The sequence below is a fragment of the Pseudomonas sp. RL_5y_Pfl2_69 genome (assembly GCF_963970465.1).
Lineage (GTDB): Bacteria > Pseudomonadota > Gammaproteobacteria > Pseudomonadales > Pseudomonadaceae > Aquipseudomonas.
This window is the reverse complement of the sequence record NZ_CAXAOU010000018.1, coordinates 1-57671: the sequence shown is the minus strand read 5'-3', so window position 1 is coordinate 57671 and position 57671 is coordinate 1. Positions and strand designations below refer to the sequence as shown.

The following is a 57671-nucleotide window of genomic DNA, read 5'->3' as shown; positions in this document are numbered from 1 at the left end:
CCGGGAATTCGTTGATGTAACCGTTACCGCCCAGAATCTGGATCGCATCGAGGGCCATTTGTGTGGCGCGTTCGGCGCTGTACAGAATCACCCCGGCGGCGTCCTTGCGTGTGGTTTCACCCCGTTCGCATGCGGCTGCGACGGCATACAGGTAGGCGCGGCTGGCATTGAGCTGGGTGTACATGTCGGCAACCTTGCCCTGGATCAGTTGAAACTCGCCGATGCTCTGGCCGAACTGTTTACGGTCGTGGATGTACGGCACGATCAGATCCATGCACGCCTGCATGATCCCGGTGGGGCCGCCCGAGAGCACCACGCGCTCGTAGTCCAGACCGCTCATCAATACCTTGACCCCGGCATTGAGCGTACCCAGCAGGTTTTCTTCCGGCACTTCAACGTCGTCGAAAAAAAGTTCGCTGGTGTTGGAACCGCGCATGCCGAGCTTGTCGAAATGGCTGCTTCGGCTGAAGCCTTTCCAGTCACGCTCGACGATAAATGCACTGATGCCGTGTGCGCCTTTTTCCAGATCGGTCTTGGCATAGATCACGTAGGTACTGGCATCCGGACCATTGGTGATCCAGGTTTTGCTACCGTTCAGCACAAAGTGGTCGCCGCGCTTGTCGGCCCGCAGTTTCATCGATACCACGTCGGAACCGGCGTTCGGTTCGCTCATGGCCAGTGCACCGACGTGCTCGCCGCTGATCAGTTTGGGCAGGTACTTGAGTTTTTGTTCGTGGGTGCCGTTGCGGTTGATTTGATTGACGCACAGATTGGAGTGGGCGCCGTAGGAGAGGGCGACCGAGGCCGAACCGCGGCTGATTTCTTCCATCGCCACCACGTGGGCCAGATAGCTCAGGCCAGTGCCGCCGTACTCTTCAGGGACTGTGATGCCGAGCAAGCCCATGTCACCGAACTTGCGCCACATGTCTACCGGGAACAGGTTGTCCTTGTCGATTTGCGCGGCCCGTGGCGCCAGTTCGGCGGCGACGAAGTTCTGCACCTGATCGCGCAGCATGTCGATGGTTTCGCCCAGGGCGAAGTTCAAAGTCGGGTAGCTCATGTGGCACCTTGATCGTTGTTCTTATGGAGGCGTTTACTGCGTCGCCATGGATAGCCTTGACGTTAACGTAAACTTGGGGCTTAACGCTGTCAATGACCTTTACGTTAACGTCAACTTAGGCCAGAGTAATTGCAATTCTTCAAATGAGCGGGCGCCCACGTGTGCCTTGCTCATGCTCCCAGAACAATCACAAGAGGAGTTGTCATGAAGCAGCAATCCGTCCCCAGTTACAGCCAGGGTGCGCTGGACAAGTCACTGCTGGCGATGACCATAGGTCAGGCCTTCGATCAGACAGCTGCGCTTTATCCCGAGGGAGAAGCGCTGGTGGTGCGCCATCAACAGCAGCGCTACAACTGGGCGCAATTGGCCCGGGCCGTTGATCTGCATGCCAGGGCGTTGCTGGCTTTGGGTTTGAAGGTGGGGGACCGGCTGGGCGTGTGGGCTCCCAATGGCGCCGAATGGTTTATCAGCCAGTTTGCCAGCGCCAAGATCGGCGTGATTCTGGTGAATATCAACCCTGCGTATCGGCTCTCGGAGCTGGAGTACGTACTCAAGCAATCGGCGTGTCAGTGGCTGGTGTGCGCGGGTGCGTTCAAGACATCCAACTATCACGCAATGCTCCAGGAATTGATCCCGGAGCTGGCCGGGCAACCGGTCGGGTCACTGGAGTGCGCGCGCTTTGCCGATTTGCGCGGGGTCATCAGCCTCGCGCCTGAGCCGCCTGCAGGGTTTTTGCCGTGGTCGCGACTTGCCGAATTGGGGAGTGAGGTTACGGCTGATCGACTCCATGCCCGCCAAGCCAGCCTGCACTTCGATCAGCCGGTCAACATCCAGTACACCTCAGGTACGACAGGGTTTCCCAAGGGCGCGACCCTTAGTCATCACAATATTCTCAACAACGGCTATATGGTTGGCGAAAGCCTGGGTTTGACGGCCAATGACCGTCTGGTAATCCCGGTGCCGCTGTACCACTGCTTTGGCATGGTCATGGGCAACCTGGGGTGTGTGACTCACGGGACGACGATGATCTATCCCGGTGAAGCCTTTGACCCGGGCCTGACTCTGCAAGCGGTGACAGATGAGCGGGCCACTGCGCTGTACGGCGTACCGACCATGTTCATCGCCATGTTGGATCATCCGCAACGTGCCGGGTTCGATCTGTCGAGCCTGCGCACGGGGATCATGGCGGGCGCCACATGCCCGATCGAGGTGATGCGTCGCGTTATCAGTGAAATGCATATGGGCGAAGTACAAATTGCCTATGGCATGACTGAAACCAGCCCGGTCTCGATTCAGACAGGTCCGGCAGACGAGCTTGAATTACGTGTTACCACTGTGGGGCGTACCCAGCCGCAACTGGAGAGTAAGCTGATCGACGCCGAGGGCAACACCGTTGAACGCGGTGAGATTGGCGAATTGTGCACCCGTGGTTACAGCGTGATGCTGGGTTACTGGAACAACCCGCAGGCGACCCGTGATGCCATCGACAGCGAGGGCTGGATGCACACCGGTGATCTGGCGCAGATGGATGAGCAGGGGTACGTGCGCATTGTGGGGCGCAACAAGGACATGATCATTCGTGGTGGCGAGAACATTTACCCGCGGGAGCTGGAGGAGTTCTTTTTTACCCATCCGGCAGTGGCGGATGTGCAGGTGGTGGGTATTCCGGACGCCAGGTATGGCGAGGAAATCGTGGCCTGGATCAAGTTTCACCCTGGCCACACGGCCAATGAGCTTGAGCTGCAAACCTGGTGCAAGTCCCGTATTGCCCACTTTAAAACGCCGCGTTACTTCAAATTTGTTGATGCATTCCCGATGACCGTGACCGGCAAGATCCAGAAGTTCAAAATGCGCGAGATCAGCATTCTGGAATGCCAACAAAAATGACCAAACCCTGTGGGAGCGGGCTTGCTCGCGATGCAGGCGACGCGGTCTGTCGGGCAAATCGCGGTGATGTCATCGCGAGCAAGCCCGCTCCCACCGCAAATGGCAGACAACACAAAGGGGAGCCTGGGCTCCCCTTTAATATGTCGTGCATGCTCTTTTTTTATTATTGAAGGGCGGTTTATTGTTGTTTTTGGAACTCACCCTTTACTGCGTTTTTTGGCGATCCCCATCCGGGATCAAGAGCAAACGTATTTTTTTGAGCGCTGATCCACTTTCATCACGGGCTATCAAACCTGTGATCCAACCTGTGCGGGTGCTACCTGAAGGTAGTTTTATTATTCTCTGCCCGGTTGCGAGGTGGCTTTTAGGCGCCTCGGAAAAGTAAACCTTCTCCAAAAAAATCTGTTAGCTGCGTCTCTGCCGTGTTGTTTTTGTTATGTCAGAGTCGTTTCGTATTGTTTTTATTATGTTGCTGCGGTTTTTATTCTTGTTATGCCATAGAGATAGCAGGAGCCGTGCCAACTTTTAAAAAACCTTATAAATCAAAGGCTTGTATTTATTGGCAATAAAAAACCGGCCAGTGGGATGGCCGGTTTGTTTCCGTGTTACTCGTTTGTGGGGAGGTGAGGTAACACCATGGAACACTTTTTAGCCCTGGCGGGCCTTTGCTACCCGTGACCCGGTAACACGTCCCAGCACGTTGCAGATGTGCTCGCCTGCCAGGAGCAGCTTGTCCATGTCGACTCCGGTTTCGATGCCCATGCCATTGAGCATGTACAGCACATCTTCCGTGGCCACGTTACCGCTGGCGCCCTTGGCGTAAGGGCAACCGCCGAGCCCGGCGATGGAACTGTCGAACACGGCAATGCCTTCTTGCAGGCTGGCGTAGATATTCACCAGCGCCTGACCGTAGGTGTCGTGAAAGTGCCCGGCGAGTTTTTCCCGTGGTACGTAAGCCGTTACAGCTTCAAACAGGGTGCGCGTGGCCGTTGGTGTTCCGGTGCCGATGGTGTCGCCCAGCGACACCTCGTAGCAGCCCATGGCGTACAACTCGTTGGCCACCTGTGCCACCTGTTGCGCGCTGACCTGACCTTCATAGGGGCACCCGAGCACGCAGGATACATAGCCGCGCACGCTGATGCCGTGCTGCCGGGCGGCCTCGATAATGGGGACAAAGCGCGCCAGGCTTTCGCTGATCGAGCAATTGATGTTGCGCTGCGAGAACGCCTCGGAAGCGGCTGCAAAGACCGCCACTTCTTTTACGCCTGCCGCCACGGCATCTTCAAACCCGCGCATGTTGGGCGCCAGTGCTCCGTAGACCACGCCCGGCTTGCGGCGGATTTGCGCAAAGACTTCGGCCGACCCGGCCATTTGCGGCACCCACTTGGGCGACACAAAACTGCCGACTTCGATATAGCCCAACCCGGCATCAGTCAGGGCGTCAACCAGTTGCACCTTGTCAGCGACGCTGATGGGCAGGGCTTCATTTTGCAAACCGTCGCGCGGGCCAACTTCGATCAGGCGCACATGGGTTGGAAGTGTCATGGGGGTCACCTTCTGCGAGTAGTTACCCTTCAGTGGGCGCGGGCCTGTTTGCGATGGCATCGCTGCGGTCCGCATGATGGACCGCGTCGCCCGCTTCCACTGAAGGTATCAGCGTCTAATGGGGTATCTGGCTTTGCAGCGTCTGTTCCAGTGCCTGGAGACACCGTTCTTCAGCGGTATCGAGCTCCAGTTGCATCTGCTGGATATCCAGTAACTGTTGTTCAAGCTGCTCGCGGCGTTCGGCAATCTTGGCCAGCATGCTGTTGAGCTGCTTTTGGTTGCCGCTGGTGGGGTCGTAAAGCTCAATCAGCTCGCGGCATTCGGCCAGGGAAAAACCAATGCGCTTGCCGCGCAGGATCAATTTCAGGCTGACTTTGTCCCGAGCGCTGTACACCCGCTCCTGGCCGCGCCGCTCAGGGGCTAGCAGCCCTTGTTCTTCATAAAAACGAATGGCACGGGTGGTGATGTCGAGCTCGCGGGCAAGGTCGGAAATACTGTACGTCTGGCTGCTCATGGGCGGGCTCTGGAAAATTCGTATTCTTAAACTAATGGCTGGTTGACGTTTACGTCAAGCAAGCTGGCAGCGCCGGATTTCTTTTCCAGGGTTGCCTGCTGCTGGCACAGTTCGATCAGTTGCTCGCGCATCCAGCGATTTGCCGGGTCTTGTTCGGTGCTTTCGTGCCAGTACAAATGGGTTTCCACGTTGGGGAGTTCATTGAGTGGCAAGGGCACAAAGTGCAAGGCATGGCGGCGGGCAAAGCGTTCGGGCACGGTCATCACCATGTCCGTCTGTTGCAGCACATTGGAAGCCATCAGGTAATGCTGGGAGCGCAAGGTGACTTTGCGTTGCAGGCCCATTTTGCCCAGCGCCAGGTCCACTTCACCCAGGCCATTACGACGGGTCGAGATATGAATATGGGACATGGCCAGGTAGTCATCCAGGGACAGGGTGGTCTGACTGGCTAACGGATGGCCTTGACGCATGGCGCACACGTACCGGTCCTCCATCAACTTGACGTGGCGCACCTGGGGATCGGTATTGAGCGGTGCATCCACCGCAAAATCCAGACGTCCGGCAGCAAGATCGCTAGTGGTCTCTCGTCGATGGGACAGAAAACTCTCGATCACCACCGAGGGTGCCTGACGCCGCAGACGCTGAAACAGTGGCGGCAAAATGACCGCCTCGGTCAGGTCAGTCATGCTGATGCGGTAGGTCTTGTTGGCTTGCAGGGGGTTGAAGGTGCGGCTTTCTTGCACTGACACGCGCAAAAGCGCCAAGGCACTGCGCACCGGGCTGATGATGTTCTGCGCCATCGGCGTTGGCACCATGCCTTGGGCCGTGCGTACGAACAGCGGGTCGTTGAAACTCTCGCGCAATCGCGCCAGCGCGTTGGACACGGCAGGCTGAGTGATACCGATGATTTGTCCGGCGCGGGTCAGGTTGGCTTCGGTGTAGATGGCGTCGAAGACGACAAACAGATTGAGATCAACCTTGTTCAGATTCATGGCGCTTGGCTCTTATTGTCAGGGGCGGTGACACGGGCGAATCATATATTGCTTATGAATGGTAATACACGCTGCTAATAGGTGACGCAAATAAAGGGTGGCTGCTCTAGCATCGGGTATCACTTTTCGACATTCCCGGTAGAAGGTAGCCACCTATGGATTTCGCTTATTCCCCGAAAGTTCAGGCACTGCGTGAGCGTGTGACAGCGTTTATGGACGCCCATGTCTACCCGGCGGAGGCGATTTTCGAGCAGCAGGTGGCTGCAGGCGACCGCTGGCAGCCGACCGCGATCATGGAAGAGTTGAAACTCAAGGCCCGTGCCGAAGGCCTGTGGAATCTGTTTCTGCCCGAGTCCGAGCGGGGAGCCGGTTTGACCAACCTGGAATACGCCCCCTTGGCTGAAATCATGGGCCGCTCGATGCTGGGTTCCGAACCGTTCAATTGTTCGGCGCCTGATACCGGCAACATGGAAGTGCTGGTGCGCTATGCCAGTGATGCACAAAAAAAACAGTGGCTGGACCCGCTGCTACGTGGCGAAATTCGCTCGGCGTTCGCCATGACCGAGCCGGACGTGGCGTCATCGGATGCAACCAACATGGCAGCCCGCGCTGTGCGCGAGGGTGACGAGTGGGTGATCAATGGCCGCAAATGGTGGACTTCCGGCGCCTGTGACCCGCGCTGCAAAATCATGATCTTCATGGGTTTGAGCAATCCTGAGAATCCGCGTCATCAGCAGCACTCGATGATCCTGGTGCCCGTTGACACACCCGGAGTGAACATCGTGCGGCCACTGCCGGTGTTCGGTTACGACGATGCACCCCACGGGCACGCTGAAGTGTTGTTTGAAAACGTGCGAGTGCCCTACGAAAACGTCTTGCTGGGTGAGGGCCGGGGTTTTGAAATTGCTCAGGGTCGTCTCGGCCCCGGACGTATTCATCACTGCATGCGCTCCATCGGCATGGCCGAGCGGGCATTGGAGCTGATGTGCAAACGCGCCCTGAAGCGCACGGCGTTTGGCAAACCGCTGGCACGTCTGGGGGCCAATATCGACAAAATCGCCGACTCGCGCATGGAAATCGATATGGCGCGGCTGTTGACGCTCAAGGCCGCGTACATGATGGACACCGTGGGCAACAAGGTGGCGAAAAGCGAAATCGCCCAGATCAAGGTTATCGCCCCGAATGTTGCCTTGAACGTTATCGACCGGGCGATTCAGATTCATGGCGGGGCCGGGGTGTCGGGAGATTTCCCCCTGGCCTACATGTACGCCATGCAGCGCACATTACGCCTGGCCGATGGCCCGGATGAGGTGCACCGTGCGGCGGTGGGCAAATTTGAGCTGGACAAGTGGTAATCAGGTTTCTGCGGGAGGGAGTCTGGTCAATATACCCACACCTCAACCCGACGATTCTTGATGCGGCCCTCATCTTCGGTGTTGGCCGCCACGGGCATTTGCTCACCGTAACCCCGAATTTCGCGCAGTATCACGCCGCTTTTAACCAGCTCGCGGCGCACGGCCATTGCCCGCAATTTTGACAGCAGTTGTGCCCGCTCGGGATCGTCCTTGGCATCGCCAAAACCTACCAGCGTCACCTGATTGATCATCTTGTCGTGGGTCTTCAAGTAGTCGATGACGCGCAGCAAGTCCTGGCGCGCCTTGTTGTCCAGTGATGCACTGCCTTCTTCAAAGCGAAAGTTGACCGTCAGGCGCTGGGCCTGCCTGGTCAGCGTCTGGTACTGCGCGGGCATATGGGCACCGGGCAGAACACGTGCGGCCTGCACGCTTTGGGCGACGAAGCCGTTCTGCGCGACGATGGCCTGACCCTGCGGGCTTTGGGTGAACGTCACCAGCGCCCTGGCCCAAGGGTTGCTGGAGGAGGGCGGCAAGTAAAAGAACAGTCGTCGCGACAACGGGTAGTCCTCGCTGGCGATCAGGCTGGAGAGCGGCAACATGGGCTGGGATGCACCGTCGACGATGGCAACGGCCTTGGCTTGGCGGATGTAAGGCAGGCCGATGAAACCGATGGCCTGGGGGTCGTGGCTCACGGCATCCGATAGCTGCTCGCTGGATTCGAAGCGCTGCGCGGTGCGGCTCAGGGCGAGCCTGTTGCGGTTCAGTACCAACTCTTTAAACGTGTCCCAGGTACCGGACTGTTCATCGCGGGCATACAGGTGGATCGTGCCGCCGACACCGCCCACTTGTTCCCAGCGGTTGATCTGGCCGCTGAAAACCTGCGCCAGTTGCCCGGTATTGAGCTGATTCAGCGGGTTGCGCGGGTGAAGAATAATCGCCAGGCCGTCGATGGCGATGACTTGCTCGGCGTCCGGGCTTTTCAAGTCCCCGAGGCGTTCGAGGTCGACCAGTTCACGGTCCTTGATGGGCCGAGATGAGGCCACCAGATCCGCTTGACCGGCGGCAAGGGCAGTAAAGCCGGTGCCAGAACCGTGAGCCGCGACATCCACACGGATCTGCTGACCCTGGGCGTTGATGCCGACAATGCTGTGCTCGTTGGGAGGCATGACCGGGACGCTGTGGATGTCGTGCAGACCTTGCTCGGCCAGCATGGCTGCCACCAGTGATGGCCCGAGGTTGGCGCCGATAGTGTTGGAGCCCTGGATCCGCAAGTCTGCAGCGATGGCCAGGGTGGCCATCGTGCATAACAGGGTCAACGACATAAAGCGCAGCATTGAGGGGCACCTTCCTGGAGCCATAGAAATGGCTGCAATTTAAGTCAGGAACGTTTCAAGCCGATGACACAAAGTTCCGGGATTGTGGGTCAGCTCAATTCCAGCCAGATCGGCGCATGGTCTGACGGTTTTTCCATGCCGCGCAGGTCGTAGTCGACGCCTGCTGCCTTGATTCGTGGCACCAGCCCCTGGGAGGCAAGGATCACGTCAATGCGCAGGCCACGCTTGGGCTCGTCTTCAAAGCCGCGGCTGCGGTAGTCAAACCAGCTGAAACGGTCGGCCACATCCGGATGCAGGTAACGGAAGCTGTCTACCAATCCCCAACCCTTGAGGCGCTCCAGCCATTCGCGCTCTTCCGGCAAAAAGCTGCACTTGCCGGTTTTCAGCCAGCGCTTGGCGTTGTCCGGGCCAATGCCGATATCACAGTCTTGTGGCGAAATATTGATGTCGCCCATCACCACCAACGGTTGTTCGTTGCTGAACCGGCTTTCGAGCAACTGCTGCAGGTCGCTGTAGAAACGCTGTTTGGCCGGGAACTTGGTAGGGTGATCGCGGCTTTCGCCCTGTGGGAAGTAACCATTCATGATGGTGACAGGTTGGCCGTTTTCGTCAGCGAAAGTGCCCCAGATAAAACGCCGCTGTGCGTCTTCTTCATCGCTGGCAAAGCCTTTGTGCAGTTCCAGGGGCGCCTGACGCGAGAGCAAGGCCACCCCGTAATGGCCTTTTTGGCCATGATAGTGAACGTGGTAGCCCAGCGCTTCGATGTCGGCGAGGGGGAACTGGTCGTCATGGACTTTGGTTTCTTGCAGGCCGATCACGTCAGGCTGATGTTTCTCGATCAGCGCTGCCAGCTGATGCGGCCGAGCGCGCAGGCCATTGATGTTGAATGAAACGATTTTCATGGGCGGGCAGTCCTGAGCAAAACTGCGATGCTAGCTGCCAGCGTGCAGTAGGGCAAATGCACTGCTAACGTAGGATGCACTTGGCCATGATTGAACTGTTGTGGCCCTCGGGGGTTCGTACCCATTGGAAGCGCCGCTATTGAGGCCGCGCCGGGGAGGTTGATCGCATGACGCAAACGTCGAACGCCACCAGTCAGATTCAGTTGCTCGACAGTGGTTATTCAAGAGAAGCGCGTTCCTTGCTGTATCAGGCTTATCGCCATGAGCCGACGTTTCGCTTTCTGTTCAACGCCGAGCGCAGTGGTTACGAGCAGCGGGTTCGGGCTACGGTACGGGAGTTGGTCAAACAGCATTTTCTGCAGGATTTGCCAGCGCTGGGGTTGCTGGTGGACGACCGTCTGTTGGGCATTGCCCTGATTGCACCACCGCAACGGCGCCTGGGTATCACTGAAAGCTGGGCGTGGCAGTTGCGCATGGTGCTCAGTACCGGCTTGAACTGTACGAGGCGCTATCTGGCCTATCACGAGGCGGTGCAGGCCTGCGTTCCGGGGGATGCGGTGCATATGCTGCCGTTGGTGGGCATTCACCCCGAGTTCCAGGGTAAGCACTACGGTGAACAGTTGCTTGAAGCGGTGCATAACTGGTGCGCCGAGGATGAGCATTCCGAAGGCGTGGTACTCGACACCGGCAACCCGCATTACCTGGAGTTCTACAAACGCCAGGGCTATGTGGAAATCGGTGAAGTTGCCATTGGGCCCGTTGTGGAACATGTGTTCTTCCATGCCAATCCGCAGGTGTCGCATACAGCAACGGCCTGAAGACGAAATTTTTGCCCGTTGGCGCGCTCTATGAGCCCCCCAGCCCGTGATAGCATCCGCGCCTATGAAGTTCTCAGGAAGATTTACCAGTGGTGTTGTCCTGCTGCTCAGCAGCTTTGCGGTGTCTGCCCAAAGCGAGTTGGTGGTCAGAGTCAAACCGGCAAACGATGCCCTCAAGGCCAACGTGGAAGGCTACATAGGCAGCCTCGGTGATCGTGACGAGAAAGCGTTATTGCGCTTTCAACGTGGCGCTCAGGAGCAGGCCCTTAAAGCTTCCCAGGCCTTGGGCTACTACCATCCCTCTATAGAAGCCGAGGTCAAACCCGGCGATCCGCCGCGTCTGGTGTTGAGCATTGATCCCGGCGAACCGGTGCATCTGCGCAACGTCAACGTGCGCGTCGAAGGCCCGGCAGCCGCTCTTAAAGCCTTTCAAATTCCGGCCAGTGATGATCTGAAACCGGGTGCGGTGCTCAATCAGGGCAATTACGAAGACGCCAAGCGAATGATTCAAAACCGTGCCCTGCGTTACGGTTTTTTCAACGGCAAATTTACTCAGCACGAACTTCTTGTCGACCCCAAGGGCGGGTTTGCGGATATCAATCTGGTCTACGAAAGCGGGCCGCGTTTTTTGCTTGGCAAAGTCACTTTTGCGGGCGATGCACCTTTTGACCAAACCCTGCTGGACCGCATGGTGCCTTTCAAGCCGGACACCCCTTACGACTCTGAACTGGTCGCCGAACTCAATCAGAATCTGCAAAGCAGTGGTTATTTTGAAGTCGTGCGCGTCGATGCCGCGCCCAGTACCGCAGTGGGGCAAGTGATTCCGATTGATGTTGATCTGGAAACCCGCAAGCCGCGCACCATGACCCTGGGCCTTGGCTATTCGACCGACACCGGAGCCCGTGGCAAAGCCAGCTGGATGCGCCACTGGGGCAATCCCCGGGGCGACAGTTATGGCTTTGAATCCGAAATTTCCCAGCCCAAGCAAAACGTCGGCGCCTGGTATGACATTCCGCTGGATCCGCCTTTGACCGACAAGCTGCGCCTTGCCGCGGGCTATCAAAACGAAGAAATCGCCAACACCGATACCCTGAGCAAGCTGCTCACGGTCGGCCCCGAGTGGCACAGCAAACTGGACAACGGCTGGACGCGAATCGTATCGCTCAAATGGCAGCACGAAGAATACCGTCTGGGCGACGACTCGGGTCTTAGCACCCTGTTGATGCCGGGTGTCAGCTATTCGGTATTGCGCAGTGACAACCGTATTGATCCCAGCCACGGCTACAGCGTGGTCACGGAGATGCAAGTGGCCAAGGAGGGGCTGTTGTCCGATACCAACCTCTTTCATGGTGATGTGAAGTTCAAGGCATTGACCACGTTGTGGGACAAACACCGCTTTTTGGGGCGGATTCAGTTTGGCGGCAGCGCCACCAACGGCTACAAGTCGATTCCGCCGTCCCTGCGCTTTTTCGCCGGTGGTGATCAAAGCGTGCGTGGCTATGACTACCAGAGCCTGTCACCGAGAAACGCAGAAGGTGATCGTATCGGCGGGCGCTACATGCTGGCCGGCAGTCTCGAATATCAGTATCAATTCGCCGAAAAATGGCGTTGGGCGACCTTTGTCGATCAGGGCAATGCGTTCAATACGCTGGACTTCCCGAGTCTGAAAACCGGGGTCGGCGTGGGTATTCGCTGGATCTCGCCGGTAGGCCCGATTCGTCTGGATCTGGCCCATGCGCTGGATAACGATGGCGGTGTTCGTTTGCATTTCTCGATGGGGCCAGAACTGTGATTCGTGGTTTGAAAATAGCGGGTCTGGTGCTGTTGGCGTTGGTGCTGCTGGTGGTGGTGAGCGTGGGCGTGATTCTCGGTACGCAGGCGGGCAGCCGCTGGGTGCTGGGTCAGGTGCCAGGCTTGCAGGTTGAAAATTTTGCCGGTCGTCTGGGCGGTCAGTGGGGCGCCGATCACCTGTTGTGGGAGCAAGGCACCAGTCGGGTAGAGGTCAGCAGGCCCATATTTGCCTGGTCGCCGGGTTGCCTGGCCCGTATGACCCTGTGTATCGATCAGTTGCAGGCCGAGACTATCAGCCTGCAATTCCCGCCCAGTGAAGACAGCAGCAGCGGTCCGGTCAGTCTGCCGGAACTGAAACTGCCCCTGGCGATTGAGGTGGGGGTCGTCAAAGTCGGCAATGTGCTGTTCAACGGCATCGAACAGCTCAAAGGCATGCAGATGTCGGCGCAGTGGACAGCCAAGGGCCTGGAAATCGAGTCGGTACAGGTCGAGCGTGAAGACCTGAACGTTGAATTATCCGGGTTGCTACAACCCTATGGCGATTGGCCGTTGACCCTGCAAGGCACTATCAGCCTGCCTGCACCGGACGACAAACCGCTGGAGGTGGTGCTCAAGGTTGAAGGCAATCTGCGCACCACCCTCAACCTTGCGGCCGACACCAGCGGGTATCTCACTGCACACCTGACGGGAGAGATCCAGCCGTTGGCGGACAATCTGCCGGCGCAGTTGAAAATCACCGCCGAGCCGTTCAAGGCCAGCCCTGATCTGCCGGATACCCTGGTGCTCAATCAGCTGTTGCTGACGGCCAAGGGCGATCTTAAAGACGGTTATGAACTCAATGGCAGCGCCACATTGCCCGCTGAAAAAGAGCCGGTGAATCTGCTGCTCAAAGGTCGGGTAGATGCCAAGGGCGCGCAAATCGCAGCGCTGGACTTGACCGCCAATCCGCTGCAGCGCTTGAAGCTGTCAGGGCAAGTGGACTGGCAGGAGGGTTTGAGTGCCGAGGCGAAAATCGACTGGCTGGAATTCCCGTGGCACAACCTGTACCCGGTGATCGACAAGCCCGATGTGGATTTGCGCAAGTTTGTCGGCGAAGTGTCCTATCGCGATGGCAATTATCTGGGCAACTTCCAGGCCGATCTCGATGGCCCAGCAGGCAAGTTCAGCCTCGGCAGCCCGTTCAGCGGCGATCTGGGCAAGATATTTTTGCCACAGCTGAAACTGGTCGCCGGGCAGGGCAAGGCCGAGGGGCACGTCAATGTGCAGTTCGCCGAGGGTGTGGCCTGGGACACGGCACTGGACTTGAGTGCCATCAACCCTGCGTATTGGGTGGCCGAATTGCCCGGTACGCTGGCAGGCCCGCTGCGCAGCAAAGGCTCGTTCAAAAATGAGCGTCTTGAGCTGGATGCCAACCTTGATCTCAAAGGCCGTTTACGCGGCTTGCCAGCCGTGTTGCAGGCCAAGGCCAACGGTGCGGGAGAAGCCTGGACGCTCAGTGCGCTGGATATTCGCCTGGGTGATAACCGGATCAATGGCACCGCCACATTGCAGCAGCAACTCAAGGCCCAACTGGATCTCAACCTGCCGCGTCTGGGGCAGCTCTGGCCGCAACTGCGTGGCCAGCTCAAGGGGCGTGTCGATGCTGGGGGCACCCTGAAAGCGCCCCAAGGCACGGTGAAGCTTAATGGCCAGCAGTTGGCTTTCGCCGATAATCAGCTGCAAAACCTGACCCTGGATGCCAACCTCGATCGAAATCAGCGTGGCCGCCTTGACCTCAAGGGCAGCGGGATTCAGGTCGGGGACACCCAGCTCGGGGTGCTGACCGCCAACGCCAGTGGCGATATCAAGCGCCAGCAGCTCAAGCTGGGTCTGCAAGGGCCGATGCTGCAACTGGCCCTGGCACTGGATGGCGGCCTGGACAAGGACAATTGGCGCGGTCGATTGGCCAGCGGTGACGTCAAGGCCGGTGGGCAGGCCTGGGTGCTGCAAAATCCGGCAAGGCTGGAGCGTCTGGCCGATGGCCGAGTCAATCTGGGCCCGCAGTGCTGGATTTCAGGCCCGGCCAGTTTGTGCAGCGAAGAACAGCGTTTGATGCCTGATCCAAAACTGCGCCTGCACCTCAAGCAGTTCCCCCTCGACAGCCTGGCCGAGTGGCTGCCCAAGGACTTTCAATGGCAGGGCGACCTCAATGCCGATGTGATACTGGACCTGCCTGCCAGCGGGCCCAAAGGTCAGATCGTGGTCGATGCCAGCGGTGGCACGCTGCTCTTCAAAGACAAGGGCCAGTGGGTCGACTTCCCGTACCAGGCGTTCAAGCTGACCAGCAACCTGACCCCCAACCGTGTCGATTCCCGACTGGATTTCGACGGTGGCAAGCTGGGGCAATTGATGCTGTCGGCACGAATCAATCCGCTGCCTAAAAGCAAACCGATCAGCGGGGAGTTTCGCCTGACCGGGCTGGACATCTCGATGATCCGTCCGTTTGCGCCGATGGTAGAAAAGCTCACCGGTCAGTTGAACGGTACGGGCACCATTTCGGGGGCTTTGCTGGCGCCCCATGTCATCGGTAATGTGGCCCTCAGTGAGGGTGAAATCTCAGGACCGCAGTTGCCGACCAACTTCGAAAATGTGCAGCTTTCGGTGGCTATCAACGGCGAGACAGCCCTGCTCAATGGCGGCTGGACCAGCGGCGAGAAAGGACAGGGCAGCGTCAGCGGTAATGTGGCGTGGGGCCAGAACATGGCGGTCAACGTCCTGGTCAAGGGCAACAACCTGCCGGTAACGGTCGAGCCCTACGCCAAGCTGGAAGTCGCTCCGGATCTGAAAATCACCCTCAGTCCCGACAACACGTTGTTGATCGCGGGTCGGGTCAATGTTCCCAAAGGTGAAATCGTAGTTCGCGAATTGCCGCCTTCAACGGTGAAGGTTTCGGATGACACGGTCATCGTGGGCCAGCAGACCGCTGATGAGGCGTCGCCGATGCAGGTCGACATGGATATCACCGTGGTGGTGGGCCAGGAACTGCTGACGTTCTCGGGATTTGGTCTGAGCGCCGATCTGGCGGGGCAGGTCCATATCGGCAACAACCTGGATACCCGCGGTGAGTTGCGCCTGAACAATGGTCGCTACCGTGCCTATGGCCAGAAGCTGACCATTCGCCGGGCGCGTCTGTTGTTTGCAGGGCCGATCGATCAGCCTTATCTGGATATCGAAGCGATTCGCCAGACTGACGACGTGATCGCGGGTATCCGTTTGACGGGCAGCGCCGAACAGCCAACCACGCAAATATTCTCGGAGCCGGCCATGAGCCAGGAGCAGGCGTTGTCGTACCTGATTCTGGGGCGTCCGCTGACAGGCACCGGCGAAGATGAAAACCTGCTGGCACAAGCAGCCCTGGGCCTGGGGTTGTTGGGTAGCTCGGGGATCACCACCAGTTTGGCGAATCATTTGGGGATCAAGGAGTTTGAACTCGACACCGAAGGCAGTGGCAACAACACGTCTGTGGTGGCCAGTGGCAAGATCAACGAGCGCCTGAGCGTGCGTTACGGGGTGGGTGTGTTTGAACCTGCCAGCACCATTGCCTTGCGTTACAAATTGAGCAAGCGGGTGTATGTCGAAGTGGCGAGCGGCTTTGCGAGCTCGCTGGATATCTTCTACAAGCGGGACTTCTGACCTGCTGTGAAATGTGACTCCCCACCCTGTGTGAAAGCGGGCAAGCCCGCTCTCACAAGGGCAGGGGGCGTTTCAGTAACGGTTGTAATAGCCTGGACCGCCATCATGATGACGGTGACCGTCATGCCATCCATGGCCTGGAAAAAACACGCATCCGCTCATGGCCAGGATGAGCAACAACGGAACCAGCCTGGTGACTCGACGTAACATGTGTGGATCCTCATGGTTAGAGCCATAGCAGCTAAAAAACTGTTCTGGCTGTAAGATGAGACCTCGAATGTTTCAATTTATTATCGAAAACCGAACATATTTGTCAGGTCCCGGTTTTCGCTTTCAGACTTACTTTCAGGAACAGGTTATGACCCCTTCGCAGCGCTTGAAATACTCGATTTTGATTTCACTGGTGGTTCTGGGAATCATGTTTGGTCTTTCGTACATGCAAAACGCCGGCATGATCACTGAAAAAATGTTCCAGTACGTCGCTATCGGCGTGGCCGTGATCGTGGTTGTGATCAATGGCGTGATGCGCCGCAAGACCAAGATTTAAGCGTCGATCTTCCCTGTCAAAACGGCTTCAGCCTGCGGATGCAGGCTGTAGCTCTTGTCGCTGTTGAGCACCACCACCCCTTCGCTGCACAAGCGCTTGAGTACCTCGCGCACACTCAGAAATGACAGTGGAATATCCAGTGCCTGCAAATGGCTGTGCATGCCCCGCACCCCCAGCCTGCGATCATTGCCGGCAGCCGTGAGCAGTGCGTCAATGACCTTGAGGCGCACCAGGCTGGTACGCAGCCCGAAGCACTTGAGTAAGTGGCGAATCCGTTCGTTGCCCTGCAAGGGAGTCAGCGTTTGCAACAACCCCGAATCGGGCTGGAAAGCTGCGTCGCGATGCTGGTGGCTACCATCCGTTGGTATGTGCTGGTTGTGCATGCAAAAAACTCCTTTTCAGAGCCTGATCAGGAAAAAATAAAAAAGCGCTCTTGGTTAACTAGACGAATGAGCGGCTGAAATCATGAACATTGGAATGTAGAAATTTTGTCGTGAATTCATCTCAAACGCGTACGCGTCCAGTGTGGACGGGGGTTTGGACTGAATATTAAATTTTTTTAATCTGTGCGGTCTTTCACAGACACGCTGAGTTTAGGGCCGGGCGTTCAGCACCGGCGAGCCTTGCGCATTGATGCTCAGGTACACCGGCAAGACCTTGGGCAGGGACGTGACCAGGTGATCGATTTCGCGAGTATTGAACACCCCGCCGATACGCAGCTTGCCCGTGGCGCTGTCGACCACGGAAAGAGGGCGATCCAGGTAGCGGTTGATCAGGGGCAGGGCATCGGCCAGTGACAGGTTGTCGAGTACCAGCTTGCCGTTACGCCACGCCAGATCCGGCGTGCCGGCTGGGGTCTGGCTGATCTGCGCTGCGTAGTCTCCCGCCTTGTAGCGCGCCTGCATCCCCGGCTCCAGACGCAAGCCGTCGCCACTCAGGCTCTTGTTGCTGGTCACCAGCACGGAGCCCTCCAGCAGCGTGACCCGTACCTGATCCTCGTACATCCACACATTGAACTGGGTGCCTGTGACCCGAACCTGTCCCTCTGCGGCCCGGACCAGGAACGGGTGCGAGGCATCATGGCTGACCTTGAAAAACGCTTCGCCCTTGCTCAGGGTCACCCGGCGTTCATCCTTGAAGTTGCTGAACGTCAGGTGTGTACCCAGATTGAGCTCGACTTGACTGCCATCGGGCAGTGTCACCGTCTGCGCGCTGGTATCGGCCGCAAAGCGTTCATGGGCATTGGGAATCCAGCCCAGCTGCCAGCCGCTGTAAGCCGCTACCGGGGCGGCGAGCAGAGTGATGGCAGCGGCCACGGCAACACGCTGCCAGGCGCTTCGACGTGGCGCGCTGGGCAATGCAACCACCCGGGCCTCGGCAGGCGCGGAGCGCGTCAGGTGCTCACTGACATCCCAGATGTCCAGCATCGCTTCATATTCAACGGCGTGTCGGGGATCGGCATTTAGCCACGCAGCAAAAGCTTCACGTTCCTGGTGTGTGCAATCGGGCTCGTGCAAACGCATGCACCACTGAGCCGCAGCTTCAGTGATGGCATCGTTTTCGGCTTCTGTGGGGCGTGCTTCACTCATTGAATTTTCCAGGTTTTGCGCATTCTAACCCCGCACTGGAGGTAACGAGAACATGAGCCAGGTCAAAAGCATGTCAATTAGCCTTATGGCCGGGATTTTCTCTGCTACGGTTGTTCCAGTCACATTGAGTACCAGACGCAACATCAATTAATGGAGTTAAGACAATGTTGAAGAAAACCTTTGCTGCTGTGATCACTACTGCTGCTTTGTTGAGTGCCGGTGCAGCGATGGCTCAGCCTGTTGACCCCAACTGGGCATTCTCCAAAGAACTGGTAGAAGTGCTCAAGAACAAGAACGGCTACACCGTGATCAAGAAAATCGAAGCTCAGGATCCTGCCGCCGGCATCTGGAAAGCAGAAGGGATCAAGAAGGTCGATGGCCTGGAATATGAAATTATCTTCGATTCGACCGGCAAGGTGATTTCCGAGAAGAAAGACTGATTCTCTTCACCTGAGACGAATCGCTCGCTGAGCGTTTTAACCCGGCCCTGATCGTAACGTTTGACAGGGCCGGGTGTTTTTACCCCCGCTTTAATTGTTGCGCTTGTGCTGCGACAACCAGTGTTCCCGGGTCATTTCCCACAGGTCGCAGGTAAACCTGCCGCTGACAAAGTCCTTTTCTTCGCTGCTGACCCAATGCATTCCGCCCCGTTCGGAAATTCGTCGCGACGCCACATTGGGGGCGGCTTTTGGCACCCGCATGCGTTCGCGCCCCAAGGTCTCGAACCAAAAGCGGTCAACTGTCCCGCACGCTTCGCTCATCAGGCCCTGGCCTTGCCACTGCGGTGCCAGCCAGAATCCACGATTGTTGTCGACGGCATCCATCAAACTGATACAGCCAATCAATTCGTCAGGCTGCGACAACAGGCGAATCGTCCAGTGCCACTCTTCGCCGCGTGCAATGGCCGGTAACGCGACATCGCGCAAATAGTCCATTGCTCCATGGGCTGGATAGGGCCAGGGCACGAATGCATTCAAGTAGCGCACGACCTCCCACTGGGCAAAGTGTTTCTGGACCGCGGGAGCGTCACTCAGTTGCAGTGGCTGCAGTATGAGTCGCTGGGTCTGCAATGTGGGTGAGGTCTGCATGGGGGGATGGCTCCTTGCCAATGGTTTGAGTCGAGAGTACCGCCCAATGGCACCCATAAAAAAGCCCCCGTTAAACGGAGGCCTGGTAGATCGTTACCTCAGGAGCGGGTATTAGCCGTTGCTGCAACCATTACCCATCACACGGTACTCGAGAATATGACGCTGACCCTGATGGTCTTCGTAAGTCATTTGCGCCGGTACAACTTCGCAGACATCCGCGATGGGTGTCACGCTGATGACAGTGGCAATATCAAGGTCGGTGGCGTAAGTGTAATGTTCAACAGCCGGTTGTTGTGGCGCAACTTTAACGTCGTCAGCCGCCGCCAGTGTTGAGAAAGCAAGGAGAGCAAGAACAATCAAACGTTTCATTATCGAGGCCTTAAAACAATCACGTATCACTGACTTCAATTGCCGGTTTGGCGGGAGAAGTTATTACGTCATTGGGGGAGCGTGACGCAATACGAAGTACCGTGCCCTGTTTCAATGTTGCGTTGAGGGATGAACATAGAATACGCCCCTTGCACAGTGATTAAAGTCACAAGATCGCCAAGCAGTCTTTCCAGATCAGTAACAATCTTCATTGTTTTGTCGACGCCCAATAAAAAGCCCCCTCTGAAGAGGGGGCTGGGGTCGCATCCGTGGGTGCAGCCACTGAGAATCAGTGCGAACTGCAACCGTCGCCCATAGCCTTGTATTCAAGGGTGTGACGCTGGCCCTGGGAGTCTTCATAGATCATGGTCGCCGGTACGACTTCACACACATCGGGAATGGTCGACAGGCTGATGACCCGTGCAATATCCAGTTTTGTGCCATAGCTGTACGATTCGACAGTTGAAGACTGGACGGCGGAAGTTTCACCTGCAACGGCCAGCGTTGCAAAGCCAGCAAGAACAAGTGCAATTAAAGTTTTCATGTTAAGGCCTCTAAAGTAATCAAGCGTTAAAACTGACTGACTTCATTTGCCGGTGAGGCGGGAAGAAGTTACGGCACCTGTCAAAGTTGTCATGTGCGTACGAAGATACCGTGTATCTGTGTCAATCAATGTTTGAAGCATGTAAGCAATGTTACGCTGATCCACCCAAGGAAAAAGAGTGGATGGCAAAACGCTCTGTTACCGCTCGGGTAACAATGTGGTGGTGGTGTGGCTTTTTTCAAGTGCTCCGTGTGTCTCCTTGCTGGCATACTGGCACCTCTGATTCTGGAGTCAGTCATCCGTATGAATATCGAGTCGCCCCTCAGTGCGTATCAACAGGCCATCGAGCTGCAGGGGTTTGTCCATGACCCTGCCCAGTGGGTTGCAGTCCAAGCGCTGCAACGCTGCCATGAGGCCCTGCACTCAGGGGCGCAGCCGGTTAATGGCGTGTATCTGTGGGGGCCGGTGGGGCGGGGTAAAACCTGGTTGATGGATCGTTTCTACCAAAGCCTGCAGGTGCCGGCCCGGCGCCAGCATTTCCATCATTTCATGCAATGGGTGCATCAGCGCCTGTTCCAGCTGACCGGGACCGCAGACCCGCTCAAAGCCTTGGCCAAAGGCCTGGGCGAGGAAGTGAAAGTGCTGTGTTTTGACGAACTGTTCGTCAATGACATTGCCGATGCGATCATCCTTGGTCGCTTGTTTCAGGTCATGTTCGACGAAGGAGTGGTGCTGGTCTGCACCTCTAACCAGCCACCTGAAGACCTCTACGGTCATGGCTTCAATCGGGATCGCTTTGCACCCGGGATTACTGCCATTCTCAAGCATATGGACGTCGTTTCGGTGAACGGCATTGAGGACCATCGCCTGCACCCCGGCATTGCTCATCAACGTTATTGGGTGACTGATACGGGTCAGCCGAGTGCGATTGAACCGGTGTTCAAGGAGTTGACCCAAGGGCAGGCGGTGTCAGACCAGCCCATTGCCGTGGGCCATCGTTCGTTGAATGTGGTGCAGGCCAGCGATGCAGTGTTGTGGTGCAACTTTCACGAACTGTGCGAGCAGCCACTGGCCGCTACGGAGTTCATGGAAATCTGTGACCGTTACAAGGTGATGTTGCTCAGCGGCGTGCCCTGCCTGAGTGCCGAACAGCGCGAGGGCAAAATTGCCCGAGGTACGGAAGACGGCGCGGTGAAAGTCGAGGCCGGTGATCGTGAACTGCCGCAGTTGTCCAAATACGATGACAGCGTGCGGCGTTTCATTGCGCTGATCGACGAGTGCTACGACCGCAAAGTACCTGTGTGCATCGAAGCCCAAGTGCCGATGGATCAGCTCTACACCCAGGGTTATCTGGAGTTCGCCTTTCGCCGGACCTTGAGCCGGCTGCAGGAAATGCAATTGCAGCGGTTTGGTCTCTAACCACCTTGCGTAGCAGCTGCCGCAGGAACGAGGCTGCGCAGCAGTCGTAAAATCAGTGAATGCGTTGCACTGGATACGCCTGCGGACTTGGATTTTACGACCGCTTCGCGCTCGGACGCAGCCTCGTTCCTGCGGCAGCTGCTACGGGTGCAGTAGCATGGCTGTTGTCCAGTGCTGTAGCGCCCCAACCGCCCCCCATTGCCTTGTATAACGCAATACTGGCTTGCAGCCTCGCCAGGCGCAGCTGTACGTGCTGGTCCTGGGCCTGATACAGCGTGCGCTGGGTTTCCAGCACCGTCAGCAGCATCTCGGCACCGGCCCTGTAGCGGTTTTGCGCGATATCGAAGGCCAGTTGCGCCTGCTTGAGCTCTTCATCCTGCCATTGACGTTGCTGGTCCAGGCCGCTGGCGCTGTTGAGAGCTTTTTCGACGTCGGCAAAAGCGCTGATGATGCTTGCCCGATAGGTTTGCAGCAGTTCTTGCTGGCGGGCGGTGGCTTTGTCGCGTTCGGCGCCGAGACGGCCATTGTTGAAAATCGGCGCCACCAGCCCGGCGGTGAGGGTGTAGAACGGGCTGCGCAGGATATCGCTGAATCGATCTGCCCCCGAGCCCAGGCTGGCGCTCAGGGTCAGACTGGGCAACATGGCGGCGCGGGCGACAGTGATATCGGCCCGGGCGGCGACAAGCCTGGCTTCGGCGCTTGCGATATCAGGGCGTCGATTCAGTAACTCACTGGGCAGCCCGGCGCCAATGGCAGGCCAATGCAGACTTGCGAAAGGCGTATCGCCCACTCTCAGGTTCTGAACGGGCTGGCCGAGCAGGACGGCGAGGGTGATCCGGGCCTCTCGGGCCTGTTGCTCCACCCGCGGGACCTGGCGTTGCTGACTGGCAACCAGGCTTTGTTGCTGGGCCAGTTCCAGGGCGGTTGCCGAACCCGCGTCATGACGGGTCTGTACGACCTGCAGCACGCTTTGCGCATTGGCCAGATTGAGTCGGGCAATGCGCAGTTGTTCATCCAGTGCCAGGGTCTGGACGTAACTGTTGGCGACGCCGCTGAGCAGCGTCAGCTCAACGGTGTCCCGATCAAATTCACTGGCCTTGAGTGCCTGCAGCGCGCTGTCGTGGGCCGCTGCCTTGCCACCCCAGAAATCGACCTCATAACTGGCGCTCAGGCGGGCATCGAAATAGTCCACCGCCTTGTTGTCGTCGCCGGTATCCAGCTGGCTGTAGCCGTTGCCGCGCAACAGTTTTTCACGATTGGCGGTGCTGCCCACTTTTACCTCGGGCAGCAACGGTGCTCCGGCAATCACGGCAGAGGCTCGGGCTTGCTGCACCCGCGCCATTGCCGCGGCCAAGTCGTAGCTGGCAAGCCGCGCCTGGTTGATCAGATGATCCAGGTCGGAGCTGCCAAACTGTTGCCACCATTGTTGATTGACCTGATGGCGGGTCTGGACCTGTGCCGATTGCCAGGTTGCTGGCGCGATGACGTCGTTGTGGTCGTCAGGTGTGGAATGGCTGCATGCGCTCAGTAGCAGGCACAGGGTCAACAGGCTCAAGGACGGCTTCATCGATAGATCATTCACTGGTTAGGGCCGTGACCGGGTCGAGCCGGGCAGCTTTGCGGGCCGGCATAAAGCCGAAAATGACGCCGGTTACCAGCGCGCAACCAAAGGCGCCGAGGACTGCGGCCAGGGAGAACGCAACGGCAACATCGCACAGCAACAGCACCCCGCCGACCATAAAGGCCAGGGTGATGCCGGCGACGCCGCCAACCACCGACAGCATCAGGGCCTCGGTCAGAAACTGGCGCAGAATGTCCCGCTGACGAGCGCCGGTGGCCATGCGGATGCCGATTTCGCGGGTGCGCTCGCGCACGGTCATCAGCATGATGTTCATCACCCCGATGCCACCTACCAGCAGCGAGATGGCGGCAATCGAACCGAGCATCAGCGACAGGGTGTTACGGGTTTTGGCTTCGGCCTGGATCATCGCCGCGTTGTTGGTGATTTCGAAGTCCCGTGTACCGTGGTGCAGCTTGAGCATCAGTTGCTCAATGGCCTTTTCGGTTTGCTGGACCCTGCTGGCATCCGCAGCCGCGATGACCACGTATTCCGGATTGTGGCTGCCGAACAGGCGCACGCTGGCAGCGGAGTAGGGCACCACGATGCGCGTGTCGCTGTCCGAGTCACCGGAGCTGGCGCCTTTTTCGGCCAGGACGCCGACCACGCGAAACGGCACGTTTTCCAGCAGGATGTACTGGCCGATCGGGTTGGGCACATCCTTGAGGACTTTATCGCGCACCTTCTTGCCAATCACCGCCACGGCGGCCGCGGCGTTTTCGTCGGCCTGGGTGAAGAAGCTGCCTTGCACCACCGGCCAATTGAAGATGGCCGAGAAGTCGATGCCGTTGCCGCCGGTGTACATCGTGTGGTCGACATTGCCGAAACGCACGCCGATTTCGGCGCCATTGACCGGCATGATCATTTTGACCTGGGGCAAGGTCGACAGGGCCGCCACGTCGTTGAGGGTGATGATGCCCAACGGTGCCCTTGGTCTGGGTGGCATGCCGCTGAGGTAAATAATGTTTGAGCCAAAGGCGCCCATTTCGGCCATCACCTGGCGCTTGCTGCCTTCACCCACCGCCAGCATGACCACGACAGAAGCCACCCCGATGACGATGCCGAGCAGCGTCAGTGCGGTGCGGAAACGGTTGATCCACATCACCCGCCAGGCGGCATGAACCGCATCGACCAGCTCGCCTTTCCAGGCGCCCCGCGCTTCGCTGCCTTCGCTCAGGCGCTTGCGCAGGTCGATGGCCTGCAAGGCGTCGAGGTTGTCGTTCGTGGGGGGTTGCTTGCCGTTGGCACTGTCGCTGATCACTTCACCATCGCGCACCTCGATGATCCGGTTGGCCCGTGCTGCCACTTCACGATCATGGGTGATCAGGATGACGACGTGCCCCTGACTCGCCAGTTCGTCGAGCAAGGTCATGACCTCGGCGCCGCTGTGGCTGTCGAGGGCGCCGGTGGGTTCGTCGGCGAGAATGATATGCCCGCCGTTCATCAAGGCACGCGCGATGGACACCCGCTGTTGCTGGCCTCCGGACAACTGGTGCGGGCGATTGGCGGTGCGCTCGGCCAGCCCCAGGCGGTCGAGCAGGGCGGCGGCGCGTGCATGGCGTTCAGCGGCCGGGGTGCCAGCATAGATGGCCGGCATTTCGACGTTCTCCTGGGCCGAGGCCGAGGGAATCAAGTGGTAGCCCTGGAACACGAAACCAAAGGCTTCGCGGCGCAGCCAGGCCAGTTCGTCACTGTCGAGGTGGGCGACGTCTTCGCCAGCAAACAGGTAGCGGCCTGACGTTGGGCGGTCGAGGCAGCCAAGGATGTTCATCAGGGTTGACTTGCCCGAACCCGAAGCGCCGACGATGGCGACAAACTCCCCGGCATGAATCGACAGGCTGATGCCCTTGAGCACGTGAACTTCGGGAGTATCGATGCCGCCGTAGACCTTGCGAATCGCTTGCAGGTCGATCAAGGGAGTGGGCATTTAACCTCCGCTGCCGGTAGCGGGGCCGATCAGCAAGTGATCGCCTTCATTCAAGCCGTCGATGATCTCGAGGCGAAGACGGTCGCTGATGCCGGTGCGGATCTCGCGGGGCTCGACCTTGCCGTTTTCAGTCACGACGTGGGCGGTCTGGCGGTTGTCCTGCGTGGTGCCCTGCAGCGCGATGATCGGGGCCAGCAGTACGTTCCGGGCCTGGTCGGCGACGAAGAATACCTGGGTGGTCATCTCGGGCATCAGAGCCTGATCGGTGTTGTCGACATCCAGCAGCACGGTGTACAGCACAACCCGGGCGCTGCCGCTTTTGCTGGCGGGGCTGCCGCCGCCTTGACTGGTCTCGTTGAGGGGTTTGGGCGGTACGGGCAGGACTTGGCGCACGGTGCTGTTCCAGCGCCTGTTGCCGCCACTCAAGGTCGTGAACCAGGCGTGCATGCCGGGTTTGACATGGCCGATATCAGCTTCCGACACTTCGGCCCACACCGTCATGGGCGAGAGTTTGGCAATGCGCAGAATCAGCGGCGTTTGCTGTTGGGCATTGAGGGTCTGACCCTCGCGGGCATCCAGTGCTACCACGGTGCCGGACATGGGCGCATAGATGCGGGTGTAACCCAGCTCGGCTTCATCACTGCGCAAACTGGCCCGGGCCTGACTGATCTGGGCCTCGAACATGTTGATCCGGGCCTGGGTGGTTCGTACTTCAGCCCGTGCGGCCTGAACGTCCTCTTCGCGGGTGGCGCCGCCTTTGGCCAGATGTTGCTGGCGCTGAAACTTCTGTTTTGCCAGGTCATGCAGGGCGCGTTGCTCCTGCAACTGGGCCTTGAGATTTTCAATGGCAAAGCGGCTGGCATCGAGCTTGGCGGTCTGGGTGGAGGGGTCGATTTCGACCAGCAGCTGACCTTCTTTGACTTCAGTGCCGACGTCCACGTGAATGTTTTGAATTTGCCCTGATGCCTGCGCGCCAACGTCGACGTATTGCCGGGGCTGCAGAGTGCCCAGTGCGGTCACGCTGCTTTCGATATCGCCCCGGGTGACGGGCACGGTGTCATACGCGTCCCGTCCCGGGCTCAGTAATAGCCAGGCTAAAACGGCTGCGACCAGTAATAAACACAGGGTGACAAGCAGCGCACGGCGGGTCTGTCGAGGGCGTTTCATGGGGGGATCCAGCCAGTGAAAATCGGCCCGTCGTCATGCCTGAAGGGTCTAGGCAAACGCTGTCGCCCTGGCAACAGATACGGGGAGCTGTTGAGTAAACGAATGATTTGGCGGGGGATTTAGGTATTGGAGGATGCGTTTGTTACTGGATGTTTCAATAATGTTTAAGCGCGTGGGGTTTAAATCTATATGAGAATTACTATAAATTACATCCGCAAAAATGCCATCATCACGCCGCTATCCCATTAGATCTGTTTCTGCGCTCATGGAGTGTTGCCGCTGCCGTCGCGGCCTGGAGTCCTGTTGGAAAACTACTATCGAGAACTGGTGGGTTTTTTGAGTGCCAGGCTGGGTAATGCCCAGGCGGCCGAAGATGTGGTGCATGACGCTTATGTGCGGGTGCTGGAACGTACACGGGGCGAGCCGATAGAACAGCCCCGTGCCTTTCTGTACCGCACGGCACTCAATCTGGTGATTGATGGCCATCGACGCAGCACCTTGCGCCAGTCCGAGCCGCTGGAAGTGCTCGATGGTGAGGAACGTTTTTTCAGCCCCTCGCCCCAGGTACTGCTGGATCAGGGCCAGCGGCTGGACATGATCCAGAAGGCGCTCGCCGAGCTGCCTGCAGCGTGTCGCGAGTGTTTTTTGCTGCGCAAGATCGAAGGCTTGTCACACCCCGAAATTGCCGAGCGCCTCGGCGTATCGCGCAGCGTGGTGGAGAAGCACATCGTCAACGCCATGAAGCATTGCAGGATTCGAATCCGGCAGTGGGACTACGCCTGAATCGTCCGTTTTTGGGCTTAGATAAGTAACACTCCTGCGCCAACCCCCGCTGTTTTACTGGGTGCTCTTTTCCTTAGAAAGTGAGCGCCATGACTGACTCCCAAACGCCTTCTGCCGTACCTCCCCGTCCGGACTTGCCCAGTACCTTGACTCGCCGCGAGCGGTTCGTGATCGAATTGAGCCGCGCGATTGAGGAGGCTGCGTACCCCAGCGAACTGCTTAATCGATTACAGGCTGCAGTGACCGTGAACCAGCATGCGTTGGGCGAGGTACAGGCCTTGTTCAGTGCGGCGCCGACTCTGTATCAGATAGTACATGGCCAGGTGCTTCAGGCTCTGGGGGTCGACCCCGATAACCTGTCCTGGACCAGCGCGCTGCGGCCTGATGCGCCGGTCACGTTGACCTTGACTCAAGTTGCGGTCGAGAGCCTGCGCGACGATTTTTCCGAGGCTGATCTCAATCAGCGAGTCAGCCTGGTCGGTGATGAAGGCGCTACGGGCCAGCCAGTTGTGCTTATCCCCGAGCAAGTATTGAACCAGCTGAATTCACTGGATTTGAAAGGCCGCTACAACAAGGCTGTGCGCGATTACTGGCAGGGCATTGCCCAAGGTCAAAGCGTGAGTTGTTGCGAGTACGTGGGTGTGTTGCGCCGCCAGCTGATTAAAACCCGGGCGCTGCTGGCTCATGCTGCGGGGCAACTGAGCAATGATGGCCTTGATAGGTGGTTGCAGGTGGTGGATGCCCCGACCGACCAGCAACGTCTGGAGGCAGGGGGGGAATCTGGCGATCTGCAAGTCAGTGAAATCGCCTGGGCCAATGGTCATGGACCTGGTAACGGGGTGGTGTTCAAAGGGGCGTTTGTGATCCACGGGCGTGACGCCGAACAAAACGCCCGCGAGCTATTGTTTGTGCCAGGTATGGATACCGAGCTGTTTGAGTTCCCTTCGCGTACGGAGTTACTGGCACAGATGGTGCGCTGGATCGACAGCGAAGCGGGGCCAGGCTGGTTGTTATGGCAACTGTTGCCCTATCACAGCCGTTCAGTGCTGTATGAGTCGGGTAACAGACGGCCATTGGACGACCTCGATTATCGCGCGGTAGCAGACAATATTTTTGAGCACAGCGCCACCGCCAGCGTGTACACACAGCACGCCAATGAGTTGATCAGCGCCGTTATGATCAGCCCGGCGTTGCTAACCGGCGAAGCGACCCTGGAGCCGGTTGATGCCAGTGGTGTGGCCTTGAGTTATGCGCAAACCACCGAGCAATGGCGCCGGGAAGTGGCTGGTAAAGGCTTGTCGTCAGAGATGAGCGCAGTGGTGGCCGAATTTGTTCGCCGTGACGCGCGCTGGCATGAGCAGGATATTTCTTTTGGCAGCCTGGCACCTGAGTTGGCGTTGCGTATTCGCAAGGAAAAAATCGAACTGCACGAACACAGCATTTTGCAGATGTTGAAACCGGGTCTGGTGGATCAAGACACCCCGCAGTTCAATGATTTTTTGACCCACCAACAAGCCTTGAACAACGAGCGCGAATGGTCGTTGGCCTGTTTGAAGGAATTGGCCAGCGAGGCAAATCTTGAAAATGCCGACGTGTTGACGCGTGATGGCGGGCAGGGTTCGCCCCAGAGCCGGTTGATCGCCAGTCGCAATCTGGCACTGCTGCTTGAAGGCCAGTTGCAAGTGTTGCAGCAGCAACTGACCGCTGCGGATTTTGCCTTGCTGACCCAGGCGCTGAAACTCAATCTCGCAGGCCATGACGCCACCACCGAGTTGCGTCTGGTGGCTATTGCACTGGGTACTGAGCAACTGTCCTACCCCCTGGTCGGCTGCTTTGTGATCACTTCGCGCCAAGGGTTGCTCACGCCATCGCTTCAAGCGTCGACCTTGCTGTTTGTACCCGGACAGGAGGGTGGTTTGCTCAGATTCGATTCATTGGCGCAGTTGCGCGAGCACGTGGGTAAAACCCTGTCCCGCCGTACTGACAGCTCGCTGTGGCTCACGGTTGCGTTGGAGGAGCAGGCGCCAGCGCGGGCCTGGGTCGGCGCGGTGCCTTTGCGCTCGCAGGTTGAACTGCAATTGAGCGAAATTACCCTCGGGATTGTCGAGTACAGCGTCAAAGTGCAAATCAAGGCCCACAAGAAAACCCTGCAGGCCATCAACAAGTTCTTGCTGGTGATTATCGGCGCGGATCGGCAGACCGCGCTGCGCCTGCTGGCTCAGACCAGTGCGATGCAATTGCAAGTGCCCGGGCATGCGGCCCGTGAGGTGGCACTTGCTCATGTGGTGATGCAGCGCCAGGCCACGGCACTCCAGCAGCGGCTTGGGCCTTGGTTACTGGCAGCGCCCAATGAGGTCCAGGCTGACTATGCGCGGCGGTCCAGGCAGATCAACGAAAATCAGCTGGCGGTTGAAGAGTATTTGTTCAGGCGCCTGCCTTCTGTCACGGAGTTTGCCACGCAAAAATTGCGTGAGCAGTTCAAGCACGATGGTTTTAAGGAGGATCTGGACCCGCTTGAGGATATGTTCAGCATCCCGGATCAGGTGCAGGTCATGAAGACACTGGGCACTCCGAATTTGCCTACCCCCGCCAGCTTCATACCGAGCATTGAGCTGGCGCAACTGCCTCTGGGGATGCGCACCTACAACCTGGTGCAGTTGGCCCTGGAGAACTTCGACCCGGACGACCCACAAACGGCATTGCGCCTCAAGTATTTGCAGGTGTTGAAGCCAGAGTGGAGCTCGCGCCTGACCGTTGAGTACCTGAGCCGGATCATGCCTGCTCTGGATATCGGAGGTGCCTACGAACAGCAGATCAATATGGCGTTTTATGGGCGGGCGGTGATTGAGCAAAACCATTTCTTGCAAGCGCCGGGCAGCGGCTTGCAGATTCAGCTCATGGCCCGGCCGTATCGGCAGACACTGGAGATGGTGCTGTGGCTGGCCCGGCTTCAGGGCATGGATGCAACCGCCCTGGCGCTGTTCGCTCACACCATCAGGGCGCGAACGCCGGCAGATCTTAAAGTCGCCGGGATGGACATCAGCGTTGGCCATGTCACTTACAGCAGCGATGTCGAACGCTATGCCATGAGCTCGGTGGAGGGGGTGCGCGTCATTCGCGACACCCTGTCGGATATGACACTGATCTATATGCCCGGCACCGCTCACGGCAATAGCCTGGTCATGTATCCCAGCCTGGAGTTGGCCAACGCGGCATTGGCGAGTATGGGCAAAAGCCCGGAGTTGTTGGCTTACCTTGCGCAACGCACGGAACCCGGTGAGGACGCGGCGCAGATTCAAGGCCGCCTGGCCGAAGCCGCGAACCAGGCACCGCAGGACTGGATCGCTGCCGAGTTCAAGGGCGAGGTTGATATGGGCTGGAGCCTGAGCACTGATCGTCCTGAACGCATGATCAAGGTGCTGCGATTGACGTCCCGGTCCACTGCCAAGCGCGATCTCTTGCGCGAGGAGCGCAATCGTCAGCAATGGTTCGCGAACTTCTTTGCGTTGATCGGGTTTATTCCGGGATTGAACCTGTTGTCCGATATTTATTTCATCGACCAGGGATTCAAGGCATTGCGCAATGCCAATTCCGCTTATGAAGCAGCACAGCAGGTGCTGCAAATAGGAATGTGCCTGGTTGATATGATCCTCACTTTCGCGATGCTGGGCCTGGAAAGCCCGCAACCGAGCAAGTGGCAAAGCGTTGTCACCCATGATCCTGTCCCGCCCCGATTGTTATTGCAGACCTTCAAGGCTCGACAAACCCTGGCGCGTGAGGGCTGGGCGGCACGGGCCATTGCGCCAGAGCCCAAACCCTTTGTGATGCCTGACTTCAGCGGTTATGAGATCCCTCTGGCCCCGCAGGACGCCTGCGCCCTGACCGGGCAATACGATCTGGGCAGTTATCGCAAGGATGGCGTGCAATTTATTGTTCAAAAGGGCAAAAGCTACCGCGTGACACGCCCAAAAAATGCCCAAACCCTGCATTTGCAAAATCCGCAGACTCAGCGCTTGGGGCCGCCTGTCCGGCTGGCCGAATCGGGTGAATGGCACTTTGCTTCAGGCTATGGGTTGCCGGGTGGGGTGAAAGAGGCAGAAACCATCTTGATGAATTGCGGCATGTCGCTGGAGGTGGCCCAGGGATTATTGGCCGATTACGACTTTCCGGCCAACTCAGGGCTGGAACACTTGTTTGCCATGAGCGTGCAGCGAGACGGTATCAGGCCCGAATGGGCCAACAAATTCCGGGCCGTCAGTGCAGAGCCCATGGCCGGCCCCTCCCATCGTCCAGCGACCAGCCGACCGGTCACCCCGGGGCTGGAAGACTATGTGGTGACGCCCCGTGTCACCCAGACCCTAGCCAGCAGCGAGCTGTCGATGGATCGAGTTGTGATTGGTGACCATGATCTGTTTGTTGCCCAAGGCACAGATGCGGATGGTTTTTACCCGTTGTATCAACCCAATCCCCTTGATGCCGGGCAACTGCAGGTCTGCGGGCGTCTCTCTCCAGAAGGTGTCTACCACCTCGAAGTACCTGTTGAAATGGATTACATCTCGATTGATGGGCATTTTTACGAGGCGCACTTCAATGAGAACCTCAATCGCCTCACCATCAACAAGCCCGGTGGAAGGGTGGGGCATATGTTGGTGGTGGAGCCCCAAGGGATCTTTCGGCGGATGGGCGAATGGCAATTGCTGCAGTCCCCGGTGGCGCAGCTGGATCTCTCCGCCCGGCTTGACGCACTGGCACGCCAGTTAATGCCGTTACCGGCGACTGATCAGCAAGTCGCCCGATATGTTTCGCGCTATGGGCATCAACTGATCAAATCCACGGTGCCTGAGCTGCTCCTGGCCCGCAGTGTGCCGGAGCTGGAGCGATTGGCCAGGCAACATACCTATCGCAACGGCTTGCCGATTGAAACGCTGATTCGGATCTTCGAGGCGCAAATCAATGGTTTGCCCGTGCCAGAGGGTTTACCGGTTTACGATGAGCTACAGGGCCTGGCGCCCTTGTCCTTGTCTACGCGCAATACCCTCTATATCCATGAGGCTATGGTTTTGGGTGATTTTCTGAGCATCTTGCCCCTGTCCACCGAAGAGTCTGCGCTATTGGCCGACCTGAGCACCTTACTGAACAGTCGAACAAACATAATGTTGTCGACGCAAATGCCAATGAATCAATTTTTGCGCAGTGTTCTGAGGCGTAAAGGCTATGTGTCATTAGGCCGCGGGAACGAAGCGCTGTTTAGACGAGGTTTTTTCAGCCAGATATTCAAAAGCCCTAATGGAGACTTGTATGTAATGACGACAAAGTTCCTGCCACCTCGCAGGACGGGCGTCGGGTTGAAGCCAGTGGTGCTGAATGAGTCGCGACGTGGTTTGCACTTTTCTGATGCCTGGATCGATTCCGTGATTGCCAATCAGATATGGGAGTTCCCTGACAACTCTGTGGCAAAAGCCTTGCGCGAAGCCCATGAGCGCCACCGGTTGTTCAAACTGTTGGCCGGGGTGACGCGGGATGGGCAGGTGATGATTTTCAGGCTACTTGCCCCAGGGGACATTTAGTCCGGGTTCATCCCGGGCTGAACCGATCCTGAAGAATATTCTGATAGATAAAACGTCATCCTTCTTACGGCTTACTCTTTAAACGCCGGGCATCAGCTACCGGCGTTTTGATCATGAGCGAAGTCCCTCAGTGGCATCTGCGCTCGCGTCGCAGGAGTAGCACCATGAAACTCGCCCTGAAAGAATTCTTCGCAGGCTTTTTGCGTACTCGTCATTTCGGCCGGCACTTTCGGCGCCTGGCCTTGCTCGACAGCCTGACCAACACCACGGTCAGTCGGGAAGTTCCACCGACGCTGGCGCAAACCCTCGTGGTCGCTGCCAACAGCGACAGCGCGTTATTGATCGACAACCTGGGCACCCACACCGACGGGTTGAGTGATGCCGAGGTCGATGCGTTGCGTCAGCAGCACGGGCTCAATGAGGTTGAGCACGAACAGCCGCTCAGTCGCTGGGTGCATTTGTGGCACTGCTACAAAAACCCGTTCAACCTGCTGCTGACCTTGCTCGCAGGTGTGTCGCTGGCCACCGATGACGTACAGGCGGCCGTGGTGATCAGCACCATGGTGGTGCTGTCGACCGTGCTGCGTTTTTGGCAGGAGGCAAAGTCCAACAAGGCGGCTGACGCGCTCAAGGAAATGGTGAGCAACACCGCCACGGTGATGCGCCGAGACTTTGGTGCTGACACTTCGCCGATGTTTGGCCGGTTTTCGGGAGCCGCCCGGCAAATCAGGGGCGCGCAGCGTATCGAATTGCCGATCAAGCAACTGGTGCCGGGTGATCTGATTGTGTTGTCGGCAGGCGATATGATTCCGGCTGATTGCCGGGTGCTCAGTGCCAAGGACTTGTTTGTCAGCCAGGCGGCGATGACCGGTGAGTCCATGCCGGTGGAGAAGTTTTCGCGTCAGTTTGACAACCAGACCAGCAACCCGCTGGAGCTGGAAAATATCTTGTTCATGGGCACCAACGTGGTTTCCGGTGCGGCGACGGCGGTGGTACTGACCACGGGTAATAACACCTATTTTGGCGCGCTGGCCCAACGGGTGGGTGCGACCGATCGTGGCCCGACTTCGTTTCAGACCGGGGTCAACAACATCAGTTGGCTACTCATCCGCTTCATGTTTGTGATGGCGCCGCTGGTGCTCTTTATCAATGGTTTTACCAAGGGGGACTGGACCGAAGCCTTGCTGTTCGCGTTGTCGGTGGCCGTGGGGCTGACCCCGGAAATGTTGCCGATGATTGTCACCTCGACCCTGGCCAAGGGCGCGGTGTTTTTGTCCCGTAAAAAAGTCATCGTCAAACGCCTGGATGCGATTCAGAACTTTGGCGCGATGGATGTGCTGTGCACCGACAAGACCGGCACCCTGACCCAGGACAAGATTTTTCTGGCCCGGCACGTTGATGTGTGGGGGCAAGAGTCTGACGACGTACTGGAAATGGCCTACCTCAATAGCTACTACCAGACCGGCTTGAAGAACCTGCTGGACGTAGCGGTGCTGGAGCACGTTGAGGTTCACCGTGAGCTGAACGTGGGCACGGCTTTCAGCAAGGTGGATGAAATCCCGTTCGACTTTACCCGCCGACGCATGTCGGTGGTGGTGGCCGAGCAGGATCAGCCTCATCTGCTGATCTGCAAGGGGGCTGTCGAAGAAGTGCTGTCGGTGTGTAACACCGTGCGCCATGGTGATCTGGAAGAAGCCCTGAGCGCTGAACTGCTGGCGCGTATTCGCCAGGTGACCGCCGAATTCAATGAGGAAGGCTTGCGGGTTGTGGCCGTGGCTGCGCGGCCAATGACCGGGGGGCGGGACACTTACAGCCTGGCGGACGAACAGGAGCTGACGCTGATTGGCTATGTGGCGTTCCTGGACCCTCCCAAGGAGAGCACCGCCCCGGCGCTCAAGGCGTTGGCCGAGCATGGCGTTGCCGTAAAAGTGCTGACCGGCGATAACGAATTGGTTACGGCCAAAATCTGCCGGGAGGTCGGCCTGGAGCAACAGGGCCTGCTGATGGGCAACGACATTGAGCGCATGAGTGATGCCCAGTTGGCGGTGGCAGTGGAAACCACCAACGTATTTGCCCGGCTTACCCCCACGCACAAGGAACGTATCGTGCGTTTGCTCAAGGCCAATGGTCATGTGGTCGGCTTTATGGGCGACGGGATCAACGATGCCCCGGCATTGCGCACGGCAGATATCGGGATTTCGGTGGACAGTGCGGTAGACATCGCCAAGGAGGCAGCTGACATCATTCTGTTGGAAAAAAGCCTCATGGTGCTGGAGGAGGGTGTGCTGGAAGGGCGCCGCACTTTTGCCAACATGCTTAAGTACATCAAAATGACTGCCAGTTCGAACTTCGGCAATGTGTTCTCGGTGTTGGTCGCCAGTGCGTTTATTCCGTTTCTGCCAATGTTGCCGATGCACTTGCTGGTGCAGAACCTGCTTTACGACGTGTCACAAATTGCTATCCCGTTCGATAACGTCGATGAGGAAATGCTGAAAAAACCGCAGCGCTGGCAGCCTGCTGATGTCGGGCGTTTCATGTTGTTCTTTGGACCGATTAGCTCAGTCTTCGACATCCTGACTTTTGGGCTGATGTGGTACGTCTTCAAAGCCAACACACCCGAACACCAGACCCTGTTTCAGTCGGGCTGGTTTGTGGTCGGCTTGCTGACCCAAACCCTGATCGTCCACATGATACGTACACCGAAAATCCCGTTCCTTCAAAGCCGCGCGGCAATGCCGTTGATGGTGATGACGGGGATCATCATGGCCGTTGGCATTCTCCTGCCAATGGGGCCTTTGGCAGGTTACTTCAAGTTGCAGGCGTTACCGGGGTTGTACTTTGTGTTCTTGCCAATGATTTTGCTGGCCTACATGGTGCTGACCCAGGCAGTAAAAGGCTTCTACATTCGCAAGTTTGGATGGCAATAAGAATTAACTTTGACATTTAAAGAGAGCCGAATCGTTATTCGGCTTTTGGATCCATATCTTGGGAAAAAACCTACAAATCAGATGGTGTTTTCCCTTCTCGTAGATCGTCTCCGATTAGCGATCATCCCCGGCTCGATTTCGAACGGGGTAGGGTATGTTGCGCATAGATATTGTGGACTTTGGAGATTATGTTCGTAAGAACTGTCCTATACTTTCAGTGTCATTCATCAGGTCGTTTTTTCCAGGCTTTGGCTTGCAGTACCTATTCAAAACGATATGTTTGTGCCTGATATACGCTGATGCTCGGCTAGCTAGCGGAGGATTAAAGGTATGAAAGTGTTGATTGCGGATGATCATTCACTTATTCGGTCAGCCATGAAAGTACTGCTGGAAAGCCAGGGTTATGAAGTCGTGGCTGAGGCGGCCAATGGCACTGACACTGTTCAATTGGCGCGTTTGCATCATGTTGACCTGATTGTCCTGGATATCACCATGCCCGGCCTTGATGGCCTGGAGGTGATCAATCGAATCAGGGTCGCAGGGCTGGACACCCGTATTCTGGTGCTGACGTCTCAATCCCCCCTGTTTTATTCCCAACGGTGCATGAAAGCCGGGGCGGCAGGGTTCATCAGTAAAAGCCAGGACCTCACCGAGTTGTTGAGGGCCGTGAAAATAATCATGGATGGTTACACGTTTTTTCCGTACCTGGCGGCCAGTTCAGTACGCAACAGTGATGCAAACATGAGCGACGTTGAATTGATTCAGCATTTGTCGGCCCGGGAGTTGTACATATTGCAACAGCTCGCCCGTGGCTTGAGTAACAAGAAGATTGCTGAAGACATGATATTGAGCAGTAAGACCATCAGTACTTACAAGGCGAGGTTGATTGAGAAGTTGAATATAAAGTCGGTCGTTTATTTGGCAGATTTTGCCAAGCGCAATGATTTGATTTAATTGAAAACTCTTGCATGTCTGGGACTTGCTGGGCTGCTGCTTGTCCTTGGCCAGTACGTCGCAGCCGCTGAAACATCGGTGCAGACATTGCGCCTGTTGGGACGTTCAAGTGTTGAAGAATACAGCGTGGTACTTGAGCCTTCCGAAGTGCAATGGCTCAAACAACAGGGCCCCTTGCGTCTTGGCATCTCGGCTCCCGATTACGGTCCGTTTGATCTGGTCGTCAATGGCCAGGACTTCGAAGGCTTGACCGCCGATTATGCGCAGTTGCTGTCGCAGTTGCTGCACATCGATATTGAGGTCAAACGGTATCCCTCAAGGCCGTTGGCGATAGAAGCACTCAAGCAGGGCGAGCTGGACTTATTAAGCAGCTCCAATGGTTTCGAGGCACAAGATCCCCAGTTGGTGCTAAGCCTTGCCTACGCAGACGATTCGCCTGCGCTGGTGACGCGCATCAGTAATCGTGAGCGTCCACCCGTCGATCTGGCAGGGTTGCGTGTGGCCATGCTTGATCACTATTTACCGCCACAAAAGGTCAAGGATTTTTACCCCAAGGCTACCTTGCAGTTGTATCCCTCAACCCTGACGGCGATCGGCGCCGTGGCGTTTGGCCAGGCCGACGTCTACCTCGGGGATTTCATCAGTGCCAATTACCTGATCAACAAAAACTACTTGAACAACGTGCAACTGGCTGACTTTTCCCGGCTGGAAGACAACCCGTTCTCTTTTGCAGTACGCCGCGATAACCCCAGATTACTGCGCGTTGTTAATGCGGCGCTGGCGGCGATTCCGCCCAGTGCACGCATGACGATCCTGCGGCGATGGAGCTCCGACGGGCCTCAAATCACTAACCCCTGGCGCTTTAACCCCAGTCCTGGCGAGCAGCGCTGGATGGCTATGCACCCCAAGTTAAAGGTGGCGATCAATGATCAGTTTGTACCGTTGTCATTCTTTGATGAGCAGGGCACGTTCAAGGGGTTGATTGCTGATCTGTTAACCAAGATCAGTGTACACACAGGGCTTGAGTTCGAAGCCGTGCGCGAGAGCACGGTGGCTGAGGGGGTTAAGCTGGTCAGCTCGGGCAAGGCACACATGCTGGGAGGAATCACGAGCGGTACTGCCCGAGAGAATCAACTGCGCTTTACCAGACCTTACCTCACAACGCCTTTTGTGCTGACCACCCGAATTGGTTCTGATGTGCCTGAAACCCTGGATGAAATGTCGGGCCGGCGGGTGGCATTGGTGCGTGGCAACGTGTTACGCGAGTTTATTGAGCAGAACTACCCCGGCATTCAGGTGGTGGAGGCTGACAACCCTCCTGCGGCCCTGAGCATGGTGGCAGAAGGCGCAGCTGATGCGGCGGTCAGTGCGCTGGTCAGTGCACGCTACCTGGTCTCGAGGCGTTTTAGTAAACAGCTGCAAATCACCAGCACGGTAGGTACACAACCCGAGCAGATCGGCTTTGCCACAGCCAGCAATGATCCGCAGCTGAACTCCATTCTGGGCAAGGCGCTCATGAGCATTACCCCAGGAGAAATGAGTGAGCTGACCGGCCGTTGGCGCACTGACATACCCGTCGTTGAAAGCTATTGGCTGCGTAATCGTGCGGCAATTATTCAAGGGTTTGCCATTGCGGCGGCCCTGCTCTTGGTGGCGGTTGCCTGGATTACTTACTTGCAGCGAGTGATAGCCAGGCGTCAGCAGCTCATGAACGAGTTGAACGTCGCCAAACAAAGTGCCGATGAGGCTAATCGGGCGAAGACAACATTCCTGGCGACCATGAGTCATGAAATACGCACACCCATGAATGCGGTAATCGGCATGCTTGAACTGGCCATGAAAAAAGCCGACCAGGGTGTCATGGATCGGTTTGCAATCGAAGTGGCATCGGTCTCGGCCCGCGAGTTACTCGACTTGATTGGCGATATTCTGGATATCGCGCGTATTGAATCCGGTTATTTGTCATTGACCCCCAAGCGCTCCAATCTCAAGTCCCTGGTAGAGGCCGTGGCACGGATGTTCGATGGACTTGCACGCCAGAAGCACTTGAGCCTGACGTGCGAATTGAGCCCTGCGTCGGACACAGATGTCTTGATCGATCCGATGCGTTTTAAACAAGTCGTCTCCAATATGTTGAGCAATGCCATCAAGTTCACGAATGTGGGCGCAGTTCGGTTGAAACTGCACGTGGAGCCTGTTCACGATGGGCAGCAGGTGTCGGTGTGCTTGCGCGTTGAGGATACGGGCGTAGGTATTTCTGATGAAGACCAGTCTCGACTGTTCAGTCCATTTGTTCAGGCCAGCAACAACACCCAGTCTGCGCGCAGTGGCTCAGGGTTGGGCTTGGTGATTAGCCGTGAACTCTGCGAAATGATGGGCGGGCAGTTGCGCCTCAGTAGCGTGCAGGGGGCCGGAACTCAGGTTGAGATCACGATGGTCGTGCCATTGCTTGAGCCTGAAGAAATCGCCGTCGAGGAGGCGCAGCAAGAAGTCGGGAGCACACGCTCGCTGAATGTATTGGTGGTGGATGATTATCCGGCGAACCGGATGCTGCTGGCCCAGCAACTCAGCTACCTGGGGCACCGCGTGACCGACGCCGAAAATGGTGCGCTGGGTCTGAAGGCATGGCGGATGGGGCAGTTCGACGTGGTCATCACTGATTGTTCCATGCCGGTCATGGATGGCTATGAGCTGGCACGGGCAGTGCGGTCAGAGGAGGTCGGGTTGGGGCGGGCGCCCTGCCAGATTTTTGGTTTTACGGCCAATGCACAACCCGAGGAGGCTGAGCGTTGCCGGGAGGCTGGAATGGATCAGTGTTTGTTCAAGCCCATCAGTTTGAAGGACTTGAGTGCCTGCCTGGCGACTGGGGTACCGCAGGGGCCATCAGGCAAGAGTGCCGATGGGTCTGACGGGCAGATTGATCTGACTTATCTTAAACAGTTGAGCCAAGGTGATGATGGGGTGGTCCACAAACTGCTCTCTGAACTGGCCATCAGTAATCGCCAGGACCTCGGCGTACTGATCGAGCTGTTTGTGAAAGATGATTATGAGGGATTGAGTGCACTGGCACATGGTGTCAAAGGAGGAGGCAAGCTCATTCAAGCCACGAAGCTGATTGAGTGTTGCGAGCAACTGGAAGAGATTTGCAGGATGGCTGAACCACAAGGTCTTGCTGGCGCTGTCGATGCACTGCACTACAGCATGGAGCAACTGGCCGACGAGCTGGACCGTTATGCTCAAGCCGATGAGTCTCATGAATGACGAGGCCAAAATGCCAACAAAAACATTACGAATATTGATTGCCGATGATGATCCTGTACAAGCGCTGAAAATGGAAAGGGCTCTTAACCTTCTGGGCTATTACCGGATTGCGCCTTTGTACAACCCTGAGGCCTTGGTGAGCTTGAGAGCAGCCCGGACCAATGAGTATGACGTGCTGCTGATCAGCCAGAAAATGGCAGGAGGGGGCATTGCGGATGAAGCTCAATTCCACAAGGAAAATTCGCAGTTTCGCCATGTACTGATTTATACGGATGCTGAGAGTTTTTCAAATCAGCTCGCCACCCGGATGTCGATGCTTGATTCCACGCACTTGCCCTGAAACGGATACTTGTGTGCTTCACAGGGGCCGCGCTAAGGTCTGGAGTTCTCATAAACAGACACCAGGATTGGTCGAGGAATGCCCGTAATGTCGGATGTCGTGGTAGTTCAAGCTGATTATACAAACCCGGTTCATGCTCAAGCGCTGAGAGACGTGTTGAACCACTACGCCAAAGACCCCATGGGTGGAGGTGAAGAGTTGTCGCAGGACGTGTTGGCGCAATTGCCGGCAGAGCTTGCCCGGCGCCCTCATGCGTTTAGCGTGCTGGCGTTCGTCAACGGCGAGGCGGCAGGTCTGGTGAACTGTTTTGAAGGTTTTTCGACGTTTGCTGGCAAACCGTTAGTCAACGTACATGATGTGTCAGTGGTCGATACGTTTCGCGGTCTGGGCCTGAGCCAGAAAATGTTGCTCAAGGTCGAAGACATTGCCCGTGAGCGAGGCTGCTGCAAGATCACCCTGGAAGTGCTTGAGGGCAACCCCGTGGCTCAAGGTTCCTATCGCAAGTTTGGTTTCAGCGATGGGCAGCTCGACCCTGCTCACGGGCGCATGATGTTCTGGAACAAATATTTGTAAGCGCGGCGGGTTTCACACGTCCTGCGGGAACGGTGCTTGCCCGTCCTGCAGGTGGTGCGGTGTTTCAGGCTTGCCGCGGCGACTGCATCGCGAGCAAGCCCGTTTCCGCTGTGCTTGATAAAGCTCCGGTTTAGAGCGTCCACTCCAGACCAACACTCACCGTTCGCGGCTCGCCCCAGAACACGCCGTTATAGAAGCCGACGTTTTCGTAATACTTCTGATCGAGCAGGTTCTTGACGTTCAATGATGCCGAGACGTGTTCGTCGAATGTGTAGCGGGCCATCAGGTCGACGAGGGTGTAGGACTTTTGGGTGATGTCTTCTTTAAAGGTGATCGGATAACCCGCTGCATTTTTCTGTCCGGTAGGACGGTTGGCAGCGCGATAGATATCGCTTTGCCAGTTGACGGCGGCGCCCACGGTCATGGCACTCCACTCACCTGGCAGGCGGTAGGTGCTCGAAATCTTGACCAGATTCAAAGGCGACGCGGTATTCATGCGTTGGCCTGCGGCGTTGCGTGAATGGGTGTAGGTGTAACCGGCGACCATGTTCCAGTCCTGCATGACCTCACCGGCCAGTTCGACCTCAAAGCCATTGATCTTGTTGCCCTTGCCACCGGATTTGTAATATTCCTCGCCCTTGGGGCCACGAGGCACTGAGTCGTCGATTTCCGGTACGTTGTCCTGCTTGCTCCAGAACACGGCTGTCGACAGGTTGAGGCGTTCTTGCAAGAAGCTGCCCTTCAAGCCCAGCTCATAATTGCTGCCCACCACCGGTTCAAGATAAGCATCGCCTACGCCCTTGTTGGTTGTAGGTTTGAATATATCGGTGTAGCTCGCGTAGACCGTCAACTCCTCGGTGAAGTCATACAGCAAGCCCGCGTAAGGCGTGATGATGTCGTTTTGTGTCTGACTGACTTTTGTGTGCTTGAGAGGGCCTGAATTGTTCTCAACAAACACGGTGTTGGCGTTGGAGCTTTTCCAGCTGCCATAACGGGTGCCGAGTACGGCATGCCATTCATCCGTCAGGTTGAAGCGTGTAGCCAGGTAACCGGACTTTTGTTTGACGATGTTTTGGCTGCCCTCAATGCCGGTATTAAAGTCCTGATACTTGGGAATCGAACTCATGTCCTGCCAGTTTGGAATGGTGTCGTAGGTCTCTGGGTTGAGGTTAATCATCAAGGGTGACGTGTTGTCGTTTTTGGCCTGGCCGTAACCCACCATCAACTCGTGGTCACGCCCGAACAAGGGGTAAGTGCCTGAGATATTGACGTCGACGGCGGTCATTTTTTCTTCGCCGATAAAATGGCTGTTATAGGCCGACATACCTGTGCCATCGGCATTGGGGAAACCGCCCCCGGCGTAGTAGACCTTGCCTTCGGCGTCACTGGTGCGATGGGTGTAGGCCGCTTTGAGGTGCCAGTCATTGGACAGTTGCTGGTCCAGGGTGGCGAAGGCGGTCTTGTCCTTCATCGGCCATGAACTCCAGGAGGTGGCCAGGTTGGTTGAGCGGCCAAATTTGGCTTTCTCGCCCGAACCGGTCCAATAGGGAGTGGTCCCCCAGGACGACCCTTTTACCTGTTTGTCCTGGTAGTCGTAACCCACTGCCAGGAGGGTGGTGTCGGTCAGGTCTGCTTCCAGAATGCCGTAGGCCACTTCACGCTTGAGTGCATAGATATCGCGAAACGACTTGCTGTCGCGATAAGACAACACGGTGCGCCCGCGCAAACGACCGTCGAAAGCCAGCGGGCCGCCCACGTCGACATAGCTGTAATAGTCATCGTAACTGCCGCCTGTTGCCCCGGCCTTGGCCTGCAATTGGTGGGTGGGGCGTTTGCGGATCATGTTGATGGTGCCCGACGGATCGCCCGCGCCGGTTGTGAGGCCGGTGGCGCCGCGCACCACTTCAATTCGGTCGTAGATGATGGTGTCGGCATCAGTCTTCATAAAACTGAACGTATTGAGCATCCCGTCAATCTGGAAGTTGGAGATGGTGTAGCCGCGTGACGAATAACTGACCCGGTCGGAGTCGTTGTGCTGCACCACAATCCCCGTGGTATGGCGCATGGCCTCGGTCAGGGTGTTGAGGTTGAAGTCATCCATCTCCTGACGGGTCACGACTGAGATCGACTGCGGGGTTTCGCGAATACTCAAGTTGAGTTTGGTCGCGGTGCTGGTCGAGCCCGTGGTGTAGGAGCCGGTATTTTCGGTGCTGGCGCCCAGGCCTTGGGCGGTGACACTGGTACTGCCCAGTTCCAGTGAAGGGGAGGTTTTCTCTACGTCATCCTGCTCGGTGTCTGCCAACAATTGCGGGCTGACGGTAGTGCCGATAAGCCCGAGTGTCAGGGTCATGGAACGGGTAAATGGCGCGAACATCGCTGCCGACTCCTTGTCGTTGTTATGAAGTTGTCTAGTGCTTCAAACGAATGACAAGGAGAAGGTTTAGAGATAATGAGAATTATTTGTGATGTATGTGCCTGAAAACGAGCAAGGCGCCATTGGCGCCCTGCAGGTTATTTATTGCTTGGCTACATTGCCTGCAGCCGGAGGTTTAGGCTTGATCAGGCTGAAGTCGATCAAGGCTTTCTGCGGGCGCGAGTACGGGTCGCCAATCAGTTGCGGGCGGGCGACAAACTGATCGCTGACCAGGCTTTTCTTGTCGTCCAGTTCATCGGCACTCAGGCCGGCCAGATCAGTCCAGGTATGGATGAACTGCGAGCTGCTGTAAGGACGGCTGAGGTCACTGGCGAAATTCCAGGTGTGGTTTTCACGCCATTTTGGCGATGCCCAGGCCATGAACGGAATGGTGTACATCGGTGCTGTCGGCTTGGCTTCGTTACGGCCCAGGGTGTTGTGACCGACCGAATCGAATACATCTTCGCCGTGGTCGGACAGATACAACAGAAAGCCGTTGGGGTCGGTTTTGGCGAAGTCCTTGATCAGGCTCGACACCACGAAATCGTTATACAACACGGCGTTGTCGTAGCTGTTGTAAGTCGGTACCTGGTCGTCGGTCAGTCCGGCTGGCACACCGGTACGGTCCACGAACTTGTCGAAGGTCGGCGGGTAACGGTACTGGTAGCTCATGTGGGTGCCGAGCAGGTGGATCACGATCAGTTTGCGCGGGGCGCTGTCGGCCAGGATCTTGTTGAACGGCTCAATGACATCGCCGTCGTACTGGCGAGCGTTCTGGTTGCGGTTGTTGTTGAGGTAGACCTGTTCATCAGCCTGCTCGGAGAAGGTGGTGAGCATGGTGTTGCGCTTGGTCATGGTCTGCTGGTTGGTGACCCAGAAGGTTTTGTAGCCCGCTTGCTTCATGACACTGACCAGTGACGGAGTACTGAGGTACAGATCCGGGTTTTCTTCGTCAGCGAACGTCAGCACTTGTTGCAGGGCTTCAATGGTGTAGGGCCGTGGAGTGACGACGTTGTCGAAAATCGCCAGTTGATCGCGCAATTTATCGAGGTTTGGCGTTGTTTCGCGCGGGTAGCCATAGAGGCTCATGCGCTGGCGATTGGTCGATTCGCCTATGACCAGCACCAGGGTGGTTGGCTTGCCGGCTTCGTTGTCCTTGAGGTTGGTCAGGGGCGGAATCTTGCTGGCGCTGGCCAGCATGCCTTGCATGTTATCCAGTTGCTCCAGATAACGGCGATACGCCACTACCATCTGCCACGGCACTGCAGGTTCGACACGGCTTTCGAAGCTTTCCATGGCGGAGGCCATAGAGTCGTGCTTCATTGTCTGTTTGATCAGCGGGTAACCGATAACCGCCACCAGTATGGCAACCGCTGCAGCCCAGGCCTGCACGCGGGGCAGGTACACCGGGCGCAAGCGTGACCACAGGAACACGGCGAAAGCGGTATGGGCCACGAATGCCAGCACCATCCACCAGGCAAAATACTGGGTCATGTATTCGCCAGCTTCGGAGATGTTCGATTCGAACATGATGAAGATGACGCTTTGCGAGAATTCTTGCTGATAGATAAAGAAGTAGCCCAGGCTTGCCATCGAGCAGGCCCACAGCACGACGCCAATCACGGCAGCCATTACGCGGGTGTGCTTGGGAAACATCAGCATAGGGGCCAACCAGACGGCACTCATCACAAAGGCCTGGCGGAACCCCGAGAAGCCGGAGGTGCCGGTCAGCTGGATCAGTAGCTGGGTGATGCCGGAAAAATACCAGAAGAACAGGAACAGCCAACCCAGGCCGGCCCAGTCAAATCCTTTCGCAGACGTGTTGCTGCGTTTAAACATCCCCATACAGCGCTCCAGCTGATAACTGACTTGAATGGTTGTTGCCTTTTAACCAGGCACAACACATGGGGGCTGCCTCGCGAAAGAGCAGCCACAAAGTGTTCAAGTATCTCCAAGTGCATGTGAAAACTTTGTCGCCAATTGCTGCGCTTGCGAGGGGTTGTCGGCGCATTCGGCGACCTTGAGGGGTATTGGTTTTGCAATCTTTGCTGCTTCGTCCGTCTGTTGAGTGTATTGAATCGGGAATCTGCCCTTCACCTTGTGCGAAACTATGCACCATGTGTCAGGACTGATCCTGACCGGGCACCTTGGGCAATGTTGCACTAAGGTGCTGTACACCTATTTATTTGTCGTTGGGAGCAACAGTACATGCAGTTGGGAATTATTGGATTGGGCCGTATGGGCGGGAATATCGCACGGCGTCTGATGCTCAATGGGCATACAACCGTGGTTTTTGACCGCAATACCGACTTTGTCAGTGCTCTGGAACAGGAAGGCGCCACCGGCGTTGCCGATTTGCCAGCGCTGGTCGCAGGCCTGGCCAAACCCCGTGCTGTCTGGGTCATGCTGCCTTCAGGTGCGCCGACCGAAGACACCATCGAGACCCTGAGCCAGCTGCTGGACGCCGATGACATCATCATCGATGGCGGTAACACCTTCTATAAAGATGACATGCGTCGTTCGCAGTCTCTGGCCGAAAAGGGCATCCAGTACGTTGACGTCGGTACCTCGGGTGGCGTGTGGGGCCTGGAGCGCGGTTATTGCATGATGATCGGTGGAGACAGCGCTGTCGTGAAGCACCTGGACCCGCTGTTTGCAGCTCTGGCCCCGGGCATGGGTGACATCCCGCGCACCAAGGACCGTGTATCTGACGACGATCGTGCCGAGCGTGGTTACATCCATGCGGGCCCGGCAGGTGCTGGTCATTTCGTGAAGATGGTGCACAACGGTATTGAATACGGTCTGATGCAGGCTTACGCCGAAGGCTTCAACCTGATGAAGATGAAGGGCGGTGAGAACCTGCCTGAAGAGCAGCGCTTTGACCTGAACCTGGGCGATATTGCCGAAGTATGGCGTCGTGGTAGCGTTGTTTCGTCCTGGCTGCTCGATTTGACTGCCGATGCCCTGGCCACTGATGAGCCGCTGGATGGCTACTCAGGCGCCGTGGCAGACAGCGGTGAAGGCCGCTGGACCATCGAAGCTGCAATGGAGCAGTCGACGCCGGTACCGGTGTTGTCGCAAGCCCTGTTTGCCCGCTACAGTTCGCGCCAGCAAAGCCTCTATGGCGACAAAATGCTATCGGCCATGCGCTTTGGTTTCGGTGGCCATGTGGAGACGTCTAAAAAATGATTGATCTGTCCAGTAAACCTGACGCCAAGCCCGCGCCGCCCACCACTCTGTTCTTGTTTGGTGCCCACGGTGATCTGGTAAAGCGCTTGCTGATGCCTGCGCTGTACAACTTGAGTCGTGACGGTTTACTGGACGGTGGCCTGCGCATTGTGGGCGTTGACCACAATGGGATCAGTGATGAGGGTTTTGCCAAAAAGCTGGAGGACTTCATTCGCAATGAAGCCTCCAGCAAGGTGGATCATCCTGACGGGCAAGGCTTGAATGCCGATTTGTGGGCCTCGTTGGCAAAGAACATCAGCTACGTGCAGGGCGATTTTCTGGATGACAGCACCTACGGGGCGCTGGAGCAGAAAATCATCGCCAGCGGCACTGGCAATGCGGTGTTCTACCTGGCCACTGCACCACGCTTTTTCAGCGAAGTCGTGCAGCGGCTGGGTGCCAGCGGGTTGCTCAAGGAAACCCCCGATGCATTTCGCCGGGTCGTCATTGAAAAACCTTTTGGCTCTGACGTGCAGACAGCTCAAGCATTGAATGAGTGCCTGCTCAATGTCATGAGCGAGAAGCAGATCTACCGGATTGACCATTACCTGGGCAAGGAAACCGTCCAGAATATTTTGGTCAGCCGTTTCTCCAACGGGCTTTTCGAAGCCTTCTGGAACAATCATTACATTGACCATGTGCAGATCACTGCGGCTGAAACCGTCGGGGTCGAGACACGTGGCAGTTTTTACGAACACACCGGCGCCTTGCGCGACATGTTGCCCAACCATTTGTTTCAACTGCTGGCGATGGTGGCGATGGAGCCCCCCGCAGCCTTTGGAGCCGATGCAGTGCGCGGTGAAAAAGCCAAGGTGATTGGAGCAATCCGCCCCTGGTCGAAAGAAGATGCGTTGAAAAATTCTGTGCGCGGGCAGTACACCCAGGGTGAGTCCGGCGGCAAGCCGGTCGTGGGATACCGCGAAGAGAACAACGTGGCTGCTGACAGCAGCACTGAAACCTTTGTGGCGCTCAAGGTGATGATCGACAACTGGCGCTGGGTCGGTGTGCCGTTCTACCTGCGCACCGGCAAGCGCATGAGTGCGCGCGACACTGAAATCGCCATCTGTTTCAAGCCTGCGCCTTATGCACAGTTCCGCGACACCGAAGTTGAACGTTTGCAGCCCAACTATTTACGTATCCATATTCAGCCCAACGAAGGCATGTGGTTTGATCTTCAAGCCAAGCGCCCGGGCCCCGGGCTGAAAATGGCCAATATCGAGTTGGGGTTTGCGTACAAGGATTTCTTCGAAATGCAGCCTTCCACAGGCTACGAGACGTTGATTTACGACTGCCTCACCGGTGATCAGACCTTGTTCCAGCGTGCCGACAATATTGAAAACGGCTGGCGTGGTGTGCAGCCTTTTCTGGATGCGTGGCGTGAACACACTGACGTCCAGCCTTACAAGGCCGGGGAAGATGGCCCGGAGGCGGCCAAAGAGTTGCTGGCTCGCGATGGCCGCGTCTGGCTCAACATAGGATGAGTGATGTGAAGCAAGACTCCATTCAATTGGTGCTGTGTGACATGGATGGCACCTTGCTGTTGCCCGACCACACCATCAGCCCGCGCAACCTGGCTGCAGTCAAGGCGCTGCAGGCTGCAGGCATTCATTTCACCCTGGCTACCGGCCGCCCGCCCAGGGCCATGCGCGAGTATATCCGGCAGTTGGGTATTGAATTGCCCACTGCAGGATTCAACGGCGGAGTGCTGGTAAACGCCGATGGCAGCTATTTGCAGTCCCATCATGTGCCGTACGAGGCGGTGTTGAAGACGCTGGCCCTGTTGTCCGGGCATGACGTTGAAATCTGGGTGTTTGCTGACGATGAGTGGCTGTTGCGCGATCCGTTGGGCCCGATGGTTGCCCACGAACAACAGGGGCTGGGTTATGCGCCGCTAGTGGTAGAGAGTTTTGAGCCTTATTTGCATCGAGTGGACAAGATCGTGGCCACTACCAGCAATGCGCCACTTCTGGTGGAGCTTGAGCAGCGTTTGCAGCAGGTGTTGAGCGGGGAGGCATCGGCCAGCCGGTCGCAGGCCCGTTATCTGGACATTACTGCACTCAAGGCCAACAAAGGCGATGCCCTTGCAGCGCTGGCCGAGCATTTGGGGGTGCCCCTTGAGCGTACGGCAGCGATCGGTGACGGCGGCAATGACCCTGCGATGTTCCACCGTGCAGGGCTGTCGATCGCCATGGGGCAGGCCGAAGCGCAGGTTCGCGAGCAGGCGATGCAGGTCACTGGCAGCAATGTCGAAGACGGCGTTGCCCAGGTGATAGAGCGTTTTATCCTGCAGCGTTGAGGGCTATTCAGGCAGGTCATTTTGTCCGTAATTTGGCGCAATCGCGGCCTGCCTGGGGCCAGTCAGGCTTGTTATAGTCCGCCGCTCATTGAGCGGCGACAGCGCCCCATAAAGGATTCAGGTTATGTCCGACTACCAGGCTTTTCAGGTTGAGTTAAACGGCAACATTGCCCACGTTCAGATCAACCGGCCTGAAAAGGTCAATGCGATGAACGCGGCGTTCTGGACCGAGATCATCGAGATTTTCCAGTGGATTGATGAAACCGACGCCGTACGGGTTGTCGTGCTCAGTGGTGCAGGCAAGCACTTTTCAGCCGGTATCGACTTGATGCTGCTGGCATCGGTAGCCAATGAGATGGGCAAGGATGTGGGCCGTAATGCCCGTATGCTTCGGCGCAAGATTCTGCAAATGCAGGCCTCGTTCAATGCCGTGGATCATTGCCGCAAGCCCGTTTTGGCGGCTGTTCAGGGCTATTGCCTGGGCGGGGCGATTGACCTGATCGCGGCCTGCGATATGCGCTACGCCGCCGAGGATGCGCAGTTCTCGATCAAGGAAATCGACATGGGCATGGCCGCTGACGTGGGGACATTGCAACGTTTGCCGCGCATCATCGGTGATGGCATGCTCCGCGAACTGGCTTACACCGGGCGGATGGTCGCGGCGGATGAGGCCCGAGCTATCGGCCTGGTCAACCGCGTCTACAGCGATCATCAGGCGTTGCTGGACGGGGTAATGGCAATTGCCCTGGAAATCGCCAGCAAATCCCCCATCGCCATTGCCGGCACCAAGCAGATGATCAGCTATATGCGCGATCACCGTGTGGACGATGGTCTGGAATATGTTGCGACCTGGAACGCGGCGATGCTTCAGTCCAGCGACTTGCGGCTGGCGATGACGGCGCACATGACCAAGCAAAAACCCGAGTTTCTGGATTGACGTCTTTGTAACCTGAACAAGGATCATTTAATGACACCGCGTTGGATCACGGCAGTACTGGATACAGACCTGACTGGAGGCTGGGCCGTGGCGCGCGGCCCCGACGGGTTCTTGATCAATCACAATGGCCCGCTCTTTTCCCGAGAGTGGCTCAAGCGCCAGGACCTTGCTGTGCTGGCGGAGCATGGCATCGGACACCTGGACGGCGAGCCGGTGTACCTGCTCGAGCTTGCAGGTGCGGCCCAGGTCGAGGGCTGTGATTGGCAGGGCTTGCGTGCCTTCATGCTGGGCGAGGACCACACGCTGTACAAGGTGCTGGGTTATGCCGCGCAAATCGGCACCTGGGCTCGTGAGCATCGCTTTTGTGGTAGCTGCGGGCAGGCCATGACGCAGGTGCCGAGGGAGCGTGCGATGTATTGCGCGGCCTGCGATTTGCGCAGTTATCCACGTATCTCGCCCAGCATGATTGTATTGATTACCCGGGGCGATGAAGTGCTTCTGGCCCGTTCACCGCGCTTTGTGCCGGGGGTCTACAGCACTCTGGCGGGGTTCGCCGAGCCGGGGGAGTCGGCCGAGGATTGCCTGATCCGCGAAGTGCGCGAAGAAGTGCAGGTGGAAGTCAGGAACATCCAGTATGTGGGTAGCCAGTGCTGGCCGTTCCCGCACTCCATGATGCTGGGTTTTCACGCCGAGTACGCGGGAGGCGATATCGTGCCTCAGGCCGACGAGATAGAAGATGCGCAGTGGTTCAATGTGCACCGGCTGCCGCCGTTGCCGGCGTCGCGCTCAATTGCGCGTTATCTCATCGACCTGTATGTAGCCCGTCGTTTAGGCCATGCCGAACCAGTGCTGCCAGGCTAGGCGCACGGTCAAACCCAATACCACGGTGATAAACACCGGGCGAATGAATTTGGCCCCGCCGCTGATTGCGCTGCGGGCGCCGAAGAAGGCGCCGACCATGACTGCAAAGCCCATGGTCAGACCGATCACCCAGTCCACATGGCCGGAGAATATGAACACCGACAGCGCTGCAATGTTGCTGACGAAATTCATGCTGCGCGCCACACCGCTGGCCTTCACCAGATCGACCGGGTACATCAGCATGGTGCTGACGGTCCAGAACGCGCCCGTACCCGGCCCGGCTACGCCATCATAAAATCCCAGGCCCAGGCCCTGGGGCAGTTGCCATTTCTTTTTGATCGGCGCGTCGTTGTCGACAGGCGTTTTGGGCGTGCCGCCAAACAGCAGGTAGAGCCCGCAACCGAAAACAATCACCGGCAGCATTTTGTTGAGCCATTCGGCGGGCATGTAGTGGGCGACAACTGCGCCGATCAGTGCACCGGCGAGGGTTCCGAAAATGGCCAGCTTCCATTCGCGAGGATGGAACAGTTTGCGTCGGTAGAAGGTAAGGCTCGCGGTGGCTGCGCCGAAAGTCGAGCTGAGCTTGTTGGTGCCCAGCACCAGATGTGGCGGCAAGCCTGCGGTGAGCAGGGCAGGGGTGGTGAGTAGCCCCCCGCCCCCGGCAATGGCGTCGATGAATCCGGCAACAAAGGCAACGGCGGCCAGAATGGCGAGGGTGGTCAAATCTACGCTGAGTTCAAAAGGCATGGGATCGACTTAATTCGGCGGGACGTACAGCGCAAATGCGCAGGAAGGACGTCATCTTACCGATAAGCGTGAACAGCGGCGATAGGCCTTTTGTGGGGTCGCGATTCCACAGAAGCAGCGTTGGCCGCCCGGCTCTGCGTCGAACGATGTTGCCTGATGTATCTAACTGTCGTCAGGCAACGGCGATGAGTCAGGCTTTCAATAGGCGAGGGCGTCGGCCTCCGTGCGACGAACATTGACTGAAAGTGCTCCGAGCTTGATCAGGCGTGTTCGGGTGACATTGCGACTCAAACCCAGCAATTTTGCAGTGTGTACCTGATTGTGATGGCAAAACTCATAGGCCGTACGCAGCAGGGTATCTTCAACGGCTTCATGCAGGGCGCCCGGCTCTTCTTCGAACAGTTTCCGAAAGGCGCGTTGTAACAAGTCCCGGGTGGTATGCGTGGCGGGTTGTTGCAGCGCGAAGTCCTGGCGTCTGCTGCGTGATTGGGACAGGCGCAGGTCTTGTACTGTAATGGTCTGATTGCGGCACAGAAGCAGGCTGTGATGCACGACATTTTCAAGCTCGCGAATATTGCCCTGCCAAGGATGGTGGATCAGTACGTGTTCGGCACATTCACTGAGTGCCGTTGGTCCATGGGGCAGCCGTTGGCGATAGGTTTTAAGGAAGTGTCTGGCTAACGGAAGGATATCCCCGGGGCGCTCACGTAACGGGAGCAGCGCAAGGCTGACGACATTCAGGCGGTAGTACAGATCTTCTCGAAAATGCCCGGCGTCTATGGCCTGCTCCAGATTGACGTTTGTGGCAGCCAGTACGCGCACGTTGATCGGTGTGCTTTTGCGCGAGCCCAACCGCACGACCTCCTGCTCTTGCAGGACGCGTAGCAGCTTTACCTGGATGGTCAGCGGCAAGTCGCCGATCTCATCCAGAAATAATGTGCCGCCGTCGGCCTCTTCAAACCATCCGGCTTTTGCAGTCAGCGCGCCTGTAAAAGCCCCCTTTTCATGGCCAAACAGTTCAGCTTCCACCAATGACTCGGCAAAGGCGCCGCAATTGACGGCCACAAATGGCTGGTTGTGACGGTGGCTGAGTTGGTGGATATGCCGGGCGACCAGTTCTTTGCCGGTGCCGGTTTCACCAATGATCAGTACGCTGGCGTCACTGGGTGCTATCTGTTGCAAGTGTGCCAACAGGGCTTTGGACGCGGGGTCTTCAAACACTTGTGCCGTGGCGCGTATGGACGTGGCCAGTGCCGGGGTGGCAGGTAATGTTAAAAGCTGCATTGACAGCTCCTTTTAACAGGGGCTCTGCCCACAAAAGGAAAGCCGAAGGCTGCTTTATAAAGTCATTTTGTTATTCCGTAAACTAACCTAATTCCATATTTATATATCGATATTGCATATCGGACTTGCGTGATGACCTGCTTTTAGCGCTTTATAAGCTCCTGCTTTCCAGATAGCCCAGATTTGAGACATATCCTACGGCCTTCCTGTCGAATGCACCTTTTTTCACCTGGCTCAATCGGTTATCTCTAACGGCCGCATTTTCTCGTGGCTTCACTCTCCGGTACCAGGCACTGCCTGTTTCCGGAATGCGCTCAGTGGATTTGAACAATGAACAAGCGACCTATTTATTTCGATTACGCGGCCACCACTCCCGTGGACGCTCGTGTCATTCAGGTGATGGTCGATTGCCTGGGTTTTGAAGGCAACTTTGGCAATCCGGCTTCTGGCTCCCATGTCTTTGGTCAGCAAGCCCGGCAGACGGTAGAGCTGGCCCGTGAACAGGTCGCGAAACTGATCAATGCCAGGCCTGAGCAGATTATCTGGACCTCGGGTGCGACCGAGTCCAATAACCTGGCGCTAAAAGGAGTGGCCCAGGCGGGTGGTCAGTCCCGCGGGCATATCATCACCAGCCAGATCGAGCACAAGGCGGTATTGGACACTGCACGCTTTTTACAAGGGGCGGGTTTTGAGGTGACGTATCTGGCCCCTGATGCCAATGGGCTCGTAAGTGCCGGTCAGGTAGATGCTGCTCTGCGCGACGACACGCTGCTGGTGTCGTTGATGCTGGTCAACAACGAACTGGGCACGGTCAACGATATTCCGGGTATCGGGCGCCGGGTCCGCGAGCATGGTGCGCTGTTCCACGTCGATGCCGCACAGGGAGCGGGCAAGGTTGCCATCGACCTGGATGAGTGGGCGGTAGACTTGATGTCGTTCTCGGGGCACAAGATCTATGGTCCCAAAGGTATCGGCGCCTTGTATGTGGGGCCGCGTGCGCAGGATCGGCTACAGGCACAGATTCATGGTGGCGGGCATGAGTCCGGTTTGCGCTCAGGAACCCTGGCGACTCATCAAATTGCAGGTATGGGCGCTGCATTTGCAGTGGCCAGTGAGTCATTTGCTCAGGAGCTGGCTCACATTCGCGGACTTCGCCAGCGCTTGCTTGAGCAACTGGTCGATGTGCAAGGGCTGCAATGTAATGGCTGTCCGACAGAGCGAATTCCCCATACCTTGAGCCTGACCTTCAGCGAAGGGCACTTCAATAGCGCAATCCTGAGTGCTTCGCTCGCGTATTCGGCAACTTCAGCGTGCAACTCGGCGAGTAATGCACCGTCCCACGTGCTGCTGGCCCTGGGGCATGATGCCGATAAAGCCAGCCGAACAATCCGCCTGAGTCTTGGGCGCTTCACCAGCGAGCAGGATATAGATGCCGCAGTGAAGGCGATTAAAGCTTCTGTCGCCGCGCCGGCACCATTTTGGGCGGTTGCCCAACGGTAGTGGCTGATCCATGATCACTAGCGACCAATAATAATTCCCAGTGATAAGCAGGAGACAGAATGAGTACTCAGTCGTTGAAGCCAGTACCGGTAGTGGAGCGTTTGGCGCGTACCCGGGCGTTGATGAGCCAGAACGGTATTTATGCGCTGCTGGTGCCCTCGGCTGACCCCCATCTTTCAGAGTACTTGCCTGCATATTGGCAAGGCCGTCAATGGCTGTCGGGTTTTTACGGTTCGGTTGGAACATTGATTGTGACGCCAACCTTTGCTGGAGTGTGGGCTGACAGTCGTTACTGGGAACAAGCGGCCAAGGAACTGAAGGGCAGTACCATTGAGCTGGTCAAGCTGTTACCCGGGCAATCGGGTCCTCTGGAGTGGCTGGCCGAGCAGACGCCTGAAGGTGCAACGGTTTCGGTTGATGGTGCAGTGCTCGCGCTGGCTTCTGCACGCACACTCGAGAGCAAACTTAAAGAGCGTGGTGCCGTTTTACGTACGGATATCGATCTGCTTGACCAGGTTTGGGATGATCGTCCAATACTGCCGGTACAGCCGGTTTATGAGCATCTGCCGCCGCAAGCGACGGTCAGTCGGGCTGAAAAACTGGCGCAGTTGCGAGAAACACTCAAGCAGCGCCAGGCGGATGCACATTTTATTGCGACTCTGGATGACATCGCCTGGTTGTTTAATCTGCGAGGTTCGGATGTCTCCTTCAACCCAGTGTTCGTTTCGTTTGCGTTGGTCGAGGCCTCGCGGGCTACCTTGTTTCTGGACTTGAATAAAATCAGTGTCGAACTGCGCGAGACACTTGAGGCTGATGGCGTTGAGCTGCGTGATTACGTTGAGATCAATGCGGCTCTGGCGTCTTTGCCGGGTTCAACTCGTCTGTTGGTGGACCCTGCCCGTGTGACTTGCGGGCTGCTCGGTCATTTGCAGGCTGAGGTGAAACTGGTTGAAGGCTTGAACCCAACTACCTTGGCCAAGTCTCAGAAGAGCCTCGAGGACGCGGTCCATATCCGTAAGGCTATGGAGCAGGATGGTGCTGCGCTCTGTGAGTTCTTTGCATGGCTGGAGACAGCCCTTGGGCGTGAGCGCATTACCGAGTTGACTATTGATGAGCAGTTGACCGCTGCTCGTGCCCGCCGCCCCGGCTTTGTATCGTTAAGCTTCAACACCATTGCGGCTTTTAATGCCAATGGCGCAATGCCGCATTACCACGCAACGGAGCAAGAGCATGCTGTGATTGAAGGTGATGGCCTGTTGTTGATCGACTCGGGAGGGCAGTACCTGGGAGGCACAACCGATATCACGCGTATGGTCCCTGTTGGGACGCCAACCCGCGAGCAGAAACACGATTGTACTCGTGTGCTTAAAGGTGTGATCGCCTTGTCCAGGGCCCAATTTCCAAAAGGGATCCTGTCACCTTTGCTGGACTCGATCGCAAGGGCGCCGATTTGGGCTGAGCACGTCGATTACGGGCACGGGACAGGTCATGGGGTCGGCTACTTCCTGAATGTGCATGAAGGGCCTCAAGTTATTGCGTATCAGGCTGCGCCGGCACCACATACTGCGATGCAGCCGGGGATGATTACCTCGATTGAGCCTGGAACATACCGCCCGGGTCGTTGGGGAGTGCGAATCGAGAACCTGGTGTTGAATCGTGAGGCGGGAACTTCGGAGTTTGGGACATTCTTGAAGTTTGAAACCCTGACGCTGTGCCCAATCGACACGCGCTGTCTGGAGCCATCATTGCTGACCCTGGAAGAGCGCGAATGGTTTGACGCCTATCATGCGCTGGTTCGCGAGCGCTTGAGCCCGCACCTTGTCGGGTCTGCGCTTGAGTGGCTGCTGGAGCGTACGGCACCACTTGCGATAACTGCCTGATCTCCTTGCCATGCTGTCGGCTCGCTCGACGGCATGGCAGGGCGGGGCGTTACTTGCAGATAACAATCATGCTGCGGCTGGTATAGCCGGCTGGGTTCAGGCCGAATGGGTAATCCCCTGGTTCTTCTGCGGTATCGCCCGATTTGGCCACCACCCGGTATCCCTTGCTTCCACAGGATTTGACGGCTTCGGCGTAGCACTTGTTCCACGATGAGGACAATCCAGAGCAATTGATATGCAATCCTCGTTTTCCATGCTTGACGGCAGTTTCCGAGGTTGCTGCGCAGCCGGTTACAACGAGTACGGCTAAAGCTACCAAAATTCGTTTCATTCCTGTCCTTAAGCGTTTGCGTCGGAGTTACGGGATGCGAGAATCGGTGACCATCTCCCCATGGTTTTAGTGGATATCCTTATCCGGAATCGGTTCATGTGATTCTCAAGGGACAAACATCCCTTAAATGAGAGTCAATTACCAGAGCAGAGTTAAATGGCGTGCTTATTGTCGGTGACGATCGGTTTTGAGTGGTTGCGCATCGTTAAGGTCGCACCGATAGAGGCCATTATGATGCAAGAGATGGCCATCCACTGTGTGAACGACAAGACCTCATTCAGGAACAGCAGCCCTGAAAGTGCCCCAAAGGCAGGCTCTATGCTCATTAAAGTGCCGAATGTTCGGGTGGGCATGCGTGTAAGAGCAATCATCTCAAGCGTGTAAGGCAGTGCTGTCGATAAGAGTGCTACACCAATGGCTATTGGGATCAGGCCAGGGGTCAGCAATGCTGCCCCTGCGTGGTAAACCCCGATAGGTGCGAAAAACAGAGCCGCAATAATGACGCCCAATGCTGCGGTCTGAACGCCATTGTCCGCACCGGCCCGCTGCCCATAGAGGATGTACAGCGCCCAGCAGACCCCGGCACTTAGCGCGTAGCCAGCGCCTGTTGGATCAATGCCTTGAACGCTTTCACCAATGGGTATGAGCAGTAGGAGTCCCGTGATGGCCAGGCCGATCCATATAAAGTCGATAGGTCTGCGGGAGCTATAAATAGCCACTGCCAAAGGACCCGTAAACTCCAGAGCAACTGCAATACCCAGCGGAACAGTGCGCAGTGACATATAGAAGAGGAAATTCATTCCTCCCAGGGCGATCCCGTAAACGATCACGGTCTTCAAGGACTTGGTGGTGAACTTGGCTCTCCATGGTCGCAGTATCAGGAACATGATGAGGCTGGCGAATGTCAGGCGCAGGCTGGTTGTTCCTTGTGCGCCGATAATAGGGAACATGCTTTTTGCCAGCGAGGCGCCGGATTGGATCGAGGCCATGGCAATGAGTAGCAAGCCAACAGGGAATAGCGTTGCTACGAAGCTATGGGGGGGCTTTATCATTGATAGGTGTGCCTGGCAGAAGGTTTAAAGACAGGCATGATGCTTGGGTAATTCTGGATGTGCAATATAGTGCGCATTCAATGTGGGTTTTCTACCTATGAAGCTCGTAAGGTCGATAGTTTGGATTAATGCTTGACTCAGATTTACAGCGGCCTATAATGCGCCCACTTCCGGCGCAGTCGAAACGGAAAACTCCTTGAGTTTCAATGAGTTGGATTGGTTTTCGGCAGTGTCAGCTTCAAGTCATCGAAGCAGGAAATGAGGTGTTGACAGCAGCGCGTAACGCTGTAGAATTCGCCTCCCGCTAACGAGAGATCGAAAGCGCAAGTGGTTGATGTTACAGAGGAAGCTTTGAAAACATCTTAAAATAACCGCTTGACAGCAACAGAGGCTGCTGTAGAATGCGCGCCTCGGTTCAGCGAAAGCTAACCAACCGCTCTTTAACAACTGAATCAAGCAATTCGTGTGGGTACTTGTGGAGTCAGACTGATAGTCAACAAGATTATCAGCATCACAAGTTACTCCGCGAGAAATCAAAGATGTAACCAACGATTGCTGAGCCAAGTTTAGGGTTTCTTAAAAACCCAAAGATGTTTGAA

At 57.0% G+C, this 57671-nt stretch carries 43 protein-coding genes (1 of these 43 running past the window's edge); 22 read left to right on the top strand and 21 right to left on the bottom strand.

The features are described 5' to 3' along the window. On the bottom strand, nucleotides 1-1060 hold the 5' portion of the coding sequence (locus AACY07_RS23540) for an isovaleryl-CoA dehydrogenase (RefSeq protein WP_133077925.1). 104 nt of this gene lie to the left of the window's left edge; the window shows 1060 of its 1164 coding nt (coding positions 1-1060); it begins with the start codon at nucleotides 1058-1060; the stop codon falls past the left edge of the window. A 204-nt stretch (nucleotides 1061-1264) separates the two neighbouring features. Here AACY07_RS23540 and AACY07_RS23535 point away from each other — a divergent pair, with 204 nt between their 5' ends. Beyond that, nucleotides 1265-2947: an AMP-binding protein gene (locus tag AACY07_RS23535; RefSeq protein WP_339478107.1), complete on the top strand. Its 1683-nt coding sequence runs from the start codon at nucleotides 1265-1267 to the stop codon at nucleotides 2945-2947. A 648-nt stretch (nucleotides 2948-3595) separates the two neighbouring features. Here AACY07_RS23535 and AACY07_RS23530 read toward each other — a convergent pair. From AACY07_RS23530 to AACY07_RS23520, 3 genes are all read right to left on the bottom strand, one after another. Then, nucleotides 3596-4492 (bottom strand): hydroxymethylglutaryl-CoA lyase, encoded by an 897-nt coding sequence (locus AACY07_RS23530; protein WP_339478104.1) that lies wholly within the window; start codon nucleotides 4490-4492, stop codon nucleotides 3596-3598. Nucleotides 4493-4607: 115 nt separating this feature from the next. Further along, nucleotides 4608-5006 (bottom strand): MerR family transcriptional regulator, encoded by a 399-nt coding sequence (locus tag AACY07_RS23525; protein ID WP_133077922.1) that lies wholly within the window; start codon nucleotides 5004-5006, stop codon nucleotides 4608-4610. A 26-nt stretch (nucleotides 5007-5032) separates the two neighbouring features. Beyond that, entirely contained in the window at nucleotides 5033-5998 is a 966-nt protein-coding gene (locus AACY07_RS23520; RefSeq protein ID WP_339478102.1) for a LysR family transcriptional regulator, read from the bottom strand. A 155-nt stretch (nucleotides 5999-6153) separates the two neighbouring features. On the opposite strand from AACY07_RS23520, the gene AACY07_RS23515 reads away from it, so the two are divergent. After that, nucleotides 6154-7353, top strand: coding sequence for an acyl-CoA dehydrogenase (locus AACY07_RS23515; protein ID WP_339478100.1), 1200 nt, complete (start codon nucleotides 6154-6156; stop codon nucleotides 7351-7353). A gap of 26 nt (nucleotides 7354-7379) precedes the next feature. Here AACY07_RS23515 and AACY07_RS23510 read toward each other — a convergent pair whose 3' ends face one another. Together AACY07_RS23510 and xthA are read right to left on the bottom strand one after the other, a co-directional pair. After that, nucleotides 7380-8687 (bottom strand): substrate-binding domain-containing protein, encoded by a 1308-nt coding sequence (locus tag AACY07_RS23510; RefSeq protein WP_445261401.1) that lies wholly within the window; start codon nucleotides 8685-8687, stop codon nucleotides 7380-7382. 89 nt (nucleotides 8688-8776) lie between these two features. Further along, a complete protein-coding gene (gene xthA / locus AACY07_RS23505) occupies nucleotides 8777-9589 on the bottom strand; it encodes an exodeoxyribonuclease III (protein WP_219262094.1) in 813 nt (270 codons plus the stop codon). Between the two features lie 167 nt (nucleotides 9590-9756). On the opposite strand from xthA, the gene AACY07_RS23500 reads away from it, so the two are divergent. From AACY07_RS23500 to AACY07_RS23490, 3 genes are all read left to right on the top strand, one after another. Then, complete coding sequence (locus tag AACY07_RS23500; RefSeq protein ID WP_133077917.1) at nucleotides 9757-10407, top strand: GNAT family N-acetyltransferase; 651 nt, start codon at nucleotides 9757-9759, stop codon at nucleotides 10405-10407. Between the two features lie 64 nt (nucleotides 10408-10471). Further along, nucleotides 10472-12199: an autotransporter assembly complex protein TamA gene (locus AACY07_RS23495; protein WP_339478097.1), complete on the top strand. Its 1728-nt coding sequence runs from the start codon at nucleotides 10472-10474 to the stop codon at nucleotides 12197-12199. After that, complete coding sequence (locus tag AACY07_RS23490; RefSeq protein ID WP_339478096.1) at nucleotides 12196-15870, top strand: translocation/assembly module TamB domain-containing protein; 3675 nt, start codon at nucleotides 12196-12198, stop codon at nucleotides 15868-15870. Before AACY07_RS23495 ends, AACY07_RS23490 begins: the two co-directional genes overlap by 4 nt. 72 nt (nucleotides 15871-15942) lie before the next feature. Here the strand turns inward: AACY07_RS23490 and AACY07_RS23485 are convergent, their stop codons facing one another. Continuing rightward, nucleotides 15943-16080, bottom strand: coding sequence for a hypothetical protein (locus tag AACY07_RS23485; RefSeq protein WP_339478095.1), 138 nt, complete (start codon nucleotides 16078-16080; stop codon nucleotides 15943-15945). A 148-nt stretch (nucleotides 16081-16228) separates the two neighbouring features. On the opposite strand from AACY07_RS23485, the gene AACY07_RS23480 reads away from it, so the two are divergent. Further along, entirely contained in the window at nucleotides 16229-16417 is a 189-nt protein-coding gene (locus tag AACY07_RS23480; protein ID WP_019828355.1) for a hypothetical protein, read from the top strand. Here the strand turns inward: AACY07_RS23480 and AACY07_RS23475 are convergent. Both AACY07_RS23475 and AACY07_RS23470 read right to left on the bottom strand, forming a co-directional pair. Beyond that, nucleotides 16414-16800: a fe2+ zn2+ uptake regulation protein gene (locus tag AACY07_RS23475; protein WP_339478094.1), complete on the bottom strand. Its 387-nt coding sequence runs from the start codon at nucleotides 16798-16800 to the stop codon at nucleotides 16414-16416. The genes AACY07_RS23480 and AACY07_RS23475 overlap by 4 nt on opposite strands. A gap of 210 nt (nucleotides 16801-17010) precedes the next feature. Continuing rightward, entirely contained in the window at nucleotides 17011-18006 is a 996-nt protein-coding gene (locus AACY07_RS23470; RefSeq protein ID WP_339478092.1) for a FecR family protein, read from the bottom strand. 164 nt (nucleotides 18007-18170) lie between these two features. On the opposite strand from AACY07_RS23470, the gene AACY07_RS23465 reads away from it, so the two are divergent. Then, nucleotides 18171-18446 (top strand): PepSY domain-containing protein, encoded by a 276-nt coding sequence (locus AACY07_RS23465; protein WP_016782369.1) that lies wholly within the window; start codon nucleotides 18171-18173, stop codon nucleotides 18444-18446. 90 nt (nucleotides 18447-18536) lie between these two features. On the opposite strand, the gene AACY07_RS23460 is transcribed toward AACY07_RS23465, so the two are convergent. The 3 genes from AACY07_RS23460 to AACY07_RS23450 all read right to left on the bottom strand — a co-directional run bounded on the left by AACY07_RS23460 (nucleotide 18537) and on the right by AACY07_RS23450 (nucleotide 20007). Further along, nucleotides 18537-19094, bottom strand: a complete 558-nt coding sequence (locus tag AACY07_RS23460; RefSeq protein WP_339478089.1) for a GNAT family N-acetyltransferase — start codon at nucleotides 19092-19094, stop codon at nucleotides 18537-18539. Between the two features lie 111 nt (nucleotides 19095-19205). Then, nucleotides 19206-19463 carry a DUF2790 domain-containing protein gene (locus AACY07_RS23455; RefSeq protein ID WP_339478087.1) on the bottom strand — a complete coding sequence of 86 codons (258 nt, stop codon included), beginning with the start codon at nucleotides 19461-19463 and terminating at the stop codon, nucleotides 19206-19208. A 289-nt stretch (nucleotides 19464-19752) separates the two neighbouring features. Next, nucleotides 19753-20007 (bottom strand): DUF2790 domain-containing protein, encoded by a 255-nt coding sequence (locus AACY07_RS23450; protein WP_339478085.1) that lies wholly within the window; start codon nucleotides 20005-20007, stop codon nucleotides 19753-19755. A 303-nt stretch (nucleotides 20008-20310) separates the two neighbouring features. Here AACY07_RS23450 and zapE point away from each other — a divergent pair, with 303 nt between their 5' ends. Next, nucleotides 20311-21426: a cell division protein ZapE gene (zapE, locus tag AACY07_RS23445; protein WP_339478083.1), complete on the top strand. Its 1116-nt coding sequence runs from the start codon at nucleotides 20311-20313 to the stop codon at nucleotides 21424-21426. Nucleotides 21427-21520: 94 nt separating this feature from the next. Here the strand turns inward: zapE and AACY07_RS23440 are convergent, their stop codons facing one another. The 3 genes from AACY07_RS23440 to AACY07_RS23430 are packed head-to-tail and all read right to left on the bottom strand — an operon-like array spanning nucleotide 21521 to nucleotide 26138. Continuing rightward, nucleotides 21521-22993 (bottom strand): efflux transporter outer membrane subunit, encoded by a 1473-nt coding sequence (locus tag AACY07_RS23440; protein WP_339478080.1) that lies wholly within the window; start codon nucleotides 22991-22993, stop codon nucleotides 21521-21523. A 7-nt stretch (nucleotides 22994-23000) separates the two neighbouring features. Then, on the bottom strand, nucleotides 23001-24971 hold the full coding sequence (locus AACY07_RS23435; protein WP_339478078.1) for a MacB family efflux pump subunit: 1971 nt from the start codon (nucleotides 24969-24971) through the stop codon (nucleotides 23001-23003). Next, entirely contained in the window at nucleotides 24972-26138 is a 1167-nt protein-coding gene (locus tag AACY07_RS23430; RefSeq protein WP_133077906.1) for an efflux RND transporter periplasmic adaptor subunit, read from the bottom strand. Nucleotides 26139-26441: 303 nt separating this feature from the next. On the opposite strand from AACY07_RS23430, the gene AACY07_RS23425 reads away from it, so the two are divergent. From AACY07_RS23425 to AACY07_RS23395, 7 genes are all read left to right on the top strand, one after another. Beyond that, complete coding sequence (locus tag AACY07_RS23425; protein WP_339478074.1) at nucleotides 26442-26921, top strand: sigma-70 family RNA polymerase sigma factor; 480 nt, start codon at nucleotides 26442-26444, stop codon at nucleotides 26919-26921. A gap of 89 nt (nucleotides 26922-27010) precedes the next feature. Continuing rightward, on the top strand, nucleotides 27011-32488 hold the full coding sequence (locus AACY07_RS23420) for a dermonecrotic toxin domain-containing protein (protein WP_339478072.1): 5478 nt from the start codon (nucleotides 27011-27013) through the stop codon (nucleotides 32486-32488). Between the two features lie 164 nt (nucleotides 32489-32652). Then, nucleotides 32653-35415, top strand: a complete 2763-nt coding sequence (gene mgtA / locus AACY07_RS23415; protein WP_339478070.1) for a magnesium-translocating P-type ATPase — start codon at nucleotides 32653-32655, stop codon at nucleotides 35413-35415. A 330-nt stretch (nucleotides 35416-35745) separates the two neighbouring features. Continuing rightward, entirely contained in the window at nucleotides 35746-36369 is a 624-nt protein-coding gene (locus AACY07_RS23410; RefSeq protein WP_133077901.1) for a response regulator transcription factor, read from the top strand. After that, complete coding sequence (locus tag AACY07_RS23405) at nucleotides 36370-39630, top strand: ATP-binding protein (RefSeq protein ID WP_339478068.1); 3261 nt, start codon at nucleotides 36370-36372, stop codon at nucleotides 39628-39630. Continuing rightward, a complete protein-coding gene (locus AACY07_RS23400) occupies nucleotides 39623-39970 on the top strand; it encodes a hypothetical protein (protein WP_257622913.1) in 348 nt (115 codons plus the stop codon). The genes AACY07_RS23405 and AACY07_RS23400 overlap by 8 nt, the downstream gene beginning before the upstream one ends. Before the next feature lie 87 nt (nucleotides 39971-40057). Then, the gene (locus tag AACY07_RS23395; protein WP_133077989.1) at nucleotides 40058-40543 is read left to right on the top strand and encodes a GNAT family N-acetyltransferase; all 486 of its coding nucleotides are present in this window, start codon (nucleotides 40058-40060) and stop codon (nucleotides 40541-40543) included. Between the two features lie 130 nt (nucleotides 40544-40673). Here AACY07_RS23395 and AACY07_RS23390 read toward each other — a convergent pair whose 3' ends face one another. Further along, on the bottom strand, nucleotides 40674-42917 hold the full coding sequence (locus AACY07_RS23390; RefSeq protein WP_339478066.1) for a TonB-dependent siderophore receptor: 2244 nt from the start codon (nucleotides 42915-42917) through the stop codon (nucleotides 40674-40676). A gap of 141 nt (nucleotides 42918-43058) precedes the next feature. Beyond that, nucleotides 43059-44801 (bottom strand): phosphoethanolamine transferase CptA, encoded by a 1743-nt coding sequence (locus AACY07_RS23385; RefSeq protein ID WP_339478064.1) that lies wholly within the window; start codon nucleotides 44799-44801, stop codon nucleotides 43059-43061. Between the two features lie 363 nt (nucleotides 44802-45164). On the opposite strand from AACY07_RS23385, the gene gnd reads away from it, so the two are divergent. The 5 genes from gnd to nudC all read left to right on the top strand — a co-directional run bounded on the left by gnd (nucleotide 45165) and on the right by nudC (nucleotide 50278). After that, the gene (gene gnd, locus AACY07_RS23380; protein WP_133077897.1) at nucleotides 45165-46145 is read left to right on the top strand and encodes a phosphogluconate dehydrogenase (NAD(+)-dependent, decarboxylating); all 981 of its coding nucleotides are present in this window, start codon (nucleotides 45165-45167) and stop codon (nucleotides 46143-46145) included. Then, nucleotides 46142-47665 (top strand): glucose-6-phosphate dehydrogenase, encoded by a 1524-nt coding sequence (gene zwf, locus AACY07_RS23375; RefSeq protein WP_339478062.1) that lies wholly within the window; start codon nucleotides 46142-46144, stop codon nucleotides 47663-47665. The genes gnd and zwf overlap by 4 nt, the downstream gene beginning before the upstream one ends. Beyond that, a complete protein-coding gene (locus AACY07_RS23370; protein WP_339478060.1) occupies nucleotides 47662-48480 on the top strand; it encodes an HAD family hydrolase in 819 nt (272 codons plus the stop codon). The genes zwf and AACY07_RS23370 overlap by 4 nt, the downstream gene beginning before the upstream one ends. 124 nt (nucleotides 48481-48604) lie before the next feature. Further along, nucleotides 48605-49417, top strand: coding sequence for a crotonase/enoyl-CoA hydratase family protein (locus AACY07_RS23365; protein WP_133077894.1), 813 nt, complete (start codon nucleotides 48605-48607; stop codon nucleotides 49415-49417). A gap of 30 nt (nucleotides 49418-49447) precedes the next feature. Beyond that, the gene (gene nudC / locus AACY07_RS23360; protein ID WP_339478058.1) at nucleotides 49448-50278 is read left to right on the top strand and encodes an NAD(+) diphosphatase; all 831 of its coding nucleotides are present in this window, start codon (nucleotides 49448-49450) and stop codon (nucleotides 50276-50278) included. On the opposite strand, the gene AACY07_RS23355 is transcribed toward nudC, so the two are convergent. Then, on the bottom strand, nucleotides 50246-51025 hold the full coding sequence (locus AACY07_RS23355; RefSeq protein WP_219262110.1) for a TSUP family transporter: 780 nt from the start codon (nucleotides 51023-51025) through the stop codon (nucleotides 50246-50248). The two genes, nudC and AACY07_RS23355, sit on opposite strands and share 33 nt — an antisense overlap. A 198-nt stretch (nucleotides 51026-51223) precedes the next feature. Beyond that, nucleotides 51224-52309, bottom strand: coding sequence for a sigma-54 interaction domain-containing protein (locus AACY07_RS23350; protein ID WP_339478056.1), 1086 nt, complete (start codon nucleotides 52307-52309; stop codon nucleotides 51224-51226). Nucleotides 52310-52639: 330 nt separating this feature from the next. Between AACY07_RS23350 and AACY07_RS23345 the strand changes: the two genes are divergently transcribed. Together AACY07_RS23345 and AACY07_RS23340 are read left to right on the top strand one after the other, a co-directional pair. After that, nucleotides 52640-53809, top strand: coding sequence for a cysteine desulfurase family protein (locus AACY07_RS23345; RefSeq protein ID WP_339478054.1), 1170 nt, complete (start codon nucleotides 52640-52642; stop codon nucleotides 53807-53809). A 59-nt stretch (nucleotides 53810-53868) separates the two neighbouring features. Beyond that, complete coding sequence (locus AACY07_RS23340) at nucleotides 53869-55689, top strand: aminopeptidase P family protein (protein ID WP_339478052.1); 1821 nt, start codon at nucleotides 53869-53871, stop codon at nucleotides 55687-55689. Between the two features lie 49 nt (nucleotides 55690-55738). On the opposite strand, the gene AACY07_RS23335 is transcribed toward AACY07_RS23340, so the two are convergent. Then, nucleotides 55739-56020: a hypothetical protein gene (locus AACY07_RS23335; protein WP_133077888.1), complete on the bottom strand. Its 282-nt coding sequence runs from the start codon at nucleotides 56018-56020 to the stop codon at nucleotides 55739-55741. 152 nt (nucleotides 56021-56172) lie between these two features. Further along, the gene (gene rhtA, locus AACY07_RS23330) at nucleotides 56173-57072 is read right to left on the bottom strand and encodes a threonine/homoserine exporter RhtA (protein WP_133077887.1); all 900 of its coding nucleotides are present in this window, start codon (nucleotides 57070-57072) and stop codon (nucleotides 56173-56175) included. Nucleotides 57073-57671 lie beyond the last annotated feature (599 nt).

What these genes read in the sequence shown, in the direction of transcription:
- AACY07_RS23535 (WP_339478107.1), top strand. Translation starts at nt 1,265, where the DNA reads ATGAAGCAGCAATCCGTCCCCAGTTACAGCCAGGGTGCGCTGGACAAG.
- AACY07_RS23530 (WP_339478104.1), bottom strand. Translation starts at nt 4,492, where the DNA reads ATGACACTTCCAACCCATGTGCGCCTGATCGAAGTTGGCCCGCGCGAC.
- AACY07_RS23525 (WP_133077922.1), bottom strand. Translation starts at nt 5,006, where the DNA reads ATGAGCAGCCAGACGTACAGTATTTCCGACCTTGCCCGCGAGCTCGAC.
- AACY07_RS23520 (WP_339478102.1), bottom strand. Translation starts at nt 5,998, where the DNA reads ATGAATCTGAACAAGGTTGATCTCAATCTGTTTGTCGTCTTCGACGCC.
- AACY07_RS23515 (WP_339478100.1), top strand. Translation starts at nt 6,154, where the DNA reads ATGGATTTCGCTTATTCCCCGAAAGTTCAGGCACTGCGTGAGCGTGTG.
- AACY07_RS23510 (WP_445261401.1), bottom strand. Translation starts at nt 8,687, where the DNA reads ATGCTGCGCTTTATGTCGTTGACCCTGTTATGCACGATGGCCACCCTG.
- xthA (WP_219262094.1), bottom strand. Translation starts at nt 9,589, where the DNA reads ATGAAAATCGTTTCATTCAACATCAATGGCCTGCGCGCTCGGCCGCAT.
- AACY07_RS23500 (WP_133077917.1), top strand. Translation starts at nt 9,757, where the DNA reads ATGACGCAAACGTCGAACGCCACCAGTCAGATTCAGTTGCTCGACAGT.
- AACY07_RS23495 (WP_339478097.1), top strand. Translation starts at nt 10,472, where the DNA reads ATGAAGTTCTCAGGAAGATTTACCAGTGGTGTTGTCCTGCTGCTCAGC.
- AACY07_RS23485 (WP_339478095.1), bottom strand. Translation starts at nt 16,080, where the DNA reads ATGTTACGTCGAGTCACCAGGCTGGTTCCGTTGTTGCTCATCCTGGCC.
- AACY07_RS23480 (WP_019828355.1), top strand. Translation starts at nt 16,229, where the DNA reads ATGACCCCTTCGCAGCGCTTGAAATACTCGATTTTGATTTCACTGGTG.
- AACY07_RS23475 (WP_339478094.1), bottom strand. Translation starts at nt 16,800, where the DNA reads ATGCACAACCAGCACATACCAACGGATGGTAGCCACCAGCATCGCGAC.
- AACY07_RS23470 (WP_339478092.1), bottom strand. Translation starts at nt 18,006, where the DNA reads ATGAGTGAAGCACGCCCCACAGAAGCCGAAAACGATGCCATCACTGAA.
- AACY07_RS23465 (WP_016782369.1), top strand. Translation starts at nt 18,171, where the DNA reads ATGTTGAAGAAAACCTTTGCTGCTGTGATCACTACTGCTGCTTTGTTG.
- AACY07_RS23460 (WP_339478089.1), bottom strand. Translation starts at nt 19,094, where the DNA reads ATGCAGACCTCACCCACATTGCAGACCCAGCGACTCATACTGCAGCCA.
- AACY07_RS23455 (WP_339478087.1), bottom strand. Translation starts at nt 19,463, where the DNA reads ATGAAACGTTTGATTGTTCTTGCTCTCCTTGCTTTCTCAACACTGGCG.
- AACY07_RS23450 (WP_339478085.1), bottom strand. Translation starts at nt 20,007, where the DNA reads ATGAAAACTTTAATTGCACTTGTTCTTGCTGGCTTTGCAACGCTGGCC.
- zapE (WP_339478083.1), top strand. Translation starts at nt 20,311, where the DNA reads ATGAATATCGAGTCGCCCCTCAGTGCGTATCAACAGGCCATCGAGCTG.
- AACY07_RS23440 (WP_339478080.1), bottom strand. Translation starts at nt 22,993, where the DNA reads ATGAAGCCGTCCTTGAGCCTGTTGACCCTGTGCCTGCTACTGAGCGCA.
- AACY07_RS23435 (WP_339478078.1), bottom strand. Translation starts at nt 24,971, where the DNA reads ATGCCCACTCCCTTGATCGACCTGCAAGCGATTCGCAAGGTCTACGGC.
- AACY07_RS23430 (WP_133077906.1), bottom strand. Translation starts at nt 26,138, where the DNA reads ATGAAACGCCCTCGACAGACCCGCCGTGCGCTGCTTGTCACCCTGTGT.
- AACY07_RS23420 (WP_339478072.1), top strand. Translation starts at nt 27,011, where the DNA reads ATGACTGACTCCCAAACGCCTTCTGCCGTACCTCCCCGTCCGGACTTG.
- mgtA (WP_339478070.1), top strand. Translation starts at nt 32,653, where the DNA reads ATGAAACTCGCCCTGAAAGAATTCTTCGCAGGCTTTTTGCGTACTCGT.
- AACY07_RS23410 (WP_133077901.1), top strand. Translation starts at nt 35,746, where the DNA reads ATGAAAGTGTTGATTGCGGATGATCATTCACTTATTCGGTCAGCCATG.
- AACY07_RS23400 (WP_257622913.1), top strand. Translation starts at nt 39,623, where the DNA reads ATGAATGACGAGGCCAAAATGCCAACAAAAACATTACGAATATTGATT.
- AACY07_RS23395 (WP_133077989.1), top strand. Translation starts at nt 40,058, where the DNA reads ATGTCGGATGTCGTGGTAGTTCAAGCTGATTATACAAACCCGGTTCAT.
- AACY07_RS23390 (WP_339478066.1), bottom strand. Translation starts at nt 42,917, where the DNA reads ATGTTCGCGCCATTTACCCGTTCCATGACCCTGACACTCGGGCTTATC.
- AACY07_RS23385 (WP_339478064.1), bottom strand. Translation starts at nt 44,801, where the DNA reads ATGGGGATGTTTAAACGCAGCAACACGTCTGCGAAAGGATTTGACTGG.
- gnd (WP_133077897.1), top strand. Translation starts at nt 45,165, where the DNA reads ATGCAGTTGGGAATTATTGGATTGGGCCGTATGGGCGGGAATATCGCA.
- zwf (WP_339478062.1), top strand. Translation starts at nt 46,142, where the DNA reads ATGATTGATCTGTCCAGTAAACCTGACGCCAAGCCCGCGCCGCCCACC.
- AACY07_RS23370 (WP_339478060.1), top strand. Translation starts at nt 47,662, where the DNA reads ATGAGTGATGTGAAGCAAGACTCCATTCAATTGGTGCTGTGTGACATG.
- AACY07_RS23365 (WP_133077894.1), top strand. Translation starts at nt 48,605, where the DNA reads ATGTCCGACTACCAGGCTTTTCAGGTTGAGTTAAACGGCAACATTGCC.
- nudC (WP_339478058.1), top strand. Translation starts at nt 49,448, where the DNA reads ATGACACCGCGTTGGATCACGGCAGTACTGGATACAGACCTGACTGGA.
- AACY07_RS23355 (WP_219262110.1), bottom strand. Translation starts at nt 51,025, where the DNA reads ATGCCTTTTGAACTCAGCGTAGATTTGACCACCCTCGCCATTCTGGCC.
- AACY07_RS23350 (WP_339478056.1), bottom strand. Translation starts at nt 52,309, where the DNA reads ATGCAGCTTTTAACATTACCTGCCACCCCGGCACTGGCCACGTCCATA.
- AACY07_RS23345 (WP_339478054.1), top strand. Translation starts at nt 52,640, where the DNA reads ATGAACAAGCGACCTATTTATTTCGATTACGCGGCCACCACTCCCGTG.
- AACY07_RS23340 (WP_339478052.1), top strand. Translation starts at nt 53,869, where the DNA reads ATGAGTACTCAGTCGTTGAAGCCAGTACCGGTAGTGGAGCGTTTGGCG.
- AACY07_RS23335 (WP_133077888.1), bottom strand. Translation starts at nt 56,020, where the DNA reads ATGAAACGAATTTTGGTAGCTTTAGCCGTACTCGTTGTAACCGGCTGC.
- rhtA (WP_133077887.1), bottom strand. Translation starts at nt 57,072, where the DNA reads ATGATAAAGCCCCCCCATAGCTTCGTAGCAACGCTATTCCCTGTTGGC.